Origin of the sequence: Amycolatopsis sp. GA6-003 (genome assembly GCF_046267895.1) — a bacterium.
Taxonomy (GTDB): Bacteria; Actinomycetota; Actinomycetes; order Mycobacteriales; family Pseudonocardiaceae; genus Amycolatopsis.
Genome location: NZ_CP176499.1, coordinates 2,332,165 through 2,387,132, shown reverse-complemented (window position 1 = coordinate 2,387,132; position 54,968 = coordinate 2,332,165). Strand labels below are relative to the sequence as shown.

Annotated in this window: 54 protein-coding genes, 3 pseudogenes and 1 riboswitch (2 of these 58 only partly in view); of the genes and pseudogenes, 35 read left to right on the top strand and 22 right to left on the bottom strand. The window is 69.7% G+C overall.

The features are described 5' to 3' along the window. On the top strand, nt 1-1,043 hold the 3' portion of the coding sequence (locus F9C12_RS10250) for an ABC transporter ATP-binding protein (protein ID WP_409465707.1). Its footprint begins 823 nt before the window's first position; only the last 1,043 of its 1,866 coding nucleotides appear in the window; the start codon falls outside the window, past its left edge; the stop codon is at nt 1,041-1,043. A gap of 54 nt (nt 1,044-1,097) precedes the next feature. On the opposite strand, the gene F9C12_RS10245 is transcribed toward F9C12_RS10250, so the two are convergent. Then, nucleotides 1,098-1,826, bottom strand: a complete 729-nt coding sequence (locus tag F9C12_RS10245; protein WP_409181758.1) for a sugar isomerase domain-containing protein — start codon at nt 1,824-1,826, stop codon at nt 1,098-1,100. A gap of 81 nt (nt 1,827-1,907) precedes the next feature. On the opposite strand from F9C12_RS10245, the gene F9C12_RS10240 reads away from it, so the two are divergent. The 4 genes from F9C12_RS10240 (at nt 1,908) to F9C12_RS10225 (ending at nt 5,885) form a co-directional block, all read left to right on the top strand. Beyond that, nucleotides 1,908-2,633 carry an alpha/beta hydrolase gene (locus F9C12_RS10240; RefSeq protein ID WP_409466986.1) on the top strand — a complete coding sequence of 242 codons (726 nt, stop codon included), beginning with the start codon at nt 1,908-1,910 and terminating at the stop codon, nt 2,631-2,633. An 89-nt stretch (nt 2,634-2,722) separates the two neighbouring features. Beyond that, nucleotides 2,723-3,985, top strand: coding sequence for a class I SAM-dependent methyltransferase (locus F9C12_RS10235; protein WP_409465706.1), 1,263 nt, complete (start codon nt 2,723-2,725; stop codon nt 3,983-3,985). 105 nt (nt 3,986-4,090) lie between these two features. Beyond that, a complete protein-coding gene (locus F9C12_RS10230) occupies nt 4,091-5,284 on the top strand; it encodes an LCP family protein (RefSeq protein WP_409181756.1) in 1,194 nt (397 codons plus the stop codon). Nucleotides 5,285-5,360: 76 nt separating this feature from the next. Next, the gene (locus tag F9C12_RS10225; protein ID WP_409465705.1) at nt 5,361-5,885 is read left to right on the top strand and encodes a GNAT family N-acetyltransferase; all 525 of its coding nucleotides are present in this window, start codon (nt 5,361-5,363) and stop codon (nt 5,883-5,885) included. Nucleotides 5,886-5,992: 107 nt separating this feature from the next. On the opposite strand, the gene F9C12_RS10220 is transcribed toward F9C12_RS10225, so the two are convergent. From F9C12_RS10220 to F9C12_RS10185, 8 genes and pseudogenes are all read right to left on the bottom strand, one after another. After that, nucleotides 5,993-6,874: a GTP-binding protein gene (locus tag F9C12_RS10220; RefSeq protein WP_409465704.1), complete on the bottom strand. Its 882-nt coding sequence runs from the start codon at nt 6,872-6,874 to the stop codon at nt 5,993-5,995. After that, on the bottom strand, nt 6,871-7,491 hold the full coding sequence (locus F9C12_RS10215; RefSeq protein ID WP_409465703.1) for an RNA polymerase sigma factor: 621 nt from the start codon (nt 7,489-7,491) through the stop codon (nt 6,871-6,873). The genes F9C12_RS10220 and F9C12_RS10215 overlap by 4 nt, the downstream gene beginning before the upstream one ends. After that, nucleotides 7,488-7,748, bottom strand: coding sequence for a hypothetical protein (locus F9C12_RS10210; RefSeq protein ID WP_409181753.1), 261 nt, complete (start codon nt 7,746-7,748; stop codon nt 7,488-7,490). Before F9C12_RS10210 ends, F9C12_RS10215 begins: the two co-directional genes overlap by 4 nt. 112 nt (nt 7,749-7,860) lie before the next feature. Then, on the bottom strand, nt 7,861-8,319 hold the full coding sequence (locus tag F9C12_RS10205; RefSeq protein WP_409181752.1) for a peroxiredoxin: 459 nt from the start codon (nt 8,317-8,319) through the stop codon (nt 7,861-7,863). Nucleotides 8,320-8,388: 69 nt separating this feature from the next. Continuing rightward, nucleotides 8,389-10,224 carry a diguanylate cyclase domain-containing protein gene (locus tag F9C12_RS10200; RefSeq protein ID WP_409465702.1) on the bottom strand — a complete coding sequence of 612 codons (1,836 nt, stop codon included), beginning with the start codon at nt 10,222-10,224 and terminating at the stop codon, nt 8,389-8,391. 264 nt (nt 10,225-10,488) lie between these two features. Next, entirely contained in the window at nt 10,489-12,006 is a 1,518-nt protein-coding gene (locus tag F9C12_RS10195) for a cytochrome P450 (RefSeq protein ID WP_409466985.1), read from the bottom strand. 223 nt (nt 12,007-12,229) lie between these two features. Continuing rightward, nucleotides 12,230-12,361, bottom strand: a pseudogene (locus F9C12_RS10190) (hypothetical protein); the annotation flags it as partial. 26 nt (nt 12,362-12,387) lie between these two features. Further along, a pseudogene (locus F9C12_RS10185) lies at nt 12,388-12,585 on the bottom strand (hypothetical protein); the annotation flags it as partial. 756 nt (nt 12,586-13,341) lie between these two features. Continuing rightward, a riboswitch (cobalamin riboswitch) is annotated at nt 13,342-13,557 on the bottom strand. 391 nt (nt 13,558-13,948) lie between these two features. On the opposite strand from F9C12_RS10185, the gene F9C12_RS10180 reads away from it, so the two are divergent. Next, a complete protein-coding gene (locus F9C12_RS10180) occupies nt 13,949-15,046 on the top strand; it encodes a hypothetical protein (RefSeq protein WP_409465701.1) in 1,098 nt (365 codons plus the stop codon). Nucleotides 15,047-15,153: 107 nt separating this feature from the next. On the opposite strand, the gene F9C12_RS10175 is transcribed toward F9C12_RS10180, so the two are convergent. The 4 genes from F9C12_RS10175 to F9C12_RS10160 form a co-directional block, all read right to left on the bottom strand. Beyond that, entirely contained in the window at nt 15,154-16,227 is a 1,074-nt protein-coding gene (locus F9C12_RS10175; RefSeq protein ID WP_409181747.1) for a ribonucleotide-diphosphate reductase subunit beta, read from the bottom strand. Between the two features lie 73 nt (nt 16,228-16,300). Beyond that, entirely contained in the window at nt 16,301-19,282 is a 2,982-nt protein-coding gene (locus F9C12_RS10170; protein ID WP_409465700.1) for a ribonucleoside-diphosphate reductase subunit alpha, read from the bottom strand. A 215-nt stretch (nt 19,283-19,497) separates the two neighbouring features. Next, a complete protein-coding gene (locus tag F9C12_RS10165; RefSeq protein ID WP_409465699.1) occupies nt 19,498-20,109 on the bottom strand; it encodes an acetoacetate decarboxylase family protein in 612 nt (203 codons plus the stop codon). Continuing rightward, nucleotides 20,106-20,939, bottom strand: a complete 834-nt coding sequence (locus F9C12_RS10160) for an enoyl-CoA hydratase-related protein (protein WP_409181744.1) — start codon at nt 20,937-20,939, stop codon at nt 20,106-20,108. The genes F9C12_RS10165 and F9C12_RS10160 overlap by 4 nt, the downstream gene beginning before the upstream one ends. Nucleotides 20,940-21,012: 73 nt before the next feature. Here F9C12_RS10160 and F9C12_RS10155 point away from each other — a divergent pair, with 73 nt between their 5' ends. From F9C12_RS10155 to F9C12_RS10115, 9 genes are all read left to right on the top strand, one after another. Then, nucleotides 21,013-21,375 (top strand): VOC family protein, encoded by a 363-nt coding sequence (locus F9C12_RS10155; RefSeq protein ID WP_409181743.1) that lies wholly within the window; start codon nt 21,013-21,015, stop codon nt 21,373-21,375. A 139-nt stretch (nt 21,376-21,514) separates the two neighbouring features. After that, nucleotides 21,515-22,306, top strand: coding sequence for a TIGR03084 family metal-binding protein (locus F9C12_RS10150; protein WP_409181742.1), 792 nt, complete (start codon nt 21,515-21,517; stop codon nt 22,304-22,306). Next, on the top strand, nt 22,303-23,997 hold the full coding sequence (locus F9C12_RS10145; protein ID WP_409465698.1) for an acyclic terpene utilization AtuA family protein: 1,695 nt from the start codon (nt 22,303-22,305) through the stop codon (nt 23,995-23,997). The genes F9C12_RS10150 and F9C12_RS10145 overlap by 4 nt, the downstream gene beginning before the upstream one ends. Then, nucleotides 23,994-25,145: an acyl-CoA dehydrogenase family protein gene (locus F9C12_RS10140; protein ID WP_409465697.1), complete on the top strand. Its 1,152-nt coding sequence runs from the start codon at nt 23,994-23,996 to the stop codon at nt 25,143-25,145. The genes F9C12_RS10145 and F9C12_RS10140 overlap by 4 nt, the downstream gene beginning before the upstream one ends. Next, nucleotides 25,142-26,743, top strand: a complete 1,602-nt coding sequence (locus tag F9C12_RS10135) for an acyl-CoA carboxylase subunit beta (RefSeq protein ID WP_409465696.1) — start codon at nt 25,142-25,144, stop codon at nt 26,741-26,743. The genes F9C12_RS10140 and F9C12_RS10135 overlap by 4 nt, the downstream gene beginning before the upstream one ends. A 5-nt stretch (nt 26,744-26,748) precedes the next feature. Next, nucleotides 26,749-28,701 carry an acetyl/propionyl/methylcrotonyl-CoA carboxylase subunit alpha gene (locus F9C12_RS10130; protein WP_409465695.1) on the top strand — a complete coding sequence of 651 codons (1,953 nt, stop codon included), beginning with the start codon at nt 26,749-26,751 and terminating at the stop codon, nt 28,699-28,701. Further along, nucleotides 28,698-29,864: an acyl-CoA dehydrogenase family protein gene (locus F9C12_RS10125; RefSeq protein ID WP_409181737.1), complete on the top strand. Its 1,167-nt coding sequence runs from the start codon at nt 28,698-28,700 to the stop codon at nt 29,862-29,864. The genes F9C12_RS10130 and F9C12_RS10125 overlap by 4 nt, the downstream gene beginning before the upstream one ends. Before the next feature lie 124 nt (nt 29,865-29,988). Continuing rightward, on the top strand, nt 29,989-30,594 hold the full coding sequence (locus tag F9C12_RS10120; protein ID WP_409465694.1) for a TetR/AcrR family transcriptional regulator: 606 nt from the start codon (nt 29,989-29,991) through the stop codon (nt 30,592-30,594). Nucleotides 30,595-30,696: 102 nt separating this feature from the next. Continuing rightward, nucleotides 30,697-30,966, top strand: a complete 270-nt coding sequence (locus tag F9C12_RS10115) for a hypothetical protein (protein ID WP_409465693.1) — start codon at nt 30,697-30,699, stop codon at nt 30,964-30,966. 305 nt (nt 30,967-31,271) lie between these two features. On the opposite strand, the gene F9C12_RS10110 is transcribed toward F9C12_RS10115, so the two are convergent. Beyond that, nucleotides 31,272-32,243 (bottom strand): chitinase, encoded by a 972-nt coding sequence (locus F9C12_RS10110; protein WP_409465692.1) that lies wholly within the window; start codon nt 32,241-32,243, stop codon nt 31,272-31,274. Nucleotides 32,244-32,571: 328 nt separating this feature from the next. Between F9C12_RS10110 and F9C12_RS10105 the strand changes: the two genes are divergently transcribed. After that, the gene (locus F9C12_RS10105; protein WP_409465691.1) at nt 32,572-33,225 is read left to right on the top strand and encodes an NIPSNAP family protein; all 654 of its coding nucleotides are present in this window, start codon (nt 32,572-32,574) and stop codon (nt 33,223-33,225) included. Nucleotide 33,226: 1 nt separating this feature from the next. On the opposite strand, the gene F9C12_RS10100 is transcribed toward F9C12_RS10105, so the two are convergent. Continuing rightward, entirely contained in the window at nt 33,227-33,670 is a 444-nt protein-coding gene (locus F9C12_RS10100; RefSeq protein WP_409181732.1) for a nucleoside deaminase, read from the bottom strand. Between the two features lie 79 nt (nt 33,671-33,749). Here F9C12_RS10100 and F9C12_RS10095 point away from each other — a divergent pair, with 79 nt between their 5' ends. Continuing rightward, complete coding sequence (locus tag F9C12_RS10095) at nt 33,750-34,724, top strand: helix-turn-helix transcriptional regulator (protein WP_409465690.1); 975 nt, start codon at nt 33,750-33,752, stop codon at nt 34,722-34,724. A gap of 76 nt (nt 34,725-34,800) precedes the next feature. On the opposite strand, the gene F9C12_RS10090 is transcribed toward F9C12_RS10095, so the two are convergent. Further along, on the bottom strand, nt 34,801-35,406 hold the full coding sequence (locus F9C12_RS10090; RefSeq protein WP_409181730.1) for a TetR/AcrR family transcriptional regulator: 606 nt from the start codon (nt 35,404-35,406) through the stop codon (nt 34,801-34,803). 127 nt (nt 35,407-35,533) lie between these two features. Between F9C12_RS10090 and F9C12_RS10085 the strand changes: the two genes are divergently transcribed. Both F9C12_RS10085 and F9C12_RS10080 read left to right on the top strand, forming a co-directional pair. Then, nucleotides 35,534-36,199: an HAD family hydrolase gene (locus F9C12_RS10085; protein ID WP_409465689.1), complete on the top strand. Its 666-nt coding sequence runs from the start codon at nt 35,534-35,536 to the stop codon at nt 36,197-36,199. A gap of 267 nt (nt 36,200-36,466) precedes the next feature. Next, entirely contained in the window at nt 36,467-37,681 is a 1,215-nt protein-coding gene (locus tag F9C12_RS10080) for a PP2C family protein-serine/threonine phosphatase (protein ID WP_409465688.1), read from the top strand. A gap of 12 nt (nt 37,682-37,693) precedes the next feature. On the opposite strand, the gene F9C12_RS10075 is transcribed toward F9C12_RS10080, so the two are convergent. Further along, complete coding sequence (locus tag F9C12_RS10075; protein WP_409465687.1) at nt 37,694-38,320, bottom strand: LysE family translocator; 627 nt, start codon at nt 38,318-38,320, stop codon at nt 37,694-37,696. A gap of 883 nt (nt 38,321-39,203) precedes the next feature. Between F9C12_RS10075 and F9C12_RS10070 the strand changes: the two genes are divergently transcribed. After that, the gene (locus tag F9C12_RS10070; RefSeq protein WP_409465686.1) at nt 39,204-40,325 is read left to right on the top strand and encodes a S1 family peptidase; all 1,122 of its coding nucleotides are present in this window, start codon (nt 39,204-39,206) and stop codon (nt 40,323-40,325) included. 45 nt (nt 40,326-40,370) lie between these two features. On the opposite strand, the gene F9C12_RS10065 is transcribed toward F9C12_RS10070, so the two are convergent. Further along, the gene (locus tag F9C12_RS10065) at nt 40,371-41,222 is read right to left on the bottom strand and encodes a formate/nitrite transporter family protein (protein ID WP_409465685.1); all 852 of its coding nucleotides are present in this window, start codon (nt 41,220-41,222) and stop codon (nt 40,371-40,373) included. Between the two features lie 165 nt (nt 41,223-41,387). After that, nucleotides 41,388-41,990, bottom strand: a complete 603-nt coding sequence (locus tag F9C12_RS10060; protein ID WP_409465684.1) for a copper resistance protein CopC — start codon at nt 41,988-41,990, stop codon at nt 41,388-41,390. 248 nt (nt 41,991-42,238) lie between these two features. On the opposite strand from F9C12_RS10060, the gene F9C12_RS10055 reads away from it, so the two are divergent. The 8 genes from F9C12_RS10055 (at nt 42,239) to F9C12_RS10020 (ending at nt 48,514) form a co-directional block, all read left to right on the top strand. After that, the gene (locus tag F9C12_RS10055) at nt 42,239-42,859 is read left to right on the top strand and encodes a hypothetical protein (protein ID WP_409465683.1); all 621 of its coding nucleotides are present in this window, start codon (nt 42,239-42,241) and stop codon (nt 42,857-42,859) included. A gap of 4 nt (nt 42,860-42,863) precedes the next feature. After that, nucleotides 42,864-43,778, top strand: a complete 915-nt coding sequence (locus F9C12_RS10050) for a copper resistance D family protein (protein WP_409465682.1) — start codon at nt 42,864-42,866, stop codon at nt 43,776-43,778. A 29-nt stretch (nt 43,779-43,807) separates the two neighbouring features. Further along, nucleotides 43,808-44,809 (top strand): plastocyanin/azurin family copper-binding protein, encoded by a 1,002-nt coding sequence (locus tag F9C12_RS10045; RefSeq protein WP_409465681.1) that lies wholly within the window; start codon nt 43,808-43,810, stop codon nt 44,807-44,809. A 60-nt stretch (nt 44,810-44,869) separates the two neighbouring features. After that, entirely contained in the window at nt 44,870-45,373 is a 504-nt protein-coding gene (locus tag F9C12_RS10040; RefSeq protein WP_409465680.1) for a hypothetical protein, read from the top strand. 17 nt (nt 45,374-45,390) lie between these two features. Further along, nucleotides 45,391-45,999: a cupredoxin family copper-binding protein gene (locus tag F9C12_RS10035; protein WP_409465679.1), complete on the top strand. Its 609-nt coding sequence runs from the start codon at nt 45,391-45,393 to the stop codon at nt 45,997-45,999. Nucleotides 46,000-46,077: 78 nt separating this feature from the next. Continuing rightward, on the top strand, nt 46,078-46,992 hold the full coding sequence (locus F9C12_RS10030; RefSeq protein WP_409465678.1) for an XRE family transcriptional regulator: 915 nt from the start codon (nt 46,078-46,080) through the stop codon (nt 46,990-46,992). A 125-nt stretch (nt 46,993-47,117) separates the two neighbouring features. Next, complete coding sequence (locus F9C12_RS10025) at nt 47,118-47,642, top strand: CHAP domain-containing protein (protein ID WP_409465677.1); 525 nt, start codon at nt 47,118-47,120, stop codon at nt 47,640-47,642. A gap of 14 nt (nt 47,643-47,656) precedes the next feature. Beyond that, entirely contained in the window at nt 47,657-48,514 is an 858-nt protein-coding gene (locus F9C12_RS10020; protein WP_409465676.1) for an acetylxylan esterase, read from the top strand. A 69-nt stretch (nt 48,515-48,583) separates the two neighbouring features. On the opposite strand, the gene F9C12_RS10015 is transcribed toward F9C12_RS10020, so the two are convergent. Then, on the bottom strand, nt 48,584-49,024 hold the full coding sequence (locus tag F9C12_RS10015) for a VOC family protein (protein ID WP_409465675.1): 441 nt from the start codon (nt 49,022-49,024) through the stop codon (nt 48,584-48,586). Between the two features lie 94 nt (nt 49,025-49,118). Between F9C12_RS10015 and F9C12_RS10010 the strand changes: the two genes are divergently transcribed. After that, the gene (locus tag F9C12_RS10010; RefSeq protein ID WP_409465674.1) at nt 49,119-49,637 is read left to right on the top strand and encodes a MarR family winged helix-turn-helix transcriptional regulator; all 519 of its coding nucleotides are present in this window, start codon (nt 49,119-49,121) and stop codon (nt 49,635-49,637) included. A 7-nt stretch (nt 49,638-49,644) separates the two neighbouring features. Here F9C12_RS10010 and F9C12_RS10005 read toward each other — a convergent pair whose 3' ends face one another. Further along, a complete protein-coding gene (locus F9C12_RS10005; RefSeq protein ID WP_409181713.1) occupies nt 49,645-49,833 on the bottom strand; it encodes a hypothetical protein in 189 nt (62 codons plus the stop codon). Between the two features lie 160 nt (nt 49,834-49,993). Between F9C12_RS10005 and F9C12_RS10000 the strand changes: the two are divergent. After that, nucleotides 49,994-50,953 (top strand): annotated as a pseudogene (locus F9C12_RS10000) (sigma-70 family RNA polymerase sigma factor); the annotation flags it as partial. Between the two features lie 31 nt (nt 50,954-50,984). Here the strand turns inward: F9C12_RS10000 and F9C12_RS09995 are convergent. Then, complete coding sequence (locus F9C12_RS09995; RefSeq protein ID WP_409465673.1) at nt 50,985-52,475, bottom strand: aldehyde dehydrogenase family protein; 1,491 nt, start codon at nt 52,473-52,475, stop codon at nt 50,985-50,987. 223 nt (nt 52,476-52,698) lie between these two features. Between F9C12_RS09995 and F9C12_RS09990 the strand changes: the two genes are divergently transcribed. From F9C12_RS09990 to F9C12_RS09970, 5 genes are all read left to right on the top strand, one after another. Continuing rightward, nucleotides 52,699-53,217: a cupin domain-containing protein gene (locus F9C12_RS09990; RefSeq protein WP_037360475.1), complete on the top strand. Its 519-nt coding sequence runs from the start codon at nt 52,699-52,701 to the stop codon at nt 53,215-53,217. 12 nt (nt 53,218-53,229) lie between these two features. Beyond that, the gene (locus F9C12_RS09985) at nt 53,230-54,168 is read left to right on the top strand and encodes a PDR/VanB family oxidoreductase (protein ID WP_409465672.1); all 939 of its coding nucleotides are present in this window, start codon (nt 53,230-53,232) and stop codon (nt 54,166-54,168) included. 25 nt (nt 54,169-54,193) lie between these two features. Continuing rightward, the gene (locus tag F9C12_RS09980; protein WP_409465671.1) at nt 54,194-54,430 is read left to right on the top strand and encodes a hypothetical protein; all 237 of its coding nucleotides are present in this window, start codon (nt 54,194-54,196) and stop codon (nt 54,428-54,430) included. An 81-nt stretch (nt 54,431-54,511) separates the two neighbouring features. Then, the gene (locus F9C12_RS09975) at nt 54,512-54,733 is read left to right on the top strand and encodes a recombinase-like helix-turn-helix domain-containing protein (RefSeq protein ID WP_037814792.1); all 222 of its coding nucleotides are present in this window, start codon (nt 54,512-54,514) and stop codon (nt 54,731-54,733) included. Further along, on the top strand, nt 54,733-54,968 hold the start of the coding sequence (locus tag F9C12_RS09970) for a Rieske 2Fe-2S domain-containing protein (protein WP_409465670.1). Its footprint extends 823 nt past the window's final position; only the first 236 of its 1,059 coding nucleotides appear in the window; the start codon lies at nt 54,733-54,735; its stop codon lies beyond the right edge, outside the window. Before F9C12_RS09975 ends, F9C12_RS09970 begins: the two co-directional genes overlap by 1 nt.

Sequence of the window (54,968 nt, the reverse complement as noted above, 5' to 3'; positions counted from 1 at the left end):
CGCTGGCGCAGGCGCTGGTCTACGGCCTCGGCGGCTACCTGGCGCTCACCGGGAAGCTCGAACCGGGCACTGTGGTGGCGCTGGCGCTGCTGCTGACCCGGCTGTACACGCCGCTGACCGCGCTCGCGAACGTGCGCGTGGACGTGATGACCGCGCTGGTGTCGTTCGAGCGGGTCTTCGAGGTGCTCGACCTGGAGCCGATGATCAAGGAGCCGGCCGAGCCGAAGAAGCTGCCCGAGGGCGGGGTTTCGGTCGAGTTCTCGGACGTGCGGTTCGGGTACCCGGCGGCGGACAAGTTCTCGCTCGCCTCGCTGGAGGACGTGGCCACTTTGGACACCCGGGGCGGCGACGAGGTGCTGCACGGCATCAGCTTCCGCGCGGAAGCCGGGCACATGGTCGCGCTGGTCGGTTCGTCCGGGGCGGGCAAGTCGACGATCGCGTCGCTGCTGCCGCGGCTGTACGACGCGGACGCCGGTTCGGTCCGGCTGTCCGATGTGGACGTCAAGGACCTGAGTTTCGCTTCGCTGCGCGAAACCGTCGGCGTGGTGACCCAGGACGGGCACCTGTTCCACGACACGATCCGGGCCAACCTGAGCTACGCGCGTCCGGGCGTCACGGACGACGAGATCTGGGCCGCGCTGGAGAAGGCGCGGCTGGGCGATCTGGTGCATTCGCTGCCGGACGGACTGGACACGACCGTCGGCGAGCGCGGCTACCGGCTCTCCGGCGGCGAACGGCAGCGGCTCACCATCGCCCGGTTGCTGCTGGCGCAGCCGAAGGTCGTGGTGCTGGACGAGGCGACCGCCCACCTGGATTCGGAATCCGAGGCCGCGGTGGGCGAAGCGCTCACCGGCGCGCTGGAAGGCCGGACGTCGCTGGTGATCGCGCACCGGCTGTCGACCGTGCGGGCGGCGGATCTGATCCTCGTGGTGGAAAACGGGAACATCGTGGAACGCGGCACGCACGAGGAGCTGCTGGCGCTCGAGGGGCGGTACGCGGAGCTGTACCACACGCAGTTTTCGGAGGAGCCTGCGGCGGCGTAGGGGGCTCGTGAGTGTTGATCACGGTTCTAACCGTGATCAACACTCACGACGTCGTCAGCGCAGGGCAGGCACCCGCGGCTCGTACTTGGCCAGCAGCGCCGCGTTCGCCGCGTCGCCACCCTCCACATTGGAGCTGCGCCACAGCGGAACGTCGAGGCCCTCGGCGGTTCCCCGGTCGTAAACCTCGGCCAGAATCAGATTCCACAGGAACGCATTGACCACAGTGGACAGCGGCCCGGTGCGCGGCGCGGACGCCGGATAGCTGGCGTCGCCGGGAATCACCAGCGAATCCAGCACCACAGTGCCTTCTTCGACGAGCGTCGTGGCGGACCGCCGCGGTGCCGCGGCCACGCAAGCCCGCGAGGTCACGGCAATCACCGCGGCACCCCGGCGGCGCGCGCCGGCGGCCAGTTCGACCGGGTACGGATTCACGCCAGAGGTGGAAAAGACGACCAGCACGTCGTCCGGTCCCGGCGCGCGTTCGGCCAGCACCTCCTCGGCGAGGCCGGAGCGGCGCTCGGTGCGCGTGCTCTTCTGCGCGCCGTGCAGCGGCAGCAGTTCCGGGTGGTACAGCGGATACACGCAGGCGAGCCCGCCCGCGCGGTAGAACGTCTCGGCGACCGCCGCGAGCGAATGCCCGGCGCCGGCGGTGAAGACCAGCGCGTCGGCCCGGATCACCCCCAGCAGCAGATCGGCGGCGGCGGACACCTGCGCGGCGTTGGCCTCCGCGGCCGCCGCAAGCTGGTCCGAAGTGCTCTTCACGAGATCCGTGGCGCTCACCACACCTGCCCTTCCTCGCGGGTCCGGGCACCGAATCTATCGGGTGGACACGCTTCGTGGTGGATTACCGTGGAGTTGATCGGAATGGGGGTGCCGGTGAACGGGAAACGGCAAGGCGGCCAGGCGGATCCGGCCGTGCGGGTGTGGCGGGCCCCCGGGCAGACCCGCGCGGTGGCGCTCGTGTTGCACGGCGGGGCCGAACGCAGCACGGCGGTCGTCCAGCCGTGGCGGCTGGCGTATCAGCGGATGGTGCCGCTGGCCCGCTCGCTGCACCGCGCCGGACGGCGGCACGGTCTCGAAGTCCGGCTGATGCGCAACCGGCTGTACGGCTGGAACGGGCGGATGGAAAGCCCGGTGCCGGACGCGCGCTGGGCCCTGGAACGAATTCGCGCCGACCATCCCGGGCTGCCGGTGGTCCTCGTCGGCCACTCGATGGGCGGCCGGGTCGCGCTGCGCGTCGCCGACGATCCGGCGGTGACCGGCGTGTGCGCGCTGGCCCCGTGGACGCCCCGTGGCGAGCCGGTGGACGCCGTGGCGGGCCGCGCGGTGCTGATCGCGCACGGCACCCGCGACCGGATGACCTCGCCCGCCGAGTCCTACGCGTTCGCCGCGCGCGCCCGCGAGGTCACCGACCTGGTGGCGCGGTTCGAGATCGCCGGGGAAGGCCATTCGATGCTGCGCCGTCCCGCGGTCTGGACCCGGCTGATGTGTGCTTTCACACTGGACCGGATCGGAGTGGGCGAGACGGACGAGACTCTTCGGCAGGCCTGGTCCCGCCCTTCCGGCGACCGGCTGCGCATCCCGGGGTAACCGGAGGACGCGGCCCGGTCGCGAAGGCACCCGGGACGAAGCGGGAATATCATGGGGAAGGGCTCGCAAGCCCGTTCGGAGGGAGTGTCTTGTCCACGTCACGAGTCGATCCGGCAGCGGTCTCAGCGGCCTCGCAGCCGGTGCCCGACGAATCCCGATGGCCCGGCCTCGCCACGCCGCCGCATTCGCCGCTGCGGGCTCGCGCGGCCGAGGCACTGTTCCGGCACGCGGTGAAGTCGCTGGCCGTGCGGGTCGCGTTCCCGGACGGCACGGTGCTCGGCGCGGGCGGCCCGGACGCGCCGGAAATGCGCATCCACCGGCCGGCGGCGTTCTTCCACCGGCTCGGAGCCGACGCGAAGATCGGCTTCGGCGAGGCGTACCTGGTCGGCGACTGGACCGCGGAAGACCTGGCCGGCGTGCTGACGCCGTTCGCCGAGCGGCTGGCCACGCTCGTGCCGCCGTTCCTGCAGCGGTTCCGCCGGTTCGCCGAGCGGATGCAGCCGTCCGAGGAAGAGAACACGATCGAGGGCGCGCGGTCGAACATCCACCGGCACTACGACCTGTCGAACGACCTGTTCAGCGCGTTCCTGGACGAGTCGATGATGTACTCCTCGGCGCTGTTCGGACCGGGGGACACGCTCACCCAGGCGCAGCACCGCAAGCTCGACAGCGTGCTCGACTACGCGGGCGTGCGCGAAGGCAGCGAGGTGCTGGAAATCGGTACCGGATGGGGTGAACTGTCCATCCGGGCGGCCTCGCGCGGCGCGAAGGTCACGTCGCTGACCATCTCGCAGGAGCAGAAGGTGCTCGCCGACGCGCGGATCGCCGAGGCGGGCTTCTCCGACCGCGTCGACGTGCGGCTGTGCGACTACCGCGAGGCCACCGGCGAGTACGACTCGGTGGTCAGCGTGGAGATGATCGAGGCGGTCGGCGCGTCCTACTGGCCCACGTTCTTCTCCACGATCGGCAAGCGGCTGCGCCCGGGCGGGCGGTTCGGCCTGCAGGCGATCACCATGGACCACGACCGGATGCTGGCCTCGGCCAAGTCCTACACGTGGATCCACAAGTACGTCTTCCCCGGCGGCATCATCCCGTCGGTGCAGGCGATCGAGGACGGGATGCGCGAGAACACCCGGCTGAAGCTGGCCGGGATGCGCGAGTTCGGCCAGGACTACGCCCGCACCCTCAAGCTGTGGCGGGAGCGGTTCCAGCAGCGCTGGGACGACATCCGCGGCTTCGGGTTCGACGACGTGTTCCGCCGGATGTGGGAGTTCTACCTGGCCTACTCCGAGGCCGGGTTCCGGTCCGGGCATCTGAAGGTCCACCAGTTCGGGTTCGCCGACCCGCGCTGAGCCCGGCTCTCCCCGCCGGGACAACCCGCGTAGGGTCCCGCACGTCCACCGCAGGAGGACCGCGCGGGACCGCGCGGCCGCACACCGGATCGGGGAGACAGGCCCATGACGTACGGAGGCGACGACGGCAGGCGGCGGATGCCGCCCCGGCCACCGCAGCCCCCCGCACGCCCGCGCCAGCAGCAGCGGGCGCAGATGCTGCCGCTGCCGGGGAGAGGGCAGAGCCCGTATGACGCCCGCACCCGGCCGATGGGCGCCCGCGGCGAGGCCCCGGCCCCGCCGCCCGCGCCGCCGCGGCAGGACCCGCCGGAATACGGCGGCAGGCAGCCGCGTCCGCGCCGTCGCCGCCGGTGGAGCGTCGGCAAGGTCCTGATGACGCTGCTGATCGTGTTCGTGCTGTTCGTCGGCGCGATCTGGGCGTACCTGGAGTTCAGCATCAACCGGGTGGACGCGATCGGCGACTACTCCGGGCGCCCGGCCGCGGCGTCGGGCACGAACTGGCTGATCGTCGGGTCGGACAGCCGCCAGGGCCTGACCGCGGAGGACGAGGAGCGGCTGGCCACCGGCGACACCGGCGAAGCGGGCGGGCAGCGCACCGACACGATCATGATCGCGCACCTTCCGGACAATTCGACGAAGCCGACGCTGCTCAGCCTGCCGCGCGACTCGCAGGTGAAGATCCCCGGCCACGGCACGAGCAAAATCAACGCCGCGTTCGCGCTCGGCGGGCCGAAACTGCTGGTCCAGACGGTCGAACAGGCCACCGGCCTGCGCATGGACCACTACGCGGAGATCGGCTTCGGCGGCTTCGCGAAGATCGTCGACGCGATCGGCGGGGTCGACATGTGCATCGACAAGGACATGAACGACACGATGACCGGCATCGAGATCAAGGCGGGCTGCCAGCAGCTCGACGGCCGGCAGGCGCTCGGATTCGTCCGGATGCGGCACAGCGACGCGACGCCGCGCTCGGACCTCGACCGGGTGGCGAACCAGCGCAAGTTCATCGGCGCGCTGGTGAGCCAGGTGGCGAGCCCCGGGACCCTGCTGAACCCGTTCGACTTCTTCCCGCTGCTGGGCTCCGCGCCGGACGCGCTGACCATGGACACCGGCGACCACGTGCACAACCTGGCCGGCCTGGCGATCGCGATGCGCGGAATCTCGTCCGACGGGGTCACGACCACGACGGTGCCGCTCACCGACGCTTCGGCGCAGCACTGGGACAAGAAGAAGTCGGGCCAGCTGTTCGACGCGCTGAAGAACGACACCGAGGTGCCTCCGGACGTCGTGGTGAACTGAGGTTTCTGTCGAGGGACGGCGGCGGCTCGCGGAAATTCGGGAGCCTGCCGCCGTTTCTGCTGTCAAGATGGCGCGCATGGAAACTCTCACCGACGGCGTGATCACCCTCGTCCGCTGGCGCCCGGAACACCGGGACGCACAGGTGGCGGCTGTGGTGGGATCCCTGGACCACCTGGCCGCCTGGATGCCCTGGGCGATCGACGGTTACGACCAGGCCAAGGGAGAGGAGTTCCTGGCGCGCGCGGTTTCGCAGTGGGAGAGCGGCGAGGAATACAACTACGCGATCTTCTCGCCGGACGGCGAACTGGCGGGCAGCTGCGGCCTGATGCTGCGCGGGGACGGGTGGGAGATCGGGTACTGGCTCGCTCAGAGCCAAACGGGCAAGGGGTTTGCGACGCGGGCTAGCGCGTTGCTGGTGGAGTTGGCTTGGAAACTGGACGCTCCGCATGTGGTGATCAAGCACGATTCGGAGAATGTGCGCAGCGGCGCGGTCCCGGCTCGGCTGGGGTTTTCGAAGGTGGGGGAGGAGAAGGCGGAAGGGGTGATTCCGTCGGCTTGCAGCGGGGTGAATGTGGTGTGGCGGCTCGACCGGCCCGCGTGAGGCTGGTGATGTCGCGGGTTTGGACGCCCCAATGGGGCATTGGGTGCGTCAGATGCGCCCAATGCCACATTGGGGTTTGAGCGGGATTTGTTGAATCGCCGCCGCGGTCAGGCCAGAATCCGGTCGGCAACCAGACGCAATTCTTCTGGCAGGCTTTGCCCTGGCGAACAATGCAGCCGTACCGCTTCGTCGACCAGAGCGACCAGCACGCTCTTCACTGACTCAGCGGAGCGCGCGTCGCACCGCTTGACCGGCACGTTCTGGTCGACCACCAGCGCACGGCGGACGTCCTTGATTTTGTGGCGGCCGATGCCATCTCGATCGTTGACGGCCACGACATAAGGGATGCGGCGGTTTTCCAGATAGTCGATGTGTGCGAACGCGTCGGCCAGCCGGGCGGTGTCGGCCAGCACTATGCCGCCCAGCGCGTTCACGGCGAGGTTGTCGTATTCGGCGGGGTGCTGGAACGGATCGGGCATGCTGCACAGATAGAGGGACAAATCGGCGGCCAGCGCCAATTCGCCCAGAATGGCCGGACGCCATTCCGGGTTGCCGGTGCCGTCGGACGGCGCGGCCGCGGTGTGCGTCACCGCGGAGGAAATGGAGGTCACAAAGGTCGACTTGCCCGCCCCGGCCCCGCCTGCTACGACAATTTTGGCGTGCACCGGCGGCTTGCCCGCGGAGTGCGGTTCGGGGCTTCGCCGCGCCACGAGTTTCAGTGCTGGCCGAATCGTGCTTTGCCCCAGCCCGCGGTGCGGAGCCGTGGGCCCGGGCTGGTCCGGCAATGCGCTGATCTTGGCCGCGGCGGAAGAGTCGCCGATGTCGTCGTGCGCTTTCCGGGCGGATTCGACGAGCTGGGCGAGCTGCCCCGACGACTTCGAAGCCAGTCGCGCGCGCAGTCGTGCCGCACTGACCCGCAAGTGTTCCGGTCGGCGTGGCACCGGTCGGTAGCCGGCGCGGATCAACTGCTCGATGATGTCGTCGTTCATGGCCGTACCCCCGAGCCCTGGTGCTTCGCGCGTTCCGGCCGGGCTGTTCCGGCGTAGTCGTCGAGCCGCCCGTTCGCGCGGATCACCTTGCCTGCCTTGGCCAGGAGCCGCCGGAGCTGGCTCCGGTGGACCCCCATGACTGCGGCGGCTTCGTCCTGTGAAAGCTGGTCGACGACGACGAGAACGAGCGCTCGCCGCATGCTCTCGTCCAGCGGCGCCTCCGCCGCCGCGCGGGCCAAGTCGACCCGTTGCTCCACCGACTCGTACGGGCTGGACCACCGTTGAAGGAGCAGGTGGGCGTCCGAAGGCTCGACGAGAACACAGTGCTGCCTTCGCCGTTCCGCACGCCAGTAGTCGGCCACTTTCCTGCTTGCGATGCCGAAAAGCAGACGGCGGAAGTCGGACGGCGGACATCCCTTGACGTCGACGTACGCGCCGAATGCTTCGAAGGTCTCCCAGTACACCGCTTCGGCGTCGTGCACGTCGGAGACGCGCCGCCGGATGAAGCTGTGCAGCCTGTCCTGCACCTCGTCGAGCGCGAGGACCATGGCCAGCGGGTCCCGGCCGCCGTATCCGGGCGGCGATTCGCTCTCGGTCGCGTTGGCCGGGCCGGTCACCGCGCAGTGTCTTTCGGGATGTCCTTCGCGATGACGGTCATCGACCACCTGGCCCCGTCCGGCTCGTGCGACTGGACTTTGGCGTTCGCGCCCGCCCTCGCCGCTGTCGCCACCAGGCCGATCATGGTGTCGCCGCGGTGGCGGGCGCGCGCCGAGGCGATTCTGGCCCGCAACGCGGAGTCGGCGAGCCGGACGAGCCCGGGACGGCGGACCACCACCCATTCCTCGCCGGATCCTTGCTCCCCCTGCTTGGTCATCTCCGGTCTCCTTCGCGCTCGAACCTCACGACCTCTACATCGCTCGCGCCGGCGTCGCCGGGTCGCCGTCCGAGGGATTTTTCGAGACCGATTTCGCGGGAAGGAGTGCCGGTCAGGCGTCCGCGCGCTCCCGAAGCACCTTCAACGCCCGATCCGCGTGCGCCGTGAAGTTCAGCTCGCTCTTGATCACGTCCAGCACCCGTCGGTCCTTCCCGATCACGAACGTCTGCCGTTTCGTGTGCAGGGGCAGGATTTTGCGCCAGACGCCGAACTGCTTCGCCACCGTACCGTCCACATCGGACAGCAGCGGGTAGTCGAACCCGTGCTTGGCGGAGAATTCGCGCTGTTTGCCGACGGAGTCCGGGCTGATGCCGACGCGTTGCGCGCCCGCCTCGGCGAATTCCGCGGCCAGGTCCCGGAAGTGGCAGCTTTCCGCGGTGCAGCCGGACGTCATCGCGGCGGGGTAGAAGAAGAGCACGACCGGGCCGTCGGCGAGGAGGGCCGACAGGGTGCGTTCGACGCCCTGGTCGTCGGGGAGGGTGAAATCGGGGGCGAGGTCGCCGGGCTGCATCGCGGAGGGGTCCTTCCAGAAAGGTCGTCGTGCCCGGGGAGTTCGGAGCCGGGCGAGCGAGCGGATGGGTCAGCTGGCGTGCCGGGCGATCATCTCGTCCACCTCGTCGCCCGTCGCGGACTCCGTCACGAACGAACCCCTCGCCGCCAGCACGCCCTGCTCTCGCAGCCGGGCCGCGTGCGCAGCGTCGCGTACGCCTTCCGCGCCGATCCGCAGGCCCAGTTCCTTCGCTCGGTTGACCAGTTGCGCCAGGTGCCGCACGTCGGTTTCGGCCGGGTCCGGGCCCGCCAGTGCGTCGACTACCGGGCCGCTCAGGATGACGTGTTTGATCGGGAGCTGGTGGCGCGGGATGAGTTCCAGGTCGGACGATCCGGAAATGGTCAGCACGAGTTGCGCGCCGAGGTCGGCGAGCACGGTGAACGAGTCCAGGACCTCGCCCTCGTCGTCGAACATCGACGTGCGGTCGGTGCACAGCCGCAGGGCTCGGGCGGGCAGGCGGTGGCGGTCGAGCTGGTTCTTGACCATCAGCACCAGGTCCGGGTCGATGGCCAGCCGCTTCGGGAGCCGGATGCAGACGTCCGGCGCGGCCGGGCCGTAGCGCTCGCGCCAGCGCGCGGTCGCGCCGAGCGATTCCTGCAGCAGCCATTTGCCCAGCGGCACGGTCATGCCGGTGGTCTGCGCGAGCGGGTAGAACTCCTCGGGGCCGAGTTCGCCGCGTTCCGGGTGGCTCCAGAGCAGCCCGGCGTTCACCGCGGCGATCTCGTCCGGCTTCGCGAGCTTGACCGTCGGCTGGTAGATCAGCGAGAACTCGCCGTTCTCGAGCGCACCGGCGATCACCGCGCCGAGCTGGTAGCGGTTGCGGTCCCGCTCGTCGCGCTGCGGGTCGAACAGCATCCACTGCGCCTTGCCCGCCTCTTTGGCGCGGTGCAGCGCCAGTTCGGCCGCGCGCAGCAGGTCTCCGTGGCTGCCTTCGTTCGCCGGGCGCACGACGATCCCGATGCTCGCGCTGACGCCGATGCCGTGCCCGTCGACGTACACCGGTTCGCTGAGTTCCTCCAGCACCCGGTCGGCCAGCTCGACCGTCTCTTGCGCGGTCAGGTCCGGGCCGCGCAGCAGCACCGCGAAGCCGTCGCCGGACAGCCGTGCGACGTAGCCCTCGTGCCGGTCGGCGAACACCGACTTCAGCTTCCGCGAGATCGCCTTCAGCACCAGGTCGCCCATGCCGGCGCCGAGCCCGTCGTTGATCACCTTGAAGCCGTCGATGTCCAGGTACAGCAAGGCGATCTCGTCCGAACCGCCCGAGCCGAGCGCGAGTTCCAGCTGGGCGTTGAACGCGGCGCTGTTGGGCAGCCCGGTGAGCGGATCGTGCAGGTTCTGGTGCCGCAGCCGCTCGCCGAGCAGGTGCAGGTCGTCGTCATCGGCGGCCATGAAGACCGGGAAGTACGTGCCGGGCCGGTCGCCGGGCAGCGCCGCGAGCGTGACGTTCGTGGTGAGCTCTCCGTCGCGGCTGTGGCCGAGCTGCACGCTCTGGACGGTCCGGCGGGCGTCGGCGGTCAGCGGCAGCCCGTCGAGCGCAGCGCGCAGCCGTTCGGCGTCCTGCGGACCGGCCGCCAGGTCCGCGATGTGCTTGTCCCGCAACGCGGCCGGCGACGTGCCGAGCAGCCGGGCCAGCGCGGCGTTCGCCTCGACGACGAGGCCGGCGGAATCGGTGAGCGCGATGCCGAGCGGCGCGGAGGAGAACAGCGCGGTGAACCGCCGGGTCGCGCCGGCGTCCTCGGGGCGCGCGGCGACCTCGCCGGCGAAGTCGAGCAGCAGCCGCTCCACCTCGGCGGGAGGGAGCGTTACTCCGTTGGTGTCGGTCAGCGCCGCCGCGTACTTGCGCGCGACGTCGACCAACCCTGGCATGGCACCAGGCTCCGGCACACTCCACCTCTTCATACGCGGACAAAGACCAGCTCAGACCCGGTGTGGAGGATCCGAAGACCCACACTGGGTACGAGTTGGCCGCAAGTGATGCCACGGCATCACGGACCAAACAGGGTGTCTACCGGCTGAACGAGTGATGGGCACTACACAACTGGTGACATCAAGTCACCTTGAGTACACGAAGGTGGCCTGTACTGCAGTTTTGTCTCCAGCTGTCGACCATTCCGTCCCGCTCGGCGGCCGTCAACGATAGGCCAACCGGGCCGGGAGGCCGTCGGCGGGCACCGGAAGCGAGACGTAGTCCCACTTGGCGACGTAGTCCTCGGGCACCGACCAGCGGTGCGCCCGCAGCAGTTCGTGCATGAGCGCCTTCACCTCCAGGCCGCCGAACTGCAGCCCGATGCATTTGTGCGCGCCGCCGCCGAACGGCATCCACGCGAACCGGTGCGATTTGTCCTCGCGGCGGTCCGGGCCGAACCGCTCGGGGTCGAAGCGCAGCGGATCGGTCCAGTGCTCGGGGGAGTAGTGGTTCAGCGTCGGCGAGACCGCGACCATCGTGCCTTCCGGCAGGTAGTGGCCGAGGACGGAAGTGTCCTTTGTGGTCTTGCGGGCCAGTGACGGCACCGGCGCGCGCAGCCGCAGCGCCTCCTTCATCACGAGGTCCAGCGTTTCGAGGCTTTCCAGTGCTTCGAGGTCCGGTAGGTCGTCGCCGAGGCGCAGCGACTCCTCCCGGGCGCGGTCTTGCCATTCCGGGTGTTTCGCGAGGTAGTAGGCCATCGCGCTGGCGGTGATGGTGGTCGTGTCGTGCGCGGCCATCATCAGGAAGATCATGTGGTTGACGATGTCGGCGTCGCTGAACCGGTCGCCGTCCTCGGAAACCGCGTGGCAGAGCGCGGAGAACAGGTCGTCGCCGTCCGCGTCGCGCTTGGCCGCCAGGTTTTCGCCGAAATAGCGCTCCAGTGTCCGCCTGCCGCGTAAACCCGCGGCCCAGCGACCGCCAGGCACCGGATAGCGCACCACGGCGGTACCGGCACGCACAGCGGCCACGAACGCGCGGTTGATCCGCTCCGCGTCGGCAGCCGAGCGCATGCCCATGAAAACCTGCGTCGCGACGTCCAGCGTCAGCTGTTTGAACGCCCAGTACAGCTGTGGCCGGCCGGCCGGCAGCGCGGCGACGCCTTCGCGCAATGCCGGGCCCATCTGGGCGACGTAGCCGCGGAGCCGGTCGCGGGTGAACGCCTCCTGCATGATCCGGCGGTGCAGGTGGTGCTCGCCGAAATCGAGCAGCATGAGGCCGCGTTCGAAGAAGCGCTCGATGAAGAACTTCCAGCCTTCCTGAGAGAAGGCCTTGTCCTTGTTCACGAGCGCCGTCTGGGTGGCTTCGGGGCCCGACAGCGTCACGATGCGCTGGCCGAAGACGCCCATCCAGGAGACCGGGCCGAACTGGGCGAAGCGGCGGAGGCTGAAGTCCAGGCCGAATCGCATGCCGTCCAGGGTGTGGCCGATCAGCGGGGGACCGTCGTCGCCTAGGACCGGTTTGAGAGTGCTGCCGGGTGGGGGAGCGGCGAGTTCGCGGATCGGCCAGCGGGCGCCGAGCCAGCGTTCGTCCACCTTGCGGGGCAACGGGATCGCGGTTAGCGGCGGGATTCGGGTGCGGAGGTTTTCCGAGAGCCGGGTGATGTTGTCGCTCCCGGCGTGCGCGACTTTGCCGAGCGCGCTGCCTGCCGTCGGGGTTCCCGGTTTTCCGGTCACGTCCGTCATGGTGACCACCTCCCGGCCAGGGTATCGGTCGGGTCCACGGTCCCTTGTTATTGACGTTCTGACAATACTTCGGGGGGCTGCCGTTCGGGTGATCCTCGGACCGGTGCCGGCGGCGGCGCGGCCGGCTGCCCGGCACCAGAACGGGTCGGCGAGGTTCGGCGCGCACTTCCCGGGCCGCGTCGACCAGGCGCCGCTGCGCTGGCTCGACCTCGGCGTAACCGCAGGTTTTGAGGCCGCAGTCAGGGTTGATCCACAGCCGTTCCGCTGGAACCGCGCCGAGCGCCGTGCACGATGCGGATTCCGGCGGCCTCCAGATCCGCGACGGTCGGTGCGGCTTTGCGCGTACTGCGTCCATTCGACGGTCATCGGTTGCGGTCGGGACACGTCGCCGAACAGGATTGGCAGCCGGATGCGCCGGGATCCGTATGACTGGACCCAGCCGAGGGGCGTCGCCGCGAAGCCGGTCAACTGTTCGACGAGGTACTGGACCATGTCGTTGCGTTCAGGCTCGCCGTGCACGAGGACGTCGGAGCCTAGGTCTTCCTGCAGCCGCACGACTCGCTCGATCTCGGCGCACATCGCGGTGCGGTACGCGGTGTCGCCGAGTTTGCCCGCGGAGTGCGGCTCGGGCTCGGCATACCTCGCCGGTTTGCGAGAAGGAGCCGGTCGTGGTGGTCGGCAGTGGCGGCAGGTCCAAGGCTTCTTGTTGTGCCGCAGCGCGTTCTGCGTATGGTGTGCGGACGGTGTCCGCTGGTTGGAGTGCGGCGACGCGAGCTCGAACGCCGGCGTCGTTCAGCTCGGCCGCACCGGCCCGGTCGGCGACTGCGGCTCGTGCTGGACCGAGGTCGACGTTCTCTCCGCTCAACGCTCGGCCAAGCAGGACGACTTCGTTCACCTTCTGTCGCGCGAAAGCCAGCCAGGTCTTGAGTCGCGGTCGAGGCCGGTTTCCGCGTCCACGTCGCAGGGCGGCGGTGTCGCCCAGTCGCTCTGCGCGGGCCAGTGCGACGCCTGGGTCTGTGCGTCAGACATTCCGGCCGTCCACGACTCCGGCTAGGACTTCCTTGTCTCGCAAAGCTCCTTCCGCCGCCGCTTTGCCTGCGAAGGACTTGTCGGTCACCAGGCCGACGGCGATTGCTTCGACGGGGGAGCGGGCCAGTAGGCATCGAGTGCTCGTTTGAGTTCTCGGGCCGGGCCGATGCGCGGGTAGCCGGGAATTCTGGTGCCGATCGTGTTCACAGCATGCATTCTCACGTGCTCGTCGGAAGAGCCCGGGCACGCGGAAATGCCGGGCTTCGGTCGGTGCCTTGTCCCGCGAGGCCCGGACTCACGCACGTCGTCGGCGTGCGTGCCAGCGGCAGGTATTCGGACTCGTGGGCGTGCCGCTCGTGCTTACCGGCCATCGCTTCCCAGGCGGGTGCCCAGTGCTTTACCGCGTTCGCGGTGACAGCTTTCGTTCCCGCATACCGCTGCGGGGCAGTCCCGGAATCGCACCGGTTCCCTGTTACCTTGCCGGGACGTGCGTCTTGGAGAACCAGTGGCGTAGGCAGTTTAGCGGCTTTGGGGCCGGACGGGGAGCGTCGAAAGGCGCTCGTCGTCCCGCTGCGGACGTTGCGGCCAGAGAACGCCTTGGCAGGCCGTGCTGAGCTGCTGGTGCAATCGCCTGTGGGGTAGCTGCCGGGGCACAAGCATGCGAGGCGGGCGATGTTTTTGGCGCACTGCCCGTTGCCGCCTGGCAATTTCACACTGGCGAGTCACATTTTCTGCTTATTTTTCAGTATCGTCACGAAATCGCTGCGCACGCCAGGGTGCATCGGTTTCCTGGATCGTCACCCGGTCGGCGGTTCCTTGTGTGCCGCAGGCGGTACAAGCTGCGGAGTTGTCGGGTGGCAAGCCAGATCGCATGGTGAAAGTTCGTGAGTTGTGACTGTGAAAAGGAGGGGTGATGCGAAGTCTTTCTCATGTCAGATCATTTTCTGCGGTTGTGGTGCTTATTTCTTCGGCATTCGGGGCGAATATCAGTCAGGCAAGCGCGGTCAGTCAGCCGGCCTGCACGATTTCCGATCACTGCTACGCTGTGGGTTTCATCGGGTCCAAGCAGCAGCCGTTGTGGATGAACGGAGTCGGTTCGGATCTGGTGGTCGGCTGTCTTCATGTGGACAACCGAGACGCTGAGTTCGCCAACTGGGAGTCGTGGCTTCTCACCAACCTCAACAATCCGAAGCTGGACACCTGGGTCGAAGCAGGAATGACCGCGGGCACGCTGTACAGTTCTCCGAAGCACGAGAAGGGGTTTCTGTGGTACTGGGCGGATCAGCGGCCAGGGGTGCCGTACCGGGAGTTCTACATCAAGTCCGCGCATGAACTCACCAGCGAGAACGTGACCTTCAGCTGGGTTCCCAACAGCCCCAACTGGGAGATTCGCCAGAACGGGGATCTTGTCGGCATCTCCGAAGGCAACGGGGCATTCGGCGGCCAGGCGTACAATGGGCTCGAAGTAACTGTCCCGAGCGCTCGAGTTTTCGCGAACTCGGCAAAATTCCAATACCAAGACACCGGCAACAAGTGGCATCCCGCTGACGCGGAACTGGTCAATCAACGACCCGATCTATTCCTGCTGTACACAAACGGGCAAAACATCACGGGCGCGACGCGCAAGCCCTGCGTAGACAAGACGGAGAAGATGCCTGCCGAAAGCAACGCCGCACCGCCTACTTCCGCCGACCTGCTGGGCGTGGCGAAGAGGCTGGCTGCCGCGAACGACGAGGACAACCCGGCCACTATTCGATATGTGAAAACCGACCGCAATGCGCTCAAGCATATTGACGGAACGCAGCCCAAAGCCAACGATCCGGTGTACTTGATTCAAATGACCGGAAACTTCGTCGGGCACGCCGCCAAGGTGCCCCCGGGGAGCAAGGCTCCCAGAGGAAACGTGCTCACTGTCACTGTAGATGCGAAATCCGGGCACATGCTGGGCTGGTCGATCCTGGCGGAGCCGCACGACCTTGGGACGTTTGGAGTGGTGTCGGCACTGCAGTGACGAAGCGGACCGGCCCCGGCGTCCGGTCTGGTGTGGCCGGGCAAACGAACTCGGCCGCACCCTGGTTATCCAGGATGCGGCCGAGTTTCAGCAGGTGACCGGTGGGATCAGTCCCAGTCCAGGGCACCGCCGGACTGGTATTCGATCACCCGGGTTTCGAAGAAGTTCTTTTCCTTCTTCAGGTCCATTGCTTCCGACATCCAGGGGAACGGGTTTTCGTTCTCGCCGTAGATCGGGGGCAGGCCGATCTGTTGCGCGCGGCGGTCGGTGATGAAGTGCATGTACTGCTCGCACAGGTCAGCCGACAGGCCGAGCATGCCGCGCGGCATGGTGTCGCGGGCGTAGGCGACTTCCAGTTCGCACGCTTCCTGCAGCATTCCGCGGACCTCGGCCTGGAATTCTTCGGTCCACAGATGCGGGTTCTCGATCTTGATCTGGTTGATGCAGTCGATGCCGAAGTTCAGGTGGATCGACTCGTCGCGCAGAATGTACTGGTACTGCTCGGCGATGCCGACCATCTTGTTCCGCCGGCCCAGCGACAGGATCTGCGCGAAACCGGTGTAGAACCACATTCCTTCGAAGATCACGTAGAACGCCACGAGGTCGCGCAGGAACGCCTGGTCGGCCTCCGGCGTGCCGGTTTCGAAGTCCGGGTTTTCCAGGTTCTGCGTGTACTTCAGCGCCCACGCGTCCTTGTCCGAAATGGACGGGACCTCGCGGTACATGTTGAACAGCTCGCCCTCGACCAGGCCGAGGCTTTCGCAGATGTACTGGAAGGTGTGCGTGTGCACGGCCTCCTCGAAGGCCTGGCGCAGCAGGTACTGGCGGCACTCCGGGTTGGTGATCTGCCGGTACACCGCGAGCACGATGTTGTTGGCCACCAACGACTCCGCCGTGGCGAAGAAGCCGAGGTTGCGCTTCAGCATCTGGCGCTCGTCCTCGGTCAGGCCGTCCGGCGACTTCCACAGCGCGATGTCGGCCTGCATCGCGACCTCGGTCGGCATCCAGTGGTTGTTGCACGCCGCGAGGTACTTGTCCCAGGCCCACTTGTACTTCATCGGGAGCAGCTGGTTGACGTCGGCGCGCGCGTTGATCATGCGCTTGTCGTCGACGTTGATCCGGGCCGCGCCGACCTCGATTTCGCCGAGGCCGGTCGCGTCCGTCGTTTCCACGTTCGTCATTCAGGTCACCTTGGGAGTCGGGGGGTCGTGAGTGGCGATCCCGGTAAGAACCGTGATCGCCACTCACGAGGCACTACTGGCAGGCTTCGCAGTCGGGGTCGTCGATTCGGCAGGCCGCGCCCTCGGTGGCGACGAAGTCGACGTCGGTCTTCGGCATCTCCTTCGGCTCCGCGGGAACGGCCGCGGCGGGCGACGGCGACGGCGCGGGGGCGGCGGCCGGGACCGCAGCGGAGGGCGACGGCGACGGCGCCGGGGAAGGCGCGGCCGCCGGGGAAGCGGCGGACGGAGCAGCCGGAGCGGGAGTGGCGGAGACGGCGTTCAGCTTGCCGTCGGTGCCGCGCAGGGTGCTCTTCTCCACGTGCGTCGCGGACTGCGCCCGCAGGTAGTACGTGGTCTTGAGGCCCTTGTGCCAGGCGTAGCGGTACAGCTCGTCGAGCTTGCGCCCGCTCGGAGCCGCGATGTACAGGTTCAGCGACTGCGCCTGGTCGATCCACTTCTGCCGCACCGAACCGGCGTCCACGATCCACTTCGACTCGATCTCGAAGGCGGTCGCGTACAGCGCCTTGAGGTCGTCCGGTACCCGGTCGATCTGGCCGAGGCTGCCGTCGAAGTACTTCAGGTCGCTGACCATCACCTCGTCCCACAGGCCGCGCGCCTTGAGGCTCTTGACCAGGTGCGGGTTCACGACGGTGAAGTCGCCGGACATGTTCGACTTGACGTACAGGTTCTGGAACAGCGGCTCGATCGACTGGCCGACGCCGGAGATGTTGGAGATCGTCGCGGTCGGCGCGATCGCCATCACGTTCGAGTTGCGCATGCCGACGGTCTTGACGCGCTCGCGCAGCGGGGCCCAGTCCAGCGTCGTCGAGGTGTCGACGTCGAGGCCGTCGCCCTGGCGGGCGTCGATGAGCAGTTGCATCGAGTCGATCGGCAGGATTCCCTTGCTCCACAGGGAACCCTCGAACGTCTGGTACTGCCCGCGCTCCTCGGCGAGGTCGGTCGAGGCCGAGATCGCGTAGTAGGAGAGGTGCTCCATCGAGACGTCGGCGAACTTCACCGCTTCTTCCGACGCGAACGGCACGCCCAGCTCGAACAGCGCGTCCTGGAAGCCCATGATGCCGAGGCCGACCGGACGGTGGCGCAGGTTGGAACGGCGCGCCTCCGGGATCGTGTAGAAGTTGATGTCGATCACGTTGTCGAGCATGCGGACCGCGGTGCGCACGGTCTTCTCGAGCCGCTTGGTGTCCAGCCCGGAAGGGGTGACGTGCTTGAGCAGGTTCACCGAGCCCAGGTTGCAGACCGCGACCTCTTCGGTGTTCGTGTTCAGCGTGATCTCGGTGCACAGGTTGGACGAGTGCACGACGCCGACGTGCTGCTGCGGCGAACGCAGGTTGCACGGGTCCTTGAAGGTGATCCACGGGTGGCCGGTCTCGAACAGCATGGTCAGCATCCGCCGCCACAGTTCGACCGCGCGGACCTTGCGGAACACCTTGATCTCGCCGCGCGCGGCGGCCGCCTCGTACTCGCGGTAGCGCTGCGCGAACGCGTTGCCGTAGAGGTCGTGCAGGTCCGGCGTCTCGTTCGGCGAGAACAGCGTCCACTCGGCGTTCGCCTCGACGCGGCGCAGGAACTCGTCCGGGACCCAGTTGGCGGTGTTCATGTCGTGCGTGCGCCGCCGGTCGTCGCCGGTGTTCTTGCGCAGGTCGAGGAATTCCTCGATGTCGACGTGCCAGGTCTCCAGGTACGCGCAGGCCGCGCCCTTGCGCTTGCCGCCCTGGTTGACCGCGACCGCGGTGTCGTTGGCGATCTTCAGGAACGGCACGACGCCCTGGGACTGGCCGTTGGTGCCCTTGATGTGCGCGCCGAGGCCGCGGACCGGGGTCCAGTCGTTGCCGAGGCCGCCGGAGTACTTGGCCAGCAGCGCGTTGTTCTTGTACGCCTGGAAGATCGAGTCCAGGTCGTCGTCCACCGTGGTCAGGAAGCAGGACGACAGCTGGGCGCGGTTGGTGCCGCTGTTGAACAGCGTCGGGGTGGACGCCATGAAGTGGAACGTCGAGAGCAGTTCGTAGAACTCGATCGCGCGGGCTTCGCGGTCGTCCTCGCGGATCGCCAGGCCCATCGCCACGCGCATGAAGAACGCCTGCGGCAGCTCGAACCGCACGCCGTTGTGGTGCTGGAAGTACCGGTCGTACAGGGTCTGCAGGCCGAGGAAGCCGAAGTCGAGGTCGCGCTCGGGGCGGATCGCGGCGGTGATCTTGTCCAGGTCGAAGCGCAGCAGCTCGCCGTCGACCAGTTCCAGTTCGACCGCGCGGCGCAGGTAGGCGCGGAAGTACGCCGGGTATTCGGTCGCCATCTCGTCCTGGCTGGCCTGGCGCGGCTTCCGCGCGAGGTAGCTCAGCGCCTCGCCGCGCAGCTTGTCCAGCAGCAGCCGGGCGGACACGAACGAGTAGTTCGGCTCCTGCTCGACGAGCACGCGCGCGGCCATGATCTGCGCGAGCGCCAGTTCGTCGGCGGTGATGCCGTCGTAGAGGTTGCGCTTGGCCTCGGCCAGCACCGGCTCGGCGGAGACGTCCTCGAGCCCGGCGACGGCCTCGCCGACGACGTGCGAAACGCGCGCCCAGTCGAGCGGGCGCAGCGTGCCGTCGGCGCCCTTGACGTTCAGCGAGACCTCGGCCGACGCCGGCGCGGCGGCCTCGCGGGCCTTCGTGCGCTCCTCGCGGTACAGCACGTAGGCGCGGGCGACCTTGTGGTGCTCGCCGCGCATCAGGGCGAGTTCGACCTGGTCCTGGATCTGCTCGATGTGCAGCGCGGTCTCCGGGCCGGTGTGGCGCAGCAGGGCCGCCTCGACCTGCTCGGTCAGCTCCGCGACCACGTGGTGCACGCGGGAGGACGCGGCGGCGTCGCCGCCCTCGACCGCGAGGAAGGCCTTGGTCAGCGCCACCGAGATCTTGCCCGCGTCGAAGGGCGAGACGCTTCCGTCCCGCCGGATGACGCGGACCGCGCTCGGGGCCCCCTCCGCCGCCGACGGCGGCCGCTGACCGGTTTCCACTGACATGCGTGTCTCCAACAGTTCCTCGAAATGGGCGCGTTGCAGCGGCACACGGCCGTCAAGGCCATGCGCTGCGGTTTCGGCGAAACAGCCCGGCCGCCCTCTTCAAGCGGTCTCCCCGTCGCTGGGGGCTGCCGGTTCCCAGAGACTACATGTTGGGGTGAAGGCCCGCACGGGACCCAAGGTATGGCGTGTCGGACTCACTCTGGCGGGTTACCCGATCACCGAGGGCAAGATCCGAATCGGAGCTTCGCAGCGGTCAGTGCCGCACTGGCCACGGGCCGTTTCCCGGCCAGGAAGCCGAGCGGCCCGGCGGGGTTGACCGACCAGTCGGCGGCCGCCGCGCGGGGCTTCGAACGCCACTCGACCGGGGTGCGCAGCGGGCGGCCGCCGCGGTCCTGAGCGATCTCGAAGCGTACCGGGAGCGGGATCGGGAGCCCGAGGCGCGGGGTGAAGGCGGCGGTGGCGATCCAGTCGTCGGAGGTCGCCGCGGTGAAGGTGCGCCCGCCGGTGAAGGTGAAGGCCGCGAGCTCCTTCGGGATGCCCCAGAGTTCGCGCCCGCCCGCGCGCGAGATCTCGCTGTCGACCCAGATGTCGGTGATCGACGCGGCGAGCCCGCGGCCGCGCACGGCGACGCAGGACAGAAGCTCGTGGTAGCTCAGCTGGCCGGACGGCAGGTAGTCGAGCCAGGCGGTGAAGACGGCGGCTTGGCCGCCGAGGAGCAGGGGTTCGGCGCCGGCGGGCAACGCGGGCAGTTCGGCGGCGGGGACCCGCCACATCGAGAGGTACGCGTCGGCGGCGAGGTGCCACGGTTCGGGCGGGTAGCCGGTCATTCGTCGATCCAGGGCAAGTAGGGCGGCAGATCGCGGTCCACGCGCAACGGGAACTCGGGCGGGCGTTTCTGGAAGAAGGAAGCGATGCCTTCGACGGCGTCGGGGTTCGAACCCAGCTGGGAGATCAGCTTCGAGTCCACCTGGTGAACGTCGAAGGGAGACGGGGCCGAGGCCATCCGGTAGAGCAGCTGCCGGGTGACCGCTACCGCGACCGGGGCGGTGGTTTCGGCGATCTCCCTCGCCTTGGCTTGCGCTTGCGCGAGGACGTCGTCGGGGTCGTGGATCTGGTGGACGAGGCCGGATCGGAGCGCTTCGTCGGGGCCGAAGAGCCGTCCGCTGACCATCCAGTCGACGGCCGCGCCCATCCCGACGAGCCGGGGGAGGAACCACGCGGACGCGCCTTCGGGGTAGATCCCGCGGCGGGTGAAGACGAAGCCGAACTTGGAATCGGTCGAGGCGAACCGGTAGTCGCAGGACAGTGTGATGGTGATGCCCGCGCCGACCGACGCCCCGCGCAACGCGGCGACGACCGGCTTGTTCATGGTGAAGATCCGCTTCGACACCCGGCCGGCGGGTTCCTGCCAGTCGTCTGGCGGGCGGTCGCCGAAGTCGAAGCCGCCGGAGGAGAGATCGGCCCCGACGGAGAAGTCCTTGCCGGTGGTCCCGAGCACGACCGCGCGGACGTCCTCGTCGCGGTCGGCCCGGTCGAGGGCGTCGGCGAGTTCGTCGGCCATCCGGATCGTGTAGCCGTTGCGGGCTTCGGGCCGGTCGAGCCGGACGGTCGCGACCTTGGCGGCGACCTCGTAGGCGATCTCCGCGTAGGAGTCCATGGGAGGACGGTAGGACCTTGTTTTCACGGCGTCAATAACGCTTGGGCGGAGCTGGCCTGGGCATGCTCGGAGCATGCTGAAAGTGGGCACGGTGGTGCTGGGAGTCGAGGACATGGAGCGCGCGGTGGCGTTCTGGAGCGAGGCGCTGGGATACGTGCGACGGGACGACGCGACGGAGTTCGTGGTGCTGCGGCCCGCTGCCGGGGACGGGCCGAGGGTGGCGTTCCAGCGGAGTTCGGTGCCGGTGCAGGAGGTGCCGCGGGTGCATCTGGACCTGTACGCGGGGGACGCCGAGGACCAGGCGGCGGAGGTCGAGCGGCTGGTCGGGCTGGGGGCGCGGCGGGTGGACTGGCCGCTCTATCCGGAGGATCCGGACTTCGTGGTGCTGGCCGATCCGGAAGGCAACCGGTTCTGCGTGATCGACACCTCGCGCTGACCTGCCGTCGGGGAGGGGGCTCCGGCTCCCTCCCCGACCGGCCGGGCCGAAAACAATCAGGCGCGCTTGATTTTTCTCTCGCCAGGGGCCACGCTGAGTCCCGCACGAGGTGGTGCGGCGGACGCAGGGAGGCGCAGGAATGGCTGATCTCGCGGGGATCCTCCGGGATCTCGCGGCCGAATCGCAGGCGGTCGACGACCTGGTCGCCGGGTTGCCCGCCGAGGACTGGGCGCGGCCGACGCCGGCGCCGGGGTGGAGCATCGCGCATCAGGTCGCGCATCTGGCGTGGACCGACGGCAAATCGCTGATCTCCGCGAGCCGGCCGGAGGACTGGCAGTCCGAGGTCGAAAACCTGTTGAGCATCGGCGAAAACTACGTCGACCAGGGCGCAGAAGACGGGGCTCAGCTGCCCCCGGCCGAGCTGCTGGCGCAGTGGCGCGCCGGACGGGCCGCGCTGGCCGAGGCGCTCGCCGCGGTGCCGGACGGCCAGAAGCTGCCGTGGTACGGCCCGCCGATGAGCGCGGCGTCGATGGCGACCGCGCGGATGATGGAGACCTGGGCGCACGGCCAGGACATCGCCGACGCGCTCGGCGTCACGCGCGAGCCCGCCGAACGGCTGTGGCACATCGCCCGGTTCGGCACGCGGACGCGCGATTTCGCGTACAAACTGCACTCGCTCGCGCCGCCGGCCGAGGAATTCCGGGTCGAGCTGACCGCGCCCGACGGCAGCACCTGGGCGTTCGGGCCGGAGGACGCGGAGCAGCGGCTGACCGGCAGCGCGCTCGACTTCTGCCTGGTCGTGACGCAGCGGCGGCATCCGGCGGACACTGACCTGGTCGCGACGGGCGCGGACGTCGAGGAATGGCTCGGCATCGCGCAGGCGTTCGCCGGGCCGCCCGGGGCGGGGCGCGAGCCGGGGCAGTTCGCGTGAGCGCGCCGTTGCGCGTCGGGAACGCGTCCGGGTTCTACGGCGACCGGTTCTCCGCCGTGCGGGAAATGCTGACCGGCGGCCCGCTCGACGTCCTCACCGGCGACTATCTCGCCGAGCTGACCATGCTCATCCTCGGCCGCGACCGGATGAAGGACCCGGCGCGCGGCTACGCCAAGACGTTCCTCCGGCAGATGGAGGAGAATCTCGGGCTGGCGAAGGACAAGGGCGTCCGGATCGTCGCGAACGCGGGCGGGCTCAACCCGGCCGGGCTGGCCGACGCGTTGCGCGAACTGGCCGCGAAGCTCGGTCTCGAGGTTCGCGTCGCGCACGTCGAAGGCGACGACCTGATCGCGCGCGCGGACGAGTTCGGCTTCGAGAAACCGTTGACTGCCAACGCTTATCTCGGCGCGTGGGGCATCGCGGAATGCCTGAAGGCCGGTGCGGACGTGGTGGTGACCGGGCGGGTCACGGACGCGTCGGTGATCGTCGGGCCGGCGGCGGCGCACTTCGGCTGGGCTCGCGACGACTACGACGCGCTCGCCGGAGCGGTCGCGGCGGGCCACGTGATCGAATGCGGCGCGCAGGCGACCGGCGGGAACTACTCGTTTTTCCGGGAACAGCCGATCGGCGTGCCGGGCTTCCCGATCGCGGAGATCCACGCGGACGGATCCAGCGTGATCACGAAGCATCCGGACACCGGTGGCGTGGTGAATATCGGCACCGTTACCGCGCAGCTGCTGTATGAGATCACCGGTGCGCGGTATGCGAATCCTGATGTGACGGCGCGGTTCGACACGTTGTCGTTGTCGGACGACGGGCCGGACCGGGTGCGGATCAGCGGGGTGCGCGGGGAAGCGCCGCCGCCGACGTTGAAGGTGTGCCTCAACCGGCTCGGCGGCTTCCGGAACGAGACGACGTTCGTCCTGACTGGACTGGACATCGAGGAAAAAGCCGCGCTGGTACGGGAACAGCTGGAAGGCGCGTTGGCAAAGCGTCCGCCAGCCGAGGTCCGGTGGACGCTCGCGCGCACCGATCACCCGGACGCCGACACTGAGGAACGCGCCAGCGCGCTGCTGCACGTCGCGGTGAAGGACAATGATCCGAAAATCGCCGGCCGCGCGTTCAGCGGAGCGGCGATCGAGCTGGCGCTCGCGAGCTATCCGGGATTCCACGTGACCGCGCCGCCTTCGGACGCGTCGCCGTTCGGGGTCTACTCGGCGGCCTTTGTGGACGCTGCCGCGGTTCCGCATGTCGCGGTGCTGCCGGACGGGTCCAAGGTGGACATCGCACCCGCTGGCACGACGCTTGAGTTGTCCGAAGTGGACGAACCGGTGCTGCCGGAACCGTTGCAGCCGGGCAAGGTGCGGCGCGTTCCGCTGGGTTTGGTGGCCGGGGCGCGCAGCGGCGACAAGGGCGGCAACGCGAATCTCGGCGTGTGGGTGCGGTCCGAGGAAGCCTGGCGCTGGCTCGTGCACCGGCTGACCGTCGGGGAATTCCGCCGGCTGCTCCCGGAAACCGAAGGACTGCCGGTCACCCGGCATCTGCTGCCGAACCTGTGGGCGATGAACTTCGTGGTCGAGGGCATTCTCGGCGACGGCGTCGCTTCGCAGGCCAGGTTCGATCCCCAGGCGAAAGCGCTCGGCGAATGGCTGCGGGCGCGCGAACTCGACGTCCCGGAGGCTCTGCTGTGACCGTGGATCCGTTCCGCACGCCGGAACGCACCGAACTGCGCGCGACGGTGCGCCGGTTCGTGGAGAAGGACGTGCTGCCGCACCTGGACGACTGGGAGCGGGCCGGGGAACTGCCGCGCGACCTGCATCGCAAGGCGGGACAGCTCGGTCTGCTCGGGGTCGCGTTCCCCGAATCCGCGGGCGGCGGCGACGGCAATTATCTCGATGCGCTCGTGGTCGCCGAGGAAATGCACTACGCGGGCGGCTCCGGCGGGCTGTTCGCTTCGTTGTTCACCTGCGGGATTTCGGTGCCGCACATCGTCGAGGCCGGCGACCCGGTGCAGATCGAACGCTGGGTGCGGCCGACTCTCGAAGGCGAGAAGATCGGTTCGCTCGCGGTCACCGAGCCGGACGGCGGCTCCGACGTTGCCGGGATCCGCACCACGGCGGTGCGCGAAGGCGACGAGTATGTGATCAACGGGGCCAAGACGTTCATCACCTCCGGGTGTCGCGCGGACTTCGTGACCACAGTGGTCCGAACCGGCGAGGCTGGTGCGCACGGCCTGTCGCTGATCGTGGTCGAGCGCGGGACGCCGGGGTTCACGGTGTCGCGCAAGCTGGAGAAGATGGGCTGGGCGGCTTCGGATACCGCTGAGTTGTCCTATGTAGACGTCCGGGTGCCGGCGGAGAACTTGGTCGGCGCGGAGAACAGCGGGTTCGCGCAAGTGGCGACGCAGTTCGTCACCGAACGGCTTTCGCTGGCGGTGCAAGCGTATGCGCACGCGCAACGGGCACTGGATTTGACGCTGGACTGGTGCCGGATGCGCGAGACGTTCGGGCGTCCGCTGATCTCGCGGCAGCTGGTACAGCATAAGTTGACCGAGATGGCCTGCAAGATCGACGTCGCCCGGACGTACGCGCGGCAGGTCGCGCTCCGGCACGTCTCCGGCGAGGAAGTGATCGCCGAGGCGTGCTTCGCGAAAAACACCGCGGTGCAGACCGCCGAATGGGTCGTGAACGAGGCGGTGCAGCTGCACGGCGGGCTTGGCTACATGCGCGAGTCCGAAGTGGAGCGGCACTACCGCGACGTCCGCATTCTCGGCATCGGCGGCGGCACCACCGAAATCCTGACCGGACTGGCCGCGAAGCGATTGGGATACACCGCATGACCACTATCAGGTCCACAGTGGACACCCGGGCCGACGAGTTCGCCGCGAACCGCGAGGCGATGCTGGAGAAGCTCGCGGAGATCGACGCCGAACACGCCAAAGCGGTGGCCGGCGGCGGGGAGAAGTACGTCGAACGCCACCGCAAGCGCGGCAAACTGCTGGCGCGCGAGCGGATCGAATTGCTGCTGGACGAGGACTCGCCGTTCCTGGAGCTGTCGCCGCTGGCCGCGTGGGGCTCGGACTACAAGGTCGGCGCGAGCGTGATCACCGGGATCGGCGTCGTCGAGGGCGTCGAATGCCTGATCTCGGCCAGCGACCCGACCGTCAAGGGCGGCGCGAGCAACCCGTGGACGACGAAGAAATCGTTCCGGGCGGCGGACATCGCGGCGCAGAACCGGCTGCCGGTGATCAACCTGGTCGAGTCCGGCGGGGCGGATCTGCCGACGCAGAAGGAAATCTTCATCCCCGGCGGCCGGGTCTTCCGCGATCTGACGCGGTCCTCGGCGGCGAAGGTGCCGACCGTCGCGCTGGTGTTCGGCAACTCCACGGCGGGCGGCGCGTATCTGCCGGGCATGTCCGATTACGTGGTGATGGTGAAGGAACGCGCGAAGGTGTTCCTCGGCGGGCCGCCGCTGGTCAAGATGGCGACCGGCGAGGAATCCGACGACGAATCCCTCGGCGGCGCGGAAATGCACGCGCGCACGTCCGGGCTCGCCGACTACCTCGCGGTCGACGAGGAGGACGCGATCCGGCTCGGCCGCGGCATCATCAAGCGGCTCAACTGGACCAAACAGGGCCCGGCGCCCAAACCGGACTACTCCGAGCCGCTGTTCGACGCCGAAGACCTGCTCGGCATCGTGCCGACCGACCTGAAGATCCCGTTCGACCCGCGCGAGGTGATCGCGCGCGTCGTGGACGGTTCGGACTTCGACGAGTTCAAGCCGCTGTACGGGCCGAGCCTGGTCACCGGCTGGGCGAGCATCCACGGTTACCCGGTGGGGATCCTGGCCAACGCCCAAGGCGTGCTCTTCGGCGAGGAATCGCAGAAGGCCGCGCAGTTCATCCAGCTGGCCAACCAGATCGACACGCCGCTGGTGTTCCTGCACAACACGACCGGCTACATGGTCGGCAAGGAATACGAGCAGAGCGGGATCATCAAGCACGGCGCGCTGATGATCAACGCGGTGTCGAACTCGAAGGTGCCGCACCTGTCCGTCCTCATGGGAGCGTCCTATGGGGCCGGACACTATGGAATGTGCGGCCGGGCCTACGATCCGCGGTTCCTGTTCGCCTGGCCGAGCGCGAAGTCCGCAGTGATGGGGCCCGCGCAGCTGGCCGGCGTGCTGTCCATTGTGGCCCGCGCCGCGGCGGCGAGCCGGGGCCAGGAGTACAGCGAGGAGAACGACGCCGCGATGCGCGCCATGGTGGAGAACCAGATCGAGGCGGAATCGATGCCGATGTTCCTCTCCGGCATGCTTTACGACGACGGCATCATCGACCCGCGCGACACCCGCACGGTGCTCGGGCTGAGCCTGTCGGCGATCCACAACGGACCAGTGAAGGGCGTCGAAGGCGGCTTCGGCGTCTTCCGGATGTGAGGGCCATGATCCAGAATCTGCTGGTCGCCAACCGGGGCGAAATCGCCCGCCGCGTGTTCCGCAGCTGCCGGGACGCCGGAATCGGCACGGTCGCGGTGTTCTCGGACGCGGACGCTGACGCGCCGCACGCGCGGGAAGCCGACGTCGCCGTCCGGCTGCCGGGCAACGCGCCGGGCGAGACGTATCTGCGCGGCGAGTTGATCGTCAAAGCCGCGGCGGACGCCGGGGCCGACGCGATCCACCCCGGATACGGCTTCCTGTCCGAAAACGCCGGGTTCGCCCGCGCGGTGCTCGACGCCGGGCTGACCTGGGTCGGCCCGCCTCCGGCGGCGATCGAGACCATGGGCTCCAAAGTGGAGTCCAAACGGCTGATGGCCGCCGCCGGGGTTCCGGTGCTGTCCGAATTGGACCCGTCGTCGGTGACCTCGGATGATCTTCCGTTGCTGGTCAAGGCTTCCGCTGGCGGCGGCGGACGCGGCATGCGCGTGGTCCGTTCGCTGGACGAACTGGCCGAAGCCGTGGAGAGCGCTCGGGCGGAAGCGGGATCGGCGTTCGGCGACCCGACGGTGTTCTGCGAGCGGTACCTCGAAACCGGACGGCACATCGAGGTCCAGGTGCTCGCCGACGCGCACGGCACGGTGTGGGCGGTGGGGGAGCGGGAATGCTCCATCCAGCGCCGGCACCAGAAGGTGGTCGAGGAAGCGCCATCGCCCTTTGTGGACGATGCGATGCGGGTCGAGCTGTTCGACGCGGCGCGCAAGGCGGCGCAGGCGATCGACTACGTCGGCGCGGGAACCGTCGAATTCCTGGCCGGGCCGGACGGCCGGTTCTATTTCCTGGAGATGAACACGCGGCTGCAGGTCGAGCATCCGGTGACGGAGAATGTCACCGGGCTGGATCTGGTGGCATTGCAGCTTTCGGTGGCCGAGGGCGCGCGGTTGCCCGCCGAACCGCCTGCCGCGCGGGGACATTCGATCGAAGTCCGGCTGTACGCGGAAGACCCGTCGGCCGGATGGCAGCCGCAGAGCGGGACGCTGCACGCCTTCGAAGTGTCCGGAGTGGACCGGGAATTCGAGCACGGGCCCGGACTGCGCCTGGACTCCGGAGTGGAATCCGGCTCGGTGATCGGGGTGCATTACGACCCGATGCTGGCGAAGGTCATCACCTGGGCGCCCACCCGGGCGGAAGCCGCTCGCAGGCTCGCCAGTGCCTTGGCTGGTGCGAGGATCCACGGTGTGGTGACCAACCGCGACCTGCTGGTCCGGATCCTGCGTCACGAGGCTTTCCTTGCCGGGGAAACAGACACCGCGTTCTTCGACCGGCACGGGCTGGACACTTTGGCCGCTCCACTGGCCACTGTGGACACCGAACGCTGGTCTGCCTTGGCTGCCGCACTGGCTGATGCCGCGGCAAACCGGGCCAATGCCACCACCTTGGGACGGCTGCCCAGCGGGTGGCGCAACGTCCGCTCCGCCGGTCAGCGCAAGGTATTCGCCAAGGGAGACAACCGTTACGAGGTCGTCTACTCGCTTACTCGCGACGGATTGCGCGCCGAGGGCTACGACGACGTCACCCTGGTCTCCGCTGCGCCAAATCAGGTGGTCCTCGACATCGCCGGAGTGCGCCGGACTTTCGCGGTCGCCCGGTACGACTCCGTGTCCTATGTGGACTCACCACTGGGTTCGGTGGCGCTGACCGCCGAGCCGCGGTTCGCCGATCCCGATTCGGCGCTGGCCGCGGGGTCGCTGCTCGCGCCGATGCCAGGCACGGTCGTGCGGCTCGCGGTGTCCGAAGGGGACAGTGTGCGGGCAGGCGATCCGTTGCTGTGGCTGGAAGCGATGAAGATGGAACACCGGATCTCGGCCCCGGCGGACGGCGTGGTCGCCGAACTGCCGGTCGAGGTCGGGCAACAGGTCGAGGTAGGCGCGGTGCTGGCTGTGGTGGGAGAGACCGAATGAACGCGATGAACTTCGTCGAGCCCGAGGAGCGGGTGGCGCTGCGGAAGGCCGCGGCCGACCTGGCGGGCAAGTACGGGCACGAGTATTACGCGAAGAAAGCCCGCGCGGGCGAGAAGACCGAGGAGCTGTGGAACGAAGCCGGACGGCTCGGCTACCTCGGTGTGAACCTGCCGGAGGAATACGGCGGCGGGGGAGCGGGGATCGCGGATCTCGCCGCGGTGCTGGAAGAATTCGCGGCCGCGGGTTCGCCGCTGCTGCTGATGGTGGTGTCGCCGGCGATCGTCGGGACGGTGCTGTCGCGCTTCGGCACGCCGGACCAGAAGAAGCAGTGGCTGCCCGGAATGGCGGACGGCAGCAAGAAAATCGTCTTCGCGATCACCGAACCGGACGCCGGTTCCAACTCGCATCGCATCACGACGACCGCCCGCCGCGACGCGGGCGACTGGGTGCTGTCCGGGCGCAAGGTGTTCATCTCGGGCGTCGACGAGGCGGACGCGGTGCTCGTCGTCGGGCGCACCGAGGACGCGAAGACCGGCCGGTTGAAGCCGGCGCTGTTCGTGGTGCCGACGGACACGCCCGGGTTCGAGTTCACGAAGATCGACATGGACATCGTCGCGCCGGAAAACCAGTTCTCCCTGTTCCTGGACGACGTGCGGTTGCCCGCGGAAGCCTTGGTGGGCGAGGAGGACGCGGCGATCGCGCAGCTGTTCGCGGGCCTGAACCCGGAACGGATCATGGGCGCGGCGTTCTCGCTGGGCACCGCCCGGTACGCGCTGGACAAGGCGGTCGGCTACGCCGGCGAACGGCAGGTGTGGGGCGCGCCGATCGGGTCGCACCAGGGACTCGCGCATCCGCTCGCGCAGGTGAAAATCGAGCTTGAGCTGGCGAAACTGATGACGCAGAAGGCAGCGTCGCTGTACGACGCGGGCGACGATTTCGCCTCGGGGGAGTCCGCGAACATGGCGAAATACGCGGCCGCCGAGGTCGCGATCCGCGCGGTCGACCAGGCGGTGCAGACCCACGGCGGAAACGGCTTGGCGACCGAGTACGGCCTGGGAAGCCTGGTGACGGCCGTGCGACTGGGCCGGATCGCTCCGGTGAGCCGGGAGATGGTGCTGAATTTCGTGGGGCAGCACAGCCTTGGGCTGCCGAAATCGTACTGAGCAGTGGTGAAGTCATGAGGAGCGTCGGGGATCGGGCGCCGGGGTCTGTGAGGGAATCAGAGTCCCCCAGGGGTCCCCTCGCGGACTTTCGCGGGAGCGGGATGGCTCGGGCAGGTGTCGCCTGATGCTCCGCGAACCGCAGCAAGAACGCAGTCGCACCACGCGGCGGCGGTTGATCGAGGCCGCGATGGACTGTATTGGCGAGCGGGGGTGGCACGGGGTGACCGTCGCGGTCATCGCGGAGCGGGCCGGGGTTTCGCGGGGAGCCGCGCAGCACCACTTTCCGACCCGGGAGGCGCTGGTCGCCGCGGCTGTCGAGTTGCTCGGCGAGGCTCAGCTGGACGAACTGCGCACGCGCGCGGCCGGGTCGCCGGGCGGTACGTCGCGGATCGAGTGGGTCGTCGAGATGTTGCTGACGCTCTACACCGGGCCGATGTTCCGCGCGGCACTGCAGCTGTGGGCGGTCGCGTCGACGGACGACCAGCTGCGCGAGGTGCTCGTGCCGCTGGAGGCGCGCGTCGGCCGGGAGGCGCACCGGGTCGCGGTCGAACTGCTCGGAGTCGACGAAACGCGGCCGGGGGTGCGGGAGCTGGTCCAGGCCACTCTCGACCTCGGGCGCGGGCTCGGCCTCGCCAACCTGCTCACCGACGACACGCGCCGCCGCGAGCAGATCGTGCGGGAGTGGGCGCGGACGCTCGAATCTCGCCTGGCGGGAACCCAACAGGTCTAGGCATCGTCACATTCCCGAACCGCTACAGTGTGGCTGTTAACACATTCGGCCCAATGGGCGATAACGTTGAGTAAGTAGCTCACGAGGAAGAAGGCGATCCCGGTGTCCGGTGCAGAAGGGGTGACCGTCGAGCTGACCCATCGCGCGATGGCCATGCTCAAGGCGGTCGCGCAACAGCGCGCGGAGATGTCGACCAGCTGCGAACCCGACTTGTTCGTCGACGGTTTCGCTTGCTGCGACCAGATGACCGCACACGCACTCGCCAAGGGCGGCTACGTCCGCCCGGGCACGGGAGTTACCTCGTCCGGCCGGGTGCCCGCCGAGCTGACCGAGGCCGGGGCGGCCGCACTGTCGGTTGCCACCGCTGCCTGATCTTCACTCGTTTGGCCGCGTCCGTGCGCGGTGTGTGACGAATGGCGGGACGGGGACCTTCCGGGCGGGAAGGTCCCCGTCGCCGTCTCTCGGGGCCGCGAGGTGGTTCAGTCCACGCGGCCGCTGCTTCGCTGAGGCTTCGGTTCGCGCAGCTGAACCGCTGCCGCGCCCGTTTGGATGACCTGGACCGCCGTTGACTCGGCCCGACCGCTGCCAGCTCAGGCTGGGGCGGTGGTGCAGTCGGCGGCTCGGCGCGGATGAGCCGGACCGCTGCCGACTCCGCCGAGGTCGGCCAAGCTGCCGGGTCAGCCGTTGTACCCGGCCACCACCTTCGTGAACGCGTAGTTCTCCTGGTCGATCCCGCTGCACCCGCCGCAATCCCGGTTCGTCGCCCAGAACGTCACGCGGCCCAGGTGGTGCTCCGCCGCCCAGTCGCGGATCGCGGTGAAGTCCGCGACCGAGACGACTTCGCCTGCCCGGTCGGTCTTGCCGTTCATCGACGACAGGCCTGCCCGGTGGTAGGCGGTGGCGTCGTCCCAGCCGAACGTCGACTTCAGTTCGCTGACCAGGCCGTCGACCGCGGATTTCGTCATCGCGACCATGTCGCCGCCGTCGGAGAAGTCGAACGGCATCAGCGACCAGACGTCGACGTCCGCGCCCAGTGCCTTCGCCTGCGAGATCAGCCGCTTGCCCCAGTCGTTCGGGCCCTGCGGCGTGGTTCCCATGGTGATCACGACGCGCACGCCAGGGTTCTTCTCCTTGACGAGCTTGACCGCGCCGAGGATCCGGTCCTGCACCGCCGCGTTCTCGAACTCGTCGGTGTTTTCGATGTCGAGGTCGATCGCCTTGAGGTCGTAGGCGTCGATCACCTGCTGGTACGCGCCGGCCAGTTCCTCCGGCGACCCGCAGTTCGGGCCCAGTTTGTTGCCTGACCAGCCGCCGAAGGACGGGATCACGTCGCCGCCCGCGGAGCGGATCTTCTGGATCATCGCGGCGTCGGCGCCGTCGAGCGGGCGGTTGCCGTCCCACGCGGGAGCGCAGCCGCCGCCGGAGAGCACGAACGCGAGGGTGAACGCGCTGACGCCGGTCGCGTCCATCGCGGCGGACGGATCGCTCTGGCCGCCCCATTGGTACAGGTACGGGGCCGCGAGAACGGGGTCCGCGGCGGCCGAGGCGGTGCCGGTCGCGGTGGACAGCGCGGCGCCCGCGGCGAGCGCCAGTACGCCGATCCGTCCGGCGAGCTTCCGGCGGGAACTGGTGCGGCGCAAGGATTTCATGGGTCCTCCAACGGGGGAAACGCGCACCCGGCGGCACGCGTCATCGGAGCACCTGGCGAAGCCGGACGTGGCGGCGGCGCCCCGCAGGCACTCGGGGGAGTGTGTGCGCAGTCACAATGGACTAGACCATTGAGAAGTGTCAAGACAGGGACGGGGGTGGGAAAAAACCTCACCGAAGGCGCCGAGGTCGCCGGGAGGTTCCGGGGTGTCGGTGAGCGGGACGATCGGGAAGCCGGGCGGGGACGGAAGGGCACCCGAACCCGCTCGGCAAGCGCGGTCGCGGCGTTGTGCCACGCTGGAGGAGAAGCGAGAGCGAACGGGGAGCGGCATGACCGAACCGGTCCGGATCAGCGGGGCCGACGTCGCCCCGGAGCAGCAGGCCGTCCGGTATGAGCTGGCGATTCTGTCCTTCCGGCTGCTCGACGGGCCGAGAGCGGGCGAAGGCGTGCTGCCGTGGGTCGAGGGGCACGGCGAGCTGCTCGGGTGCTGGCAGACGGAGAACGGTCCGCTCGGCAGGCTGGTCGTGCTGCGCGGATTCGAGAATCAGCGAGCGCTGGACGAGGAACGGCTGCGCGCCCGGCACAGCCGCAAGCCGTTCGGCGGCGACTGGCTGACCGATCTGTCCCTGCGGAGTTTCGCGCCGTTCCCGTTCGTCCCGCCGGTGCGGCCGGGGAAGTACGGCTCGGTGTACGAAATCCGCGACTACCACCTGCGGCCGGGCGGGCTGACCGCGACGATCGACGGCTGGCGCGAAGCGTTGCCCGCGCGGCATCTGGTCGATCCGCTGACCGTGGTGATGTACGCGCTCGACGGCCCGGACCGGATCGTCCAGATCTGGCCGTTCGCGAGCCTCGACGAACGGCTCGCGATCCGCCGCGACCTCTACGCGAAGGGGAGGTGGCCGCCGCCGGGCGCGCCGGAGGAGATCCTCGACGCGGACTCGATCATCGCGTTGCCGACGGAGTTCTCGCCGCTGGCGTGAGTCAGGCCGGCTCGCCGATGTCCTCGAACCACAGCGCGGGCTCCCGTTCGATGAACTCCGTCATCAGGGCGACGCACGCCGGGTCGTCGAGAAGATCGACGCGAACGCCGTGCTCTGCCAGCCAGCCGTGGCCGCCGGTGAACGTGCGCGATTCGCCGATCACCACGTGCGGGATGCCGAATTGCCGGACCAGGCCGCTGCAATACCAGCACGGCGACAGCGTGGTGACCATGATCGTGTCGCGGTAGTGCGGGCGGCGGCCGGCGGCGCGGAACGCGGCGGTTTCGGCGTGCAGGGACGGGTCGCCGTCCTGGACGCGGCGGTTGTGGCCGCGGCCGAGGAGCTTGCCGTCGCGGTCGAACAGGGCCGCGCCGATCGGCACGCCGCCCTCGGCTTTTCCGGCTTCCGCCTCTTCGCGGGCGACAGCGAGCAGGTCGTCGAGCATGCGTCACTTTCGCACGGCACGGGAACGCGCTGCCGATCGAGGACCGAAGCTGTCCGCGAAGCGTGGCAGAGTGCTCGGCATGTACGGAACCTCCGAACGCCTGTTGCGCCTGCTCTCGCTGCTGCAGGCGCGCCGCGATTGGCCTGGTCCGGACCTCGCGGGCCGGTTGGGCGTCGATGTCCGCACGATCCGCCGCGACGTCGAACGGCTGCGGCAGCTCGGCTATCCGGTGCACGCGACGCCGGGGGTCGCGGGCGGGTACCGGCTGGGCTCCGGTGCGGCACTGCCGCCGTTGCTGCTGGACGACGACGAGGCGGTCGCGGTGGCGGTCGGGCTGCGGACCGCGGCGAACGGCACCGTGTCGGGCATCGAGGAGACGTCCGTGCGGGCGTTGGCGAAGCTCGAACAGGTGCTGCCCGCCCGGCTGCGGCACCGGGTCCGGGCGATGGACTCGGCGCTGGTCCGGATGCCGGGGCGCGGACCGGCGATCGACGCGGAACTGCTGACCGTGGTCGCGGCGGCCTGCCGGGACCACGAACGGCTGCGGTTCACCTACGGCGCCCACGCGGGCGAAGTGACCGAACGCGACGTCGAGCCGCTGCGGCTCGTGCACACCGGCTGGCGCTGGTATCTCGTCGCGTGGGACCTCGGCCGCGGCGACTGGCGCACCTTCCGGCTGGACCGCATCGACGGTCTCCCGGTGCCCAGTTTCCGTTTCACGCCAAGGGAACCGCCGGCCGAGGACCTCGCCGCCTACGTGTCGAGCCGGATCGCGACCGCGCCGTATCCGCACGTGGTGACGCTGCGGGTGTCGGCTCCGGCGGAGGTGCTGGCGACGCGGGTTTCGCCGACTGCCGCGGTGGTCGAGCCGATCGACGACGAGACCTGCCGGCTGCGCACCGGTGCGAAAACCTTCGACTACCTTCCGTTTTACCTCGCGCAGTGGGAATTCGACTTCGTGGTGGAGGACGCGCCGCCGGAATTGCTGGATCGCCTCGGGCAGATCGCGGCTCGCTTCGCGCGGGCGGCGTCAGCCCGGAACTCCGGCGGCTGACCACGCTTCGGGAAACCGGCTTGTGTGATCGTTGCCGCGGGCGAGACGCACCCCCCTGCGCGGCAAACTGGCGTTTCTAGCCCGCGCCAAGCATGCGCAGGACCAGTTCGCCGTACTCCTTGCCGAGTTCGGCGGGTGTCTGCCGGGTCCGTTCGCTGTACCAGCGCGCGACGTCGACGCCCAGCGACAGCACCGCCCGCGCCGCGATCCCGACGTCGCCGACGGTGAACGCGCCCGACTCGACTCCTTCGGAGATCACCTCGCGCACGCGCTGCTCGATCTTCCGGCGAAGCTGCGCGACGACCTGGTATTCCTTCTCCGGCAACGCGTTCAGCTCGTACTGCACGACCCGCGCCACCGTGTGCCGCCGCGCGTGCCAGGCGACGAAATCCTCGACCAGCAGCCGCATCCGCTCCACCGGGCCGGTCACGCGCCCGAGGACGTCCTCGACGAGGGCGAGCGTCTGTTCGTGGCCGTTGCGGCTGATCGCGAAAAGCAGCGCGGCTTTCGAGGGAAAATGCACGTACAGCGCGGCCGGGCTCATCCCCGCCGCGCTGGCGATGTCCCGCGTGGTGGTGGCGTGGTAGCCGCGCTCGGCGAACGACTCCACCCCGGCGAGCATCAGCCGGCGCGCGGTCTCGGGCTGCACATCGGGCCACAGGTCGGCCGAGAGCGTGGTCATCGGGCGATCCTCCTCCAGTCCCGCGCCGGCCGGCGAGTCCGCCCGTCGTCTGCTGAGTGTAAGCGCTCGCTCAGTGCCGCCGCTGGCGAGAGAGATTAGCCGCCGCGACGGTGGGTAACCAGGAGGTGTGACTGTTTCCCCCATCGCCGTCCTCGACATCGACGGGACGCTCATCGATTCCAACTACCACCACGCTCTCGCCTGGTACCGGGCGCTGCGGTCGGTGGACGCGGTGTACCCGGTGTGGCGGCTGCACCGGCTGATCGGGATGGGCGGGGACCAGCTCGTCGCCGCGGTCGGAGGGGAGGAGCTGGAGCGCCGGGCGGGCGAGCGGGCCCGGGAGCGGCAGGGCAAGGAGGTCGACGCGCTGCTCGAGGAGATGGCTCCGTTGCCGGGCGCGCGCGATCTGCTCGTGGCGATCAAGGAGCGCGGCCACCGGCTGGTGCTGGCCAGTTCGGCTCAGCAGCGGCACGCGGAGGTCTTCCTCGACAAGCTCGATGCTCGCGATCTCGCCGACGAGTGGACTACCAGCGCTGACGTCGACGCCTCCAAACCGGCTCCGGACCTGCTGCGGGCGGCGCTGAAGAAGCTGGGCGCCCCGTCCGACGCGCCGGCCGTGATGGTGGGCGACTCGGTGTGGGATGTCGAGGCGGCGAAAAGGGCCGGGATGCCCGCGATCGTGGTCCGCTCCGGGGGCTTCGGCGACGACGAACTCCGGGAGGCTGGCGCCGTCGCGCTTTACGACACGCCGGGGGATCTCGCGAAGGCTCTGGACGAGACCCCGCTTGCCTGAGCGAAGGGGGCCAAGCGCTTGCCCCGGACCGGCTTTCAGCTGCGCGAACGAAGCTGACGTTCGCGCGGGTTCGTTTTCGCCGCATCCGGTTTCCGCGTGGCACGGTGAGGGATGGCCCACACGCGCGGGGGCCGGTTGGACATTCGGGCCGACACAGCGAAAGCTGGGAGCTTCTGACCTGGATTCCGCCGCCGTGCGGGGACTGCCGAGGGCTCGCCCGGCGGTCTCTGCGCCTGCCGGATCCGGGCGTGCGTCCAGGAAAGGCCCATGACACCAGACATCACCCCGCGGGAATCCGGGGCGCTGCGCGACCTCGGCGGCGCTGAACTCGGGCACCTCGGCCTCGAGGACCTGCTGGACGCCAGCCTGAAGCAGGTGTGCGACATCCTGGCGGTCGACACCGCCACGGTGCTGCGGCACCAGCCGGGCAGCAACCAGCTTTCCGCGGTCGCCGCGGTCGGGCTGGAGGAAGAGGTCTACCAGGGCGTCCGGGTCCCGGTCGGGTCCGGTTTCGCCGGGCGGGTCGCCGCGCTGCGCGAACCGGTCGTGATCGACCACGTCGACCGCGGCACGGTCGTGAATCCGCTGCTCTGGGAACGCGGGCTGCACACCATGCTCGGCGTGCCGATGCTGGCCGGATCGAGCCTCGTGGGGGTGTTGCACGTCGGCTGTGTCCAGCCCCGGCAGTTCTCCGCCGACGAGGTCGAGACGTTGCGGCGGCTGGCCGGTCAGCTCGCGGTCGCGGTGCAGGTCGAGATCTTCCGCGAAGACCGGACGGCGGCGATGGCGCTGCAGCGCAGCCTGCTGCCGGGCCGGCTGCCGGAAGTTCCGGGGCTCGAGTTCGCCGCCCGGTACGTGCCGGGCGCGTCGAGCGGCCTCGGCGGCGACTGGTACGACCTGTTCCGGTTGCCCGGCGGCCGGCTCGGGATCGTGATGGGGGACGTGGCCGGGCACGGGCTGGACGCCGCGGTGATCATGGGCCGGCTCCGCAGTGCGCTGCGCGCCTACGCTCTCGACTGCGAGGACCCGGCGGAAGTCCTCGCGAAACTCGACCGCAAAGCCGTCCACTTCGAACACGGCGTGATGGCGACGGTCGCCTACGCCGTCCTCGACGAAAACCAGCGCCGCCTGACGATTTCCCTGGCCGGCCACCTGCCCCCGGTGCTCGTCTCGTCCGGACAGCCCGCGGAACTGCTGCAGGCGCCGGCGGACCCGCCCGTCGGCTTGGGGCTGACCTCGGCCGCGCGACGCGTCACCACGGTGGACCTGGCGCCGGACTCGGTGCTGGCGTTCTGCACCGACGGTCTCGTGGAACGGCGGGACCAGCTCGTCGACACCGGACTCGCCCGGCTGGCCGGCTTGCTGCGCGTCGAGGACCCGGATCAGCTGTGCAGCCGGATCATGAGCGCGCTCATCGGCAACCGGCCCGCGGCGGACGACATCGCGTTGCTGGTGATCAAGCGGGTTTTAGCCGACCGATAGCCGAGGACGGATTCACGCGGCGGGACGCTCGAGGGCGAGGCCGACGCCGAACGCCGCCAGGATCGCGCCGCCGGCCCGGAGGATCGCGCGGGTCACCCGTGCGTTGCGCAGCAGCTTCGCGGCGGAGCTGAAGACCAGGGCGTAGCCGGTCAGGGACAGGAAGCCGATCACCGCGAACGCCGACCCGAGCACCAGGGTGTCGGCGGGGTGCGCGCCCTGGTGGAGGAACTGGGGGATGACGCTGGTGAAGACGATGACGGTCTTGGGGTTGGACAGGTCGCTGAGGAGCCCCTCCCGGAACGCGCGCCACCCGCCGCGCGGCCGGCCAGTGCTCAACGCCGCCACGTCGGGCCCGGCCGCCGCGCGGGTCACCAGGAGTTTGGCGCCGAGGAAGATCAGGTAGGCGGCGCCGAGGTAGCGGACCACGTCGAACGCCACCTGCGAGGACACCAGCAGCGCGGTCAGGCCGGCGACCGACGCGCCCGCCCACACCAGGTCGGCGGCGAGCACTCCGAGCGCGGTCAGCAGAGCCGGCCCGCGACCGCGGGCGACCGCGCTCTTGAGGACCAGCATGACCGCGGGACCGGGGATGAGGACCAGGAGCACGGACAGGGCCGAGAAAGCCACAATCGACGACATGGGCTCATTATCCCCGGCTGGCGGTGGGGGAGGCGCGGTTCGGCGGCGGGAGGGTCGCTGGGATGGCTCCGTTGGCTCTGTTGGCGGGGCTTTGCCGCCTCTTCCGGCGGTGGGGAAGCTGAGGTCCTTGCTGGCCGGTTCGGCTGCTTGGGCCCGGGGTGTGCGGCCTTGGGCTGGGCTTGTGCGGTCGCCGGAATCTTGCGGTGGCTCTCGTCGGGAGGCCTGTTCGTCTGAGTGGGGTCGCTGGGGATGGGCTTGGGTGTGGAACTGGGGGTGTGCGGTTTCGGGTTGGGTTTGTGTGGCCGTTGGACTTTCGTGGGGTGGTGAGTCTGTTCGTCTGAGTGGGTCGCTGGGGATGGGCTTGCGTGTGGAACTCGGGCTGGGCTTGCGCCGTCGCTGGACTCTCTTCGGGCGGCCCGTCCCTCCGGATGGGTTGCTGCGGATCGGCTTGCGTGCGCGCCCGCTCAGGCGGGGGTTTGTGCTCTCGTGGGGCGGCGAGCCTGTCCGTCTGAGCGGGGTTGCTGCGGACGTGCTTGCGTGCATGGCCCCGGGGGCGTGCCCGCCTCGGACCGGGTTTGCGGTGCCGTTGGGTTTCGGGGCGGCGAGCCTGTCCGTCTGAGCGGGGTCGCTGCCGAACGGCCCGCCCTCGAACCCGGAGCCGCCTCGGGCTTGCGTCGCCGTTGCGCTCTCGTGGCGGTGAGCCCGCCCATCTGAGCGGCATCACCGCGGCAGTTGCCCGGAAGTCCGCTCCGGAATGGACGAACGGAGCAGCCGCGGCGACAGGTTTCGGACAAAACACCGGTCGCCGCTGGACCGGCTTCGCGCGGGCTCCCCACACTCGGCCGACAGTGGGTTTCTTTCCCCCGGCCTTCGAGGAGTTCCGATGCGTCGAAGAATCACCCTCAGCCTCACCGGTGCGGCCGTTCTCGCGGCGAGTTTCGCCGCCGTGGCCGCGCCTGCCGCCCAGGCGTCTCCTGGGCTGATCGCTGCCCTGCAACGGGATTTGGGCCTCAGCGCCGGGCAAGCGCAGGCCCGGCTCGGGCAGGAACTTGCCGCGGCCCGGCGGCTGCCCGTCGCTCGGCAGGCGGCTGGCGCGGCGTTCGGCGGGGCCTGGTTCGACCCGGCTCGCGGCAAGCTGGTCGTCGGCGTGACTGACCCGGCCGCGGCCGAGGCGGTGCGCCGGGCCGGGGCGGACACCGTTCCGGCGCGCGTCACCGCTGCGGTGCTGGACGCGGCGAAGACGGCCCTCGACACCGCCGCGAAAGCGAAGCGAGCCCCGTCTTCGGTCAGTGGCTGGCACGCGGATCCCCGTACCGGCAGCGTGGTCGTCACGCTTCAGCCCGGCGCGCACGGTCCGGACGTCGACGCTTTCCTTGCCCGAGCCCGTGAAGCAGGCCCGGTGACCACAACGACTGGCGCCCGGCCGCAGACGTTCTCGGCGGGCACCGTCGGCGGGGATCCCTACTATATCAACGGAAACACCCGCTGCTCCATCGGATTTTCGGTGCACGGCGGGTTCGTCAGCGCCGGGCACTGCGGCAGCAAGGGAAGCTCCGTCGTCGGCTGGGACAACTCGGCGATGGGCACGTTCGCCGGATCTTCCTTCCCTGGCAACGACTATTCCTACATCACCATCGGCAACGGCTGGTGGACCGCCCCGGTCGTGCTCGGCTGGGGCACGGTCAGCGACGTGCTCGTCCGCGGTTCGGCGGTCGCGCCGGCCGGCTCGTCGATCTGCCGTTCCGGCTCGACCTCGCACTGGCACTGCGGCACCGTGCTCGGGCTGAACGAGACGATCAACTACGCCCAAGGCGCGGTTTACCAGGCGACGCACACCAACGCCTGCGCGGAACCCGGCGATTCCGGCGGCTCCTTCGTCACGGGTGACCAAGCCCAGGGCGTCACTTCGGGCGGCTTCGGCAACTGCAGTTCCGGCGGCGAGACCTGGTTCCAGCCGGTGAACGAGATCCTGCAGACCTACGGCCTGTCGCTCGTCACCGCCTGATCCCTCGGACCGCGGTGCGGAGGCCGGCACCGCGGTCCGGCCGGGTCAGCTGCCGGTGGTCGCGAGTTCTTCCGCTGCCGGGGCCGGGGGAGCGGCGGCGGTGCGGGGCCGGTTGCCCAGCACGGCATACGCGGCTCCGACGAGTAGCCCGCCGCCGACGAGGTTTCCCAGTCCGACGAACAGCAGGTTGCGGCCGAACGCGCCGATCGTTGCGCCGGGCACGCCGTCGAGCAGGCCGAGCGAGAAGGTGGTCATGTTGGCGACCACGTGCTCGAATCCGGAGCTGATGAAAGCCAGCAGGCACCAGAAGATCAGCGTCAGCTTTGCGCCGTCCGACTTCGTGCGCGCGGCCATCCACACTGCGAGGCAGACCAGGAAGTTGCACAGCACGCCGCGGAAGAACAGCGCGGTCGCGGATTCCGCGGTCTTCGCCTTGACCAGGCTCGCGAGCAGAGCCGCGCCGGGGCCGGAGTGTCCGGCGGCGCCGCCGATGGAGAGCACCCCGCCTTCGTGCACGAGCCAGGCGAAGACGAGCGAACCGAGCAGGTTGCCCACGAACGACACCACGATCACCGCCGCTGCCGCGCCGACGCCGCGTCGCCGGACGAAAACGCCCTGCACCATGGTCATCATGTTCCCCGTGGACAGTTCCGCGCCGGCGAACACCACCGCGGTCAGCGCGATCCCGAACACCAGGCCCTGCACCGTTTTCGTCCACGGCGAACCCGCCGCGTTGAGGGGGCCGGTCGCGGACAGCAGCAGCACGACCGCCACGCCGATGAACGCGCCGGCGAGCATCGAGCTCACCAGGTAGCGGCCGGGGCGGCGCAGGTCCTCGATCTTTCCGTCGGCGACGTCGGCCTGCAGGTCGAGGGCTTCGGGTACGGGAATCGGCATCGGGCGAGCCTTCCGGGCAGGGGGCAGGTACCCCGGCATTCGATCCCGCGGACTCTGCGCCCCGGTAGCGCCGTGATCAGCATCTGGTGTCCGAGTGCGCACAGCCCGCGGCGGCTGTGGTGAATTGCCCCGTCCGGCGCTCAACGGGACATAGCAGGCATTCGTTCACTCTCCCGACGGCCCGCGCGAGATGCGGGCCGCGACGATTCCGCCCGCGATCAGCAGCACCGCGGCCGCGGCCACCCAGACCCACGGCGGCACGTCGTTCTCGCCGGCCGCCGACGCCGCGGAGGTGGACGGCGGCGGCGCGGGCGACGTCGTAGCAGCCGCGACGCCTTGGCCGGGCTTGGTCAGCGTGAAAAAGTAGGAGCCGGACACCGGATGCCCGTCGGCGGACACGATCCGATAGTCCACAGTGTACTTTCCGGCCGGGCCGAGCGGTTTCACCGGCGCGGAGACCGCGGCTCCGTCGACTTTCGGCGCGGCGGACTCCCAATGCGTCTTTCCGTCCGGGCCGAGCACCGCCAATTCGGTGAATCCGCTGTCCAGGGGTTCGTTGAAGGTGAGCACTATTGCCGCGGGCCCGGTCTCGATCGCGGAATCCTTCGCCGGAACGCTCGATTCCAGAAAGCTGTGCGCCTCGGCCGCGGGCTGCGGGAAAAAGGTCGCGGCGAGGCCGAAAACAATTGCGGCGAGCAGGCGGATTCCACGTCCGATTCGGGGCGGCCGCGGGTGGCGGGCGGGGGAAGTGCTGGAGAGCGATCGCATGAACCCTGCTTCCAGAAGGGAATGAGTGTCGGACCGGGATGGTCTCGATAACTCGTTGTCGGCGGTGCGTCGGACGCGCAACGGCTGCGTTAAATAGTTCTCACCGCCGGGCTCGAGTGCGAGTTCACCGATTGCCCCCGGTTGTTCGGAGAGCAATTTTACGTTGCCGTCATGGCCGCGTCGGCTCTGGAAACGCGCGGTCTGGTGTGGTGCTCACTCGTCGTGCTCCATCCGCCCATCGGGAGGAAATGATTGTGGTGGCTTCAGCCGGGCGTGGACTTCGCCGGGATCACGTCGTCGCGGCCAGTCTGGCGGGCGCGGTGGTGATCGTGGTCGGGTACGCCTCGGGAATCGGGTTGAAAACGACCGTCGCGGGCGGCCCGGCGTCTTCCGAACCGGCCCCGGCGCAGGCCGCGCCCGCGCCGCAGCAGGCTCTGCCCAACGGGGACCTTCCCCCGGCGGGCGCGGTGCAGCCGATGCCGCCCGTGCCGGACGGCGGTCTCCCGCCCGCCGGTCCGCCGCCGCCCGCGGCCGAGACGCCGATGCCGATGCCGGACTCGCCGACCGCGGACCTGCCGATGCCGACCGGGGAAATCCCGCAGCCGTCCGGAAATCCGACTCCGCCCGGCCCGACCGAAACCCCGCCGTCGAGTCCGCCGTCGAGTCCGCCGCCGGCCGAGGCTCCGGCCTGCCGGCCCGGCGCGGTCCAGCCGGTGCTGGACACGGTCGGCGGATTGCCGCTCGTCGGCGGCCTCGCGTCCGGGGCCGGGCTGACCGGTCCGGACGGGATCCTCGCCGCCCTCCTCGGTTCGTGTCCGGCGCCGGCGAGCCCGGTGCCGGGAATCCCGGCTCCGTCGAGCGGGGGCTGAACCGGTGGATCTCGGCTCCGCGAAATTCTGGTATGTCGCCGCCCGGTGCGCGGACTACGCCGGGCTCGCCCTGTTCGTCGGCGGACTGTTCTTCCTCGCGCTGCTGTGGCCGGCCGGGGCGGATTCCCGTCGCGCCCGCGGCGTGCTCGGGACCGGCTGGGTGCTCGGGTTCGCCGGGACGGCGGCCGGACTCGGGCTGCAGGGGGCGTGGGTGGCGCAGCGGTCCCCGGCGGACCTGTTCGACCCGGCCCTGCTCGGCCAGGTGCTCGACAGCCAGTTCGGCCGGATCTGGTTCGCCAAGGCGCTGCTGTGGGTGCTCGGCGGAGTGGTCCTGGCCGACGTGCTGCAGCGCGGCGAACGGGCCGCGCGGTCGGCGGGATGGCGGGTCGGCGCGGGCGTGGTCGCCGCGGGACTGCTGCGCACGACCGGCCTGACCGGGCATTCCGCGGAGAGCGCGCGTCCACTGCTGAGCCAGCTGGCGGATTTCGGGCACCTGGCGGGCGTCTGCGCGTGGGTCGGCGGGCTGGCGATGCTGCTGTTCGGCGTGCTGTCCCGGCGCGATCCCGGCGAACTCGCCTCCGTCGTCCCGCGCTATTCGAAGCTCGCCCTGGTTTCGGTCCTGGTCGTGATCGGCGCGGGCGTGCTGCTCGCCGCGGGGACGCTCGGCGACCCGGGGCGGCTGTTCACCTCCGGCTACGGCCGGATCCTGCTGACGAAACTCGCGGCGCTCGCGGTGGTCCTGCTCTTCGCGCAGGCGAGCAAAAGCTGGGTCGCGCGGCGGCTCGACTTCGCCGTGGTGCTGCGCGGCGACGCCGGCGCGGTTCGTCCTTTCGTCTATTCCGTCGCCGCGGAAGCCACGCTCGTCGTCGTGGTGCTGTTCGCGGCGAGCCTCCTCGTCACCGCCAGTCCCGGCCGGTGAACGCTCCACCCTGGAAAGGAATCTCCTTGATGGACAACCCGGAACCCACCCCCGCCGCTCCCGGAACGCGGCCGGACGCCCCGCCCGCGGCGGGTCGCCGGCGCCGGTGGCCGATCGCGGTCGCGGTCGTCGCGCTGGCGTTCGCCCTGGTCAGCCTGACGACGTTGCGCACGGGGCAGCAGCCGGCTCCGGCCGCCGCGCCGAGCACGGCCCAGGTCGATCTCGCCGCGCTGGCGAAGCAGAGCCCGCTCGCCGTTCCGCTGTACCAAGGACTCGCGCAGCAGCAGGGCGGTGCGGCGGCGGCTCCCGCCGCGGCCGGCTCGGCCAAATCGGTCGACATGCGCGGATACAAGTTCTCGCCGGCCAGCCTGACGATCGCCGCGGGCGACACGGTGACGTGGACCAACCACGACACCGCGCCGCACAACGTCGTCGTCACCGACGGGCCGGAGAAGTTCACCTCGCCGACTCTGCAGACCGGCGGCACCTTCTCCCACACCTTCGCCAAGGCGGGCACTTACTCCTACTACTGCTCGATCCACCCCGACATGAAGGCGACCGTGACCGTGCAGGGCGCGGCACCGCCGTCTTCGCCGACCGCGCCGCCGTCGTCGTCCTCGACCCCGACCGCGCCGTCCAGCCCGACGCATTCGATGCCGATGCCCACCGACGCTCCGCCGGGAACCTGCGTGCCCAAGGCGGTTCTGCAGCCGATTCTCGACCACGTCAAGGCCGCGCACCTGGAGGAGTCGCCGGGGCAGCAGGTGACTGATCTGCTGAATCTGGACCAGTACATCAAGACCCACACCGTGTGGCTGGAAAGCGTGCTCAAGCCGGTGCTCGACGGTTCAGCCGACAAGGTCGTCACCGACACGCTCGCGCCGATCATCGCGCACATCAAGTCCGCGCATCTCGAGGAGTCGCCGGGGCAGCAGGTCACCGATCTGCTGAATCTGGACCAGTACATCAAAACGCACACCGTCTGGCTGGAGAACGTCCTGACGCCGCTGCTGAACCAGGCGTCCTGCTGACCGCCGGTCCGGGGCGGGCGCCGTGCTCGCCCCGGACCACCCTCGACCCCGGAGGCTTTCGTGCCCACTGACACCCGGTTCCTGCCCGCAGCGGGCAGCCTCGACGCGGAGCCCGGCGTCCACCGGCTCCGGCCCGACCGGCGCGTGCTGGAGCTGACGCTGCGGCTGCTCGGAATTCCCTTGCTGCGCGGCCGATTGACCGTACGCCGAGCCGAATTCGTCCCCGGCTCTCTCACCGCCGAAATCGACGGCGGCTCGTTCCGGACCCGCGTGCCTTTGCTGTCCGCGATGGTCACCCGGGAACTGGGCACGGTGTGGTTCACCGGAGAGGAGAGCGCCGAACAGCCGTCGGCCGAATTCGCCGGACGGCTGGACTTCGGCGATTCGACCCGTGATCTCGTCCTCGGCGGCGAACTTCGCGCAGCCGGGGAAGGACGCGTCATCCTTTGGCTGCGCGGGACGTTGCCGCCGCCTCGCCGTCCTCTTCGGACAGTCAGCTGGCTCGTGCGGCTTCTCGCGCGACGGCCGATCCACCTCGAATTCGCCGGGGAGTTCGTGCGGTGAAAAGGTTTTTCGCTCTCTTGGCCGTCGCGGTTCTGTGCACGCTCGCCGCGCCCGTTACGCCACCTGCAGCCGCGGCTTCGCAGACGGTGATGATGCAGGATTACGCTTATGCGCCCGCGTCGCTGACCGTGCGCGTCGGCGACACCGTCACCTGGATCCAGCACGACACCGCACCGCACGACGTGGTCACCACGAGCGCGCCGGTCGCGTTCCGCAGCCCGCAGCTTTCGCAGGGGCAGAGCTGGAATTACACGTTCCGGACTCCAGGTACCTATTCCTATTACTGCTCCGTGCATCCGGACATGCGGGCACAGGTCATCGTCCAACCCGCGCCCGCCGCGCCGCCGCCACCGCCGGTAACGCGTTCGTCCGCTGCCGCACCTGTGTCCCGGCCCGCGGCCGCTCCGAGCCGTACGGCCGCGGTGGCGCCGCCGGTGGCCTCCGCGCCGCCGTCATCGTCGTCCACAGTGGCCAGTCCGGTCGCGCCGAGCCAGCCGGCGGTCGCGGCACCGCCGGTCGCCCAGGCGAGCACGACCACCAGCCTTGACCCGAAACTGCTGGTCGCCGGCCTGGTGACGGCGGTCGCCATTGGCTGCCTGCTGCTGTTGACCTCCCGGAAAGCTTGAGGCACCGGTGGGGCGGGCTGGGGAAATGCGGACTTTCGTGGGTTCCGGACCACCCGCTCGGGAGATCATCCTGGAACCGTGACTCGGCCTTCCGCGGGCTCGTTCGCGGTCACGCTGGACACCGCGATCGAGGAATCCGGGCTGTCGCTCGACCGGCTTCAGCACCACCTCGCCGCGCGCGGGGTGCGGCTTTCGCGCTCGGCGCTGTCCTACTGGCGGCGCGGCCGGTCGCAACCGGAACGCGAGACGTCGATCGCCGCCGTCGCGCAGCTGGAGGCGGTGCTGAGCCTCGAACCCGGGACGCTGACGTCGCGGCTCGGCCCCAAAGCACCGCGCGGGCGGTGGCTCGGCGAACCCGCCTGCCGGATCGAACGCCGCCGGTTGTGGCCGCAGCTGCGCGCGTTCTCGGCCGAGCTGAAACCGCCGCCGGACGGGCAGCTGTCGTTCTGGTCGATCCACGACCGCATGGTGCTCGACGAGAACGGCGGCGAGCGCGCGCTGCAGGTCCGGATGGTCGCCGAGGCCGCCGTCGACGGCGTGGACCGGCTGATGACCTACTACCAGGCCGACTCGTTCCTGACCGCCGACCCGGTCTACCGCTACGTGCGCGCGGCGCGGGCCGCCCGGGTCTGCGTCGACCGGGAAACCGGCATGTTCGCGGGCGAACTGCGGCTGGAACACGCCCTGGAGCTGGGCGAGGTGACGGTCGTGGAGTACGAGGTCCGGTTCCCGCCGGGTCCGCCGATCGACCACTACCACCGCCGGTTCACCCGTCCCGTCGCGGAATACGTCTGCCAGGTGAGCTTCGGCCCGCGGGTGCCGAGCCGGGTCCGGTCCTTCGAACAGCGCGGCCTCGGCGGTCCCGAACATCCGGGCAAGCCGCTGTCCGCCGGCGCCGCGCACACGACGACCTTGGCGCTGCGCGACGTCCGTCCCGGCATCTACGGCACCGGATGGCATTGGGGAGAAGCGCCGGCAGCGCCAATTCTGTGAACACCCCGCGTCCGACCAGGGAAGACGAGCCGCGGCGGACCAGTCGTCCACAAAGGTCTGGTCCGGACCTGATCGGCGACTTACCGTCACGACGCACTCACTCCCCGAACAGGAAGGCCCTCCCCATGCGCCGACCCTCCCGCGCCGTTCTCGCCCTCGCCACCGCGGCCGCCTTCGCCGTCGCCGGAACCGGCACCGCGCACGCGACCACCGTCCAGCCGACCTCGATGGCCGCGCACTACGGAACCGTCCCGGCCTCGTCGGCGGCGGGCACCATCGGCGACATCTACCCCTCGAAGTGGCGCGACGTCCCGCAGGACTCCGTCGTGGACGACTGGAACATGTACAACCGCGAGTGCGTCTCGTGGGCGGCCTTCAACATCGCCCGCCACGGCGAAAGCGCGAACAACTACGGCGACGCGAAGTACTGGGACGACAACGCCCGCAACCACGGCTACCGCGTCGACAACACCCCGACCGAGGGCTCGATCGCCCAGACCGACAACGGCACGTACGGGCACGTCGCGATCGTCGACAGTGTGCACAACGGGACCGTGACCGTCGAGGACTACAACTGGACCGGCGACGGGCACTACCTCGTCCACGACGTCAGCGCCTCGTCGTTCCGCTACATCCACTTCTACAACTGATCCCGGAGCCCGTCATGTGTTCGTTCAGCCGGAGATCCCTCCTGGCGGCGGCGATCACGGCGGCGGTCGCCGGCGCGCTGGCACCGGAAGCGGCCGCGGCGGCTCCGTCCGGCACCGCGCGCGACTACGAAAAGAACGGGCCGCACCAGCCTGCGAAGGCCGCCGGCGACGGCGCGCACACCCTCTATCACCCCGCGGACCTCGCCTCCAGCGCCGTCCGGCATCCGGTGCTGATCTGGGGCAACGGAACCGGGGCCACCGTCGACCAGTACGAAGCCCTGTTCGCCCATCTCGCCGGCTGGGGTTACGTCGTCGCCGCGGCGAACACCGGGCAATCCGGCTCCGGTGAGGAGATGCTCGACGGGGCGAGGTACCTGATCGCCGAAAACGCCCGCCAGGGCAGCGTTTTCCACGGCCGGATCGACACCGGGCAGATCGCCGCCGCAGGCCACTCCCAGGGCGGCGGCGGAGCCCTCGCGGCCGGTGCCGACCCGCTGGTCAAAACGACAATCCCGATCATGCCGGGTCCGCAGGGCACGGTGAGCGCGTTGCACGGTCCGGCGTTCTTCGTGTCCGGACAGGCGGACGTGATCGTCCCGGCGCCGTATGTCCGGGCGCGGTTCGCCGCGTGCGACCAGGTGCCGGCCGTTTACGGACAGCTGCGCGGGGCCACGCATTTCCTGCAGGGCGACACGCGGTACCGGCTGATCGGCGCGATCACTGCTTGGCTGCAGTACCACCTGGCTGGTGACCAGGCGGCGAAGAGCGTGTTCTACGGTCCTCGCCCCGATCTGGGGCAGGACACCGCGGCTTGGTCGGATTTCGCGCGCAACAGCCGAGCCGAGGAGGTGCGGGCGGTGTTGAGCGGTTAAGCGGAGGTCGCGAGATCGTGGCTCGGTTCGGAAGCGGTGCCGTCCAGCGCGGCACCGCTTCCGCGGGCTTCAGCCCAGTTCTTGGGCGAGCCCGACCACGATGTTCTCCGGCCCCCGGACGTAACAAAGCAGATAGACGTCCTCGAACCGCACCACCTCGTCCACCAGCTCGGCGCCCTGGGCGCGCAGCCGGGAGAGGGTGTCTTCGAGGTCGTCGACCGCGAACATCATCCGGCGGAGGCCGAGCGTGTTCGCCGGGGCGTTCCACGGTTGAGGGGCGAGCGCCTTCGGCTGGTGGAATTTCGCCAGTTCGACGCGGCCGGGGCCGTCGGGGACGCGCAGCATGGCGATGTCCTGCCGGATGTCCTTCAGGCCGACCACCCGTTCCGCGCCGGGCCAGTCGAGCGGGCCCTTGCCTTCCAGCTCCAGGCCCAGTTCCACGAAGAACGCGATGACCGCGTCGAGATCCTCGACGACGATGAGGACGTTGTCCATCCGCTTGACCGCCATCGGGCCACCCTAACCGCGGCCGTCCCCGTGCGCTGCGGTTTCAGAAGCCTTAGCGGTGCTATTCTTAGGGCAAAGTTATTCACGGGGGTGCCGGATGCCGAAGCGTACCGAGCCGGACGAGGTCGACGAGATGCTCGCGCAGTGGCGCGCCGAGGCGCCGGAGGTCGACACCTCGCCGCTCGCGGTGTTCGGGCGGCTGCACCGGTCGTTCGACCGGTACCAGCGGCAGCTGACGCGCGTGTTCGCCCGGCACGGGATCACGGTGGCGGACTTCGGGATCCTGGCCGCGCTCCGCCGGGGCGGCGCCCCTTACCGGCGTACGGCGGGCGACCTCGCCGACACGAATCTGCTCACCACCGGCGGCATCACTCAACGCGTCGACAAGCTGGTCCAGGCTGGCCTCGTCCGCCGCGAACGCGACGAGGACGACCGGCGGGTCGTGTTCATCGGCCTCACCGAGGAGGGGCTCGCCGCAACGGACAAGGTGGTGCACGAGCATTTCCCCAACGAAAACCGCATGCTGGCCGGGTTGACCGCGGCGGAACGGGCGCAGCTGGCGAAATTGCTGGGGCGCTTGGAGAGGTCGTTGGACCAGGCCGAATTCGGCGACTGACCTTCGGTCAATCCTCCTCGTTCCGCGGGGGAGCATTCTTCGGGCGGCGGGGATAGCACGCGAGAATGAGGCGTTCCACGTCATCGGTGGGAATATTCCACTCGCGACGGGCGTGCAGCGCGAGGCGGAAGACCGCCAGCCGCACCAGGTTGAGGAGTGCGAGCGCCGCGAGCACGGTCCAGGCGTAGGCGGGCATCACGATTCCCTGGGCTCGTCGGCGAGAAAAGCTGTCATGGGCTCACGGGACGGCGGCCGGACCCGGACGTGACGCGGTTTCGGAGAATTAATTTCCCGGAACCGCGTCATGATCCCGGTTCCGGCAGGTCCTCCGGGCATCCCGACCTCAGGAGGTTTGCGTGCCTGCCGACCGGAGTGACGCCGAATTGATCGCCGCCGTGCGCGCGGGAGAGATCGGCGCGTACGGCAGTCTCTACGAGCGGCATCGCGCGGCGGCCCGCAACCTGGCTCGTCAGCTCGCCAAGTCGGAGAGCGAGGCCGACGATTTCGTCGCCGAGGCGTTCGCGAAGCTGCTCGACTCCCTGCGCGCGGGCAAGGGGCCCGACTCGGCTTTCCGTCCGTATCTGCTGACGACGCTGCGGCACGTCGCCTACGACGTGACCCGGGGGCATCGCGGCGTCCACCTCGCCGAAGACTTGGCCGAACCGATCGGCAAGGACGCACCGGCGCTGGCGGTGCCGTTCACCGACACCGCGGTCGCCGGGCTGGACCGGATGCTGGCAGCGAAGGCGTTCGCGCGGCTGCCCGAACGCTGGCAGGCCGTGCTCTGGCACACCGAGGTTGAGCAACGGAGCCCTGCCGAGGTCGCGCCGTTGCTCGGCTTGAGCCCGAACGGCGTCTCGGCGCTCGCCTGCCGCGCCCGCGAGGGGCTCCGGCAGGCATTTCTGCAGGTACATGTGTCGGAGAACCAGGCTGGCGCCTGTCTGGAAACTGCCGAACGGCTCGGTGCGTGGACTCGAGCCGGACTGTCCAAGCGGGAGCGGGCCCAGGTCGAGAACCACCTCGACAAATGCGAGCGGTGCCGCCTGCTCGCCGCCGAACTCGCCGATGTCAACGGAGCGCTGCGGGCGATCGTCGCCTCGACGGTCCTGGGCGTCTCGGCGTTCGGCTCCCTCGCGACCGTCGGTGCCGCGAAGGCCGGTGCCACCGCGGGCGCCGCCGCTCGGGCCGCCGCTCCAGGCCGTCGTCGGGTCTGGGCCGTCGTGTCCGGTGCTGCTCTCGTCGTGGCGGTCATCGTCGCCCTCATCGCAGGCGGTGCGCGACAACGCCGGGAAGGCGCGCCGCTCCGCCCGCACGCCACAGTCTGTATCGTCAGCATGACGAAGGGCATCACCTACTGCGAGTAGCCCAGGGGATCGGCTCCTCCGCCAGACCCAGATACAGGCTCTTCTGCCGCTGGTAACTGCGGATCGCGGTGCGGCCCTTGTCGGTGCCGAGGCCGCTTTCCTTGGTGCCGCTGAACGGCGTCGAGATGCTGAACTGCTTGTACGTGTTGATCCACACCGTCCCGGCCTCGATGCGGCGCGCCAGGCGGAGCGCGCGGCGGTAGTCGGCGGTCCAGATGCCGCATGCCAGGCCGTAGACGGTCGCGTTCGCTTGGGCGACCAGGTCTTCCTCGTCGTCGTACGGCAGCAGGACGCCGACCGGGCCGAAGATTTCCTCCTGGCACGTCTTCGCGTCCGGCGCGAGGCCGTCCAGCAGGGTCGGCAGGTAGTACGCGCCGCGCGCCAAGCGTTCCTCGGCAGGGATTTGCCCGCCGCAGCGGACGACCGCGCCTTCCTCGCGGGCGCGGTCGACCATCGCGGCCACTTTGTCGCGGTGTGCGAACGTGGCCAGCGGCCCGACCTGGGTGGCCGGATCGGTGCCCGGGCCGAGGCGCAGGGCGGAAGCGGCGGCGATCAGGCGGGAAGCCCATGCGTCGTACTGCTTGCGCGGCAAGAAAATTCTCGATCCGGCGATGCAGCTCTGACCGGTCGACGAGAAGATTCCGTACAGGATTCCGGCGACAGTCTCCTCGACGTCCGCGTCCTCGCAGACGATCGTCGGGGATTTGCCGCCCAGTTCCATGGTGACCGGGATGATCCGGTCCGCGGCGATCCGGCCCAGCACGCGTCCGGTGGCGGTGCCGCCGGTGAAGGCGAGCTTGCCCACCAGCGGGTGGCGGGCGATGGCGTCGCCGACGATCGAACCCGGGCCGGGCAGAACGGAAAGCAGTGCGGGCGGGACGCCGGCGTCGTGTGCGAGCCGGGCCAGTGCCAGCGAAACCAGGGGAGTGGCTTCGGCCGGTTTGAGCAGGACGGCGTTCCCGGCGGCCAGCGCGGGGGCGATTTTCTGGGCGTCGCTGGCGATCGGCGAGTTCCACGGCGTGATCGCGCCGACGACGCCGATCGGTTCGTGCACGCTCATCGTCAGGTGCGCGCCGCGGCTCGGCGGGAGTTCGCCTTCGAGGGTTTCGAGTGCGGCTGCGTAGTAACGGAAGGTGCCGGCTGCGCTCGCGACGAGTGCGCGGGTTTCGCCGAGCGCCTTGCCGGTGTTGCGGGTTTGCAGCAGGGCGAGTTGCTCGGCGTGGTCCTCGATCGCGTCGGCGACGCGGGTCAGCAGGCGGGCGCGCTGGTGCGGCAGCAGGTCCCGCCACGCGGGGTCCGCGGCGGCCGCGGCACCGGCTCGGGCGGCGGCGTCGACCTGGGCGGAGTCGGCGGCGTGGATCGAGGCGACCGGCGAGCCGTCGGTGGGATCCACGCACGTGGCCGCGGGACCGCCGCCGCGCTGCCAGTCGCCGCCGACCGGGATTTCGTCGGGCGGGACGGGGAAGGGCTGCATGGCGACGTCCTTTCGGCGCGGGCGAGCTGGGTGCGACCGAGGAAACCTTAGACCTAAGATTTCGTCAAGACCCGGTCCGCCGCGAGAGCGCCGGCGAAGAATTTTAGGCCTGAGGGGTTGTGCGGATCACAGGCCGCGGGGTACAACCCTTATCAGTAAGTCTCTTAGACCTAAGGCATTCGGCGGCGAGCCCGCCGAGGACCACCGGAGGAGTTGCCCCGCGATGACCACCACCGAAAGCAAGCACCAGCACCTCGAGGAGCTCATCGACTCGTGCATCGCGGCCCGCGAGACGCGGTACGAGGACTGGGACACCCTCGGCTTCCAGGCCGCCGCGAAGGGCGACGAGTTCCGCCGCGCGCAGATCCGCTACATCGGCTCCGGCGCGACCGGCAACCACGAGGGCGACTCGCGCCAGCTGCCCTCGGAGCACTTCACCTTCTCCAACATGCGGCTTCCGGTCGGCGCGATCGGCCCGGAGCACACCCACCACGACGTGGAAGAGGCGTTCTTCGTCCTCGAGGGCACGCTGGAGGTGACCGTGCACGACGTCGAGGACGGCACCAAGACCGCCACCCGCGTGCTCGGCTACCGCGACCTGATCCGCGTGCCCGCCGGGGTGCCGCGCAGCCTGCGCAACGCCGGCGACACCGACGCGCTGTTCTGCGTCATCATCGGCGCGCAGAAGCCGCAGCTGCCGACCTACCCGCCCACCTCGCCGATGCACGGCGTCACCCGCTGAGAAGAGACCGCGATGCCGACGATGCTGCGGGTGCACCGGACGACGTGGCTGGCCGAGAAGGTCACGCAGGTGGAACTGCGCGATCCGGACGGAAAGCCGCTGCCCGGCTGGGAGCCGGGAGCGCACCTTTCCCTGCACCTGCCGAACGGGCTGGTGCGCGAGTACTCCCTCTGCGGCGACCCGGCCGACCGGTACGGCTGGACGGTCGCGGTGCTGCGGGAGGAATCCTCGCGCGGCGGCAGCGCGTGGGTGCACGAGCGGCTCACGGCGGGGAGCTTGATTCCCGTCGAGGGCCCGCGCAACACCTTCGAACTGCACGACGCTCCGGAGCACCTGCTCGTCGCCGGCGGCATCGGCGTGACCCCGATCCTCGCGATGGCCCGGAAACTCGCCGGCGGCTCCGCGCCGTGGTCCATGCTCTACTGTGGACGGTCGCGCGGCGGGATGGCTTTCCTGGACGAGCTTTCCGGCCTCGCCGGGGACCGGCTGGAAGTGCACGCCGACGACGAGCACGGCGGTCCGCCCGAGCTGGCCGCGAGGCTGGCCGGGCTCGCGCCGGGCACGGTCGTGCACTGCTGCGGTCCCGAACCGCTCATCCGTGCGGTCGAAGCGGCTTTGCCGGAAACGGCGACCCTGCGCGTCGAACGCTTCCGGGCCCCCGAAGCCCCGGCGGCCCAGCCGGGCACGGGATTCGACGTCGTGTGCGCCGGTTCCGGGACCCGGGTCTCGGTGGCCGCCGACGAGTCCATTGTGGACGCACTCGGCCGCACCGGGATCGCCGTGCCGACCTCGTGCCGCGAGGGCGTGTGCGGAACCTGTGAAACGAAGGTGCTCTCCGGCGAACCGGACCACCGCGATTTCGTGCTCGACGACGACGAGAAGGCGACCTCTCAGACCATGATGCTCTGCGTGTCGCGGTGCCGGTCCGCCGAACTCGTGCTCGATTTGTAGAAGAACCGATCCTGAGGAGCCGGCCATGGCCGGACACACCCACCGGCAGCTCGCCGTGCTGCGCGCCGCCGCCGCGGGGCACGTGGAAATGACGTGCAGCCGCGAACCGCACCTTTACGTCGACGGCCTCGCCTGCTGCGACCCGACGCTCGGGCACCAGCTGGCCGGGCTGCTCGCCCCCGAACCGGCCGCCCCGCGCGGACCGGGGCTGCGGGTGCCCGCGGTGCTCACCGCCGCCGGGCAGGCCGTGCTCGCTGCTTAACGGCTCGTGAGTGGCAATCCCGGTTAGAACCGGCATCGCCACTCACGAGGCCCGACCACCACGAACCGAAGGGAACGCCCGATGCCGCTGCAGCTGCGGCCGGTGCAGAGCCGCACCGCCCCGCCAACGAGCTACGAGAACGCGCTGGCCGACGAGCTGGAAGCCGTCTACGGCCGGGGCGTGCACGACCTGCCCGGCGTGGTCTCCGCGCTCAACGCGGGCGGCCTGCGCCCGGCCGACGGCTCCGACTGGACCGAAGAGACCTTCACCGCCGAACTGGCGCGGCTGGCCGGGGAGGCGTGATGGCGACCAAGACCGCCGAAGAGCTGCTGGCGCTGGGGTTGCGCGACCGCTGGTACCCGCTGTGCCCGTCCAGCGCGGTGAACCGCGGCGAGCTGACCCGCATCGAACGGGCCGGGGAGCAACTGCTGCTCTGGCGCGACTCCGCCGGGGTCGTGCACGTTCAGGAAGACCGCTGTCCGCACCGCGGCGCGCGGCTTTCGCTCGGCGTGCACATGGGCGACCGGGTCGCCTGCAA

What these genes read in the sequence shown, in the direction of transcription:
- F9C12_RS09975 (WP_037814792.1), top strand. Translation starts at nt 54,512, where the DNA reads ATGCCGCTGCAGCTGCGGCCGGTGCAGAGCCGCACCGCCCCGCCAACG.
- F9C12_RS09985 (WP_409465672.1), top strand. Translation starts at nt 53,230, where the DNA reads ATGCCGACGATGCTGCGGGTGCACCGGACGACGTGGCTGGCCGAGAAG.
- F9C12_RS09990 (WP_037360475.1), top strand. Translation starts at nt 52,699, where the DNA reads ATGACCACCACCGAAAGCAAGCACCAGCACCTCGAGGAGCTCATCGAC.
- F9C12_RS10220 (WP_409465704.1), bottom strand. Translation starts at nt 6,874, where the DNA reads ATGAACGACGACATCATCGAGCAGTTGATCCGCGCCGGCTACCGACCG.
- F9C12_RS10100 (WP_409181732.1), bottom strand. Translation starts at nt 33,670, where the DNA reads ATGCTCGACGACCTGCTCGCTGTCGCCCGCGAAGAGGCGGAAGCCGGA.
- F9C12_RS10065 (WP_409465685.1), bottom strand. Translation starts at nt 41,222, where the DNA reads ATGCCGATTCCCGTACCCGAAGCCCTCGACCTGCAGGCCGACGTCGCC.
- F9C12_RS10105 (WP_409465691.1), top strand. Translation starts at nt 32,572, where the DNA reads ATGACCGAACCGGTCCGGATCAGCGGGGCCGACGTCGCCCCGGAGCAG.
- F9C12_RS10020 (WP_409465676.1), top strand. Translation starts at nt 47,657, where the DNA reads ATGTGTTCGTTCAGCCGGAGATCCCTCCTGGCGGCGGCGATCACGGCG.
- F9C12_RS10075 (WP_409465687.1), bottom strand. Translation starts at nt 38,320, where the DNA reads ATGTCGTCGATTGTGGCTTTCTCGGCCCTGTCCGTGCTCCTGGTCCTC.
- F9C12_RS10180 (WP_409465701.1), top strand. Translation starts at nt 13,949, where the DNA reads ATGCGAAGTCTTTCTCATGTCAGATCATTTTCTGCGGTTGTGGTGCTT.
- F9C12_RS10125 (WP_409181737.1), top strand. Translation starts at nt 28,698, where the DNA reads ATGAACGCGATGAACTTCGTCGAGCCCGAGGAGCGGGTGGCGCTGCGG.
- F9C12_RS10010 (WP_409465674.1), top strand. Translation starts at nt 49,119, where the DNA reads ATGCCGAAGCGTACCGAGCCGGACGAGGTCGACGAGATGCTCGCGCAG.
- F9C12_RS10225 (WP_409465705.1), top strand. Translation starts at nt 5,361, where the DNA reads ATGGAAACTCTCACCGACGGCGTGATCACCCTCGTCCGCTGGCGCCCG.
- F9C12_RS10080 (WP_409465688.1), top strand. Translation starts at nt 36,467, where the DNA reads ATGACACCAGACATCACCCCGCGGGAATCCGGGGCGCTGCGCGACCTC.
- F9C12_RS10110 (WP_409465692.1), bottom strand. Translation starts at nt 32,243, where the DNA reads ATGAAATCCTTGCGCCGCACCAGTTCCCGCCGGAAGCTCGCCGGACGG.
- F9C12_RS10155 (WP_409181743.1), top strand. Translation starts at nt 21,013, where the DNA reads ATGCTGAAAGTGGGCACGGTGGTGCTGGGAGTCGAGGACATGGAGCGC.
- F9C12_RS10240 (WP_409466986.1), top strand. Translation starts at nt 1,908, where the DNA reads ATGGGGGTGCCGGTGAACGGGAAACGGCAAGGCGGCCAGGCGGATCCG.
- F9C12_RS10205 (WP_409181752.1), bottom strand. Translation starts at nt 8,319, where the DNA reads ATGCAGCCCGGCGACCTCGCCCCCGATTTCACCCTCCCCGACGACCAG.
- F9C12_RS10195 (WP_409466985.1), bottom strand. Translation starts at nt 12,006, where the DNA reads ATGACGGACGTGACCGGAAAACCGGGAACCCCGACGGCAGGCAGCGCG.
- F9C12_RS09995 (WP_409465673.1), bottom strand. Translation starts at nt 52,475, where the DNA reads ATGCAGCCCTTCCCCGTCCCGCCCGACGAAATCCCGGTCGGCGGCGAC.
- F9C12_RS10210 (WP_409181753.1), bottom strand. Translation starts at nt 7,748, where the DNA reads ATGACCAAGCAGGGGGAGCAAGGATCCGGCGAGGAATGGGTGGTGGTC.
- F9C12_RS10090 (WP_409181730.1), bottom strand. Translation starts at nt 35,406, where the DNA reads ATGACCACGCTCTCGGCCGACCTGTGGCCCGATGTGCAGCCCGAGACC.
- F9C12_RS10060 (WP_409465684.1), bottom strand. Translation starts at nt 41,990, where the DNA reads ATGCGATCGCTCTCCAGCACTTCCCCCGCCCGCCACCCGCGGCCGCCC.
- F9C12_RS10130 (WP_409465695.1), top strand. Translation starts at nt 26,749, where the DNA reads ATGATCCAGAATCTGCTGGTCGCCAACCGGGGCGAAATCGCCCGCCGC.
- F9C12_RS10095 (WP_409465690.1), top strand. Translation starts at nt 33,750, where the DNA reads ATGTACGGAACCTCCGAACGCCTGTTGCGCCTGCTCTCGCTGCTGCAG.
- F9C12_RS10230 (WP_409181756.1), top strand. Translation starts at nt 4,091, where the DNA reads ATGACGTACGGAGGCGACGACGGCAGGCGGCGGATGCCGCCCCGGCCA.
- F9C12_RS10150 (WP_409181742.1), top strand. Translation starts at nt 21,515, where the DNA reads ATGGCTGATCTCGCGGGGATCCTCCGGGATCTCGCGGCCGAATCGCAG.
- F9C12_RS10200 (WP_409465702.1), bottom strand. Translation starts at nt 10,224, where the DNA reads ATGCCAGGGTTGGTCGACGTCGCGCGCAAGTACGCGGCGGCGCTGACC.
- F9C12_RS09980 (WP_409465671.1), top strand. Translation starts at nt 54,194, where the DNA reads ATGGCCGGACACACCCACCGGCAGCTCGCCGTGCTGCGCGCCGCCGCC.
- F9C12_RS10045 (WP_409465681.1), top strand. Translation starts at nt 43,808, where the DNA reads ATGGACAACCCGGAACCCACCCCCGCCGCTCCCGGAACGCGGCCGGAC.
- F9C12_RS10165 (WP_409465699.1), bottom strand. Translation starts at nt 20,109, where the DNA reads ATGACCGGCTACCCGCCCGAACCGTGGCACCTCGCCGCCGACGCGTAC.
- F9C12_RS10170 (WP_409465700.1), bottom strand. Translation starts at nt 19,282, where the DNA reads ATGTCAGTGGAAACCGGTCAGCGGCCGCCGTCGGCGGCGGAGGGGGCC.
- F9C12_RS10005 (WP_409181713.1), bottom strand. Translation starts at nt 49,833, where the DNA reads ATGCCCGCCTACGCCTGGACCGTGCTCGCGGCGCTCGCACTCCTCAAC.
- F9C12_RS10015 (WP_409465675.1), bottom strand. Translation starts at nt 49,024, where the DNA reads ATGGCGGTCAAGCGGATGGACAACGTCCTCATCGTCGTCGAGGATCTC.
- F9C12_RS10070 (WP_409465686.1), top strand. Translation starts at nt 39,204, where the DNA reads ATGCGTCGAAGAATCACCCTCAGCCTCACCGGTGCGGCCGTTCTCGCG.
- F9C12_RS10055 (WP_409465683.1), top strand. Translation starts at nt 42,239, where the DNA reads ATGATTGTGGTGGCTTCAGCCGGGCGTGGACTTCGCCGGGATCACGTC.
- F9C12_RS10160 (WP_409181744.1), bottom strand. Translation starts at nt 20,939, where the DNA reads ATGGACTCCTACGCGGAGATCGCCTACGAGGTCGCCGCCAAGGTCGCG.
- F9C12_RS10175 (WP_409181747.1), bottom strand. Translation starts at nt 16,227, where the DNA reads ATGACGAACGTGGAAACGACGGACGCGACCGGCCTCGGCGAAATCGAG.
- F9C12_RS10135 (WP_409465696.1), top strand. Translation starts at nt 25,142, where the DNA reads ATGACCACTATCAGGTCCACAGTGGACACCCGGGCCGACGAGTTCGCC.
- F9C12_RS10120 (WP_409465694.1), top strand. Translation starts at nt 29,989, where the DNA reads ATGCTCCGCGAACCGCAGCAAGAACGCAGTCGCACCACGCGGCGGCGG.
- F9C12_RS10025 (WP_409465677.1), top strand. Translation starts at nt 47,118, where the DNA reads ATGCGCCGACCCTCCCGCGCCGTTCTCGCCCTCGCCACCGCGGCCGCC.